The following is a 57,369-nucleotide window of genomic DNA, read 5'->3' as shown; positions in this document are numbered from 1 at the left end:
TGCCGCATATCGGGATGTTTCGGCAGTGCGGCAGCGGTTATCGCCGGAACATGAGGTCCCTGTGGTTGAACGATGCCGAGGTACCGGCCCGGCTGCGGCTCACGCCGGGCCTGCGGTTCGATACCGTCGTGATCGGCGCCGGGCTCACCGGCCTGGTGACGGCCCTGCTGCTGGCTGAGAGCGGCGTTGACGTGGCGGTGCTGGAGAGTAAGCGAGTCGGGGAGGGCACCACCGGTGCCAGTACCGCGAAGGTCAGTCTGCTGCAAGGGATTCGAGCGCAACGGATCCGTGCCCGCCACGGCGATTCGGCGCTGACCGACTATGTCGAGGCCAATCGCGAAGGGCAGCAATGGTTATTGCACTATTGTGCGGAGCATTCGGTGCCGGTCCAGCGCGTCCCGGCGCTCACCTACGCGCAAAGCACGGCCGAAATATCCGCTGTGCGAAGGGAATACGAGGCGACACGCGCTGCCGGTCTGGACACCACGCTCGTCGAGGAGCTGGATGTGCCGTTCCCGACGCACGGTGCGGTGCGGCTCGACAACCAGGCCCAGCTCGATCCGATGGCGCTGCTGGCCAGTCTGGCCGCCGATATCGAATCACGTGGCGCTGCGATCTTCGAATCCACCCGCGCCAAGGGCGTGCACAGTGGCGAGCACGACCGGTTGGTCATCGAGACCGAGCACGGCGATCTGGTCGCGCGCACGGTGATCCTGGCCACCGGCACGCCGATACTCGATCGCGGCGGCTTCTTCGCGCGGCTCACCGCCGAGCGCTCCTATCTGAGCGCCTTCCGGGTCGCCGAGCCGATTCCACGCGAAATGTTCATCAGCGCGGGTGAGCCCACTCGGTCACTGCGGTATACCCCCGGACCCGATGGCGCGGATTTGCTGCTGGTCGGCGGCAACGGCCACGTGGTCGGCCGCACGAATGCGGCCAGCCGCCGGATCGAGCAGTTGATCGCATGGACGCGACGCTACTTCCCCACCGCCGAACCGCTGCAGAGCTGGTCCGCGCAGGATTATCACCCAGTCGACGAACTGCCGTACGTCGGTCCGCTGCTGCCCGGGCAGAATCACCTTCTGCTCGGCACCGGCTACGCTAAATGGGGTTTGACGAACGGCATCGCCGCCGCCTTGGCGCTCGCGGGCCGGGTCAACGGCAAACCACCGCTGTGGGCCGATACCTTCGCCAGCTGGCGTCCGAGCGAACTCAAGTCGCTACCGGCCGCCGTATTCGCCAATAGTACTGTGGCCCAACAGCTTTCCCTCGGCTGGCTGCGCATGCTCGGCACCGGCTTCGGTGAAGTTCCCGCTGAGGGTTGCGGCCGCGTCGAACGGCACGGCCTGCGACCGACCGCCGTATGCACCGTGGACGGCGCCACCACCGAGGTCTCCGCGGTCTGCCCGCATCTGGGCGGCATCGTGCGTTGGAACGATGCGGAGCGATCGTGGGATTGCCCGCTGCACGGCTCCCGCTTCGACGCCGACGGCACCCTGCTCGAGGGCCCGGCCACGAACTCGTTGACACCGATCTCCGGCCCGTTCCCCAGTCCCGTCCCGCCGGACTGACCGCGCGTAAACCGCGCGGCTTTGCGGGCGTCGCGACCACATTCAGGGGATGCTAGGAATTTGCTCCATGGCGGGGCAGAATATTTTGTACGGATGAATGTTCCTGAGTGACCGTTCTTGTTCCACAGGTCACCTCGCCCACTGATCGGGGGCGGAAATCGACAACATGCACCGAAACGGCGAGCGCCCGAAAGGGCTTTCTGTTTCCGCGCTGGCGGCGGTAGCGAACCCGTCGTACTCGCGAATCGACACGTGGAATCTGCTCGACGACGCGTGCCGTCGGCTCGCCGAAGTCAACCGTGCCGGGCTGGACACTACCCACGAAGCCGCCCGGGTGCGCCGCCTGCTGGATCGTCTCGGCGCCTACGAGCGGTACTGGCTGTACCCGGGCGCGGCGAGACTGGCGGCGTTTCGCGGGTATCTCGACAGTCTTGCGACCGTACGGCTCACCGAGCATGTGTCGCTGGCGGTGCGCCTGCTCTCCGAGTACGGCGACGGTACCGCTGTGTTCGACACATCCGCACCGCTGGCCGATCAGGAACTCGTGGCGCGGGCCAAACAGCAGCAGTTCTTCACCGTCCTGCTCGGTGACGACTCCCCGCCCGAAGCACCCGAAAGCCTGGCGGAGAGCCTGCGGGCGCTTCGCGACCAGTCCGACGATGTGCGGTTCGAGCTGCTCGTCGTGTCCAGCATCGAAGACGCCATCACCGCTGTCGCGTTGAACGGCGAGATTCAGGCGGCGATCATCCGCCACGACCTGCCGCTTCGCTCACGCGACCGGGTGCCGTTGATGACCACATTGCTCGGCGTCAACGACGACGTGGTCGTGACCGATCGCACGCAGAACTGGGTCGAATGTGGTGAGTGGATCAGGCAGTTGCGGCCGCATATCGATCTGTATCTACTGACCGACGAATCGATCGCCGCGGAGACCGAAGACGAGTCGAACGTCTATGACCGCACGTTCTATCGGCTCAACGATGTCACCGACCTGTACAGCACGGTGCTCGCCGGGTTCCGGAGCCGGTTCGCCACCCCGTTCTTCGACGCCCTGCGTGCCTACGCGGCCGCGCCGGTCGGCCAGTTCCACGCCCTTCCCGTCGCGCGGGGCGCCAGCATCTTCAACTCCAAGACGCTGCACGATATGGGCGAATTCTATGGCCGCAACATCTTCATGGCCGAGACATCGTCCACCTCCGGCGGACTGGACTCACTGCTGGACCCGCACGGCACAATCAGGGCGGCAATGGACAAAGCCGCGAAGACATGGCGTGCCGATCAGACCTACTTCGTCACCAACGGCACGTCCACCGCCAACAAGATCGTTGTGCAGGCCCTGAGTCGGCCGGGCGACATCGTTCTGATCGACCGCAATTGCCATAAGTCGCACCACTACGGCCTGGTGCTCGCCGGGGCGTACCCGAGGTACCTCGAGGCCTACCCGCTCGAGTCGTTCGCGATCTACGGAGCGGTGTCACTGCACACCATCAAGAAGGCGCTGCTAGACCTCGAGGCGTCCGGACAACTGGACCGAGTGCGCATGCTGCTGCTCACCAACTGCACTTTCGACGGCATCGTCTACAACCCCCGGCGCGTGATGGAGGAGGTCCTGGCAATCAAGCCGGACATCTGCTTCCTGTGGGATGAGGCGTGGTACGCGTTCGCGACCGCGGTGCCCTGGGCCCGGCAGCGGACCGCGATGGTTGCCGCCGAACAACTCGAATCGATGTTGTCCGCGCCTGGGTACGCCGAGGAATACCGCGCGTGGCGTGCGTCGATGCAAGGAGTCGACCGCGCCGAGTGGACCAACCACCGGCTGCTTCCCGACCCCGAACGCGCGCGGGTACGCGTGTATGCGACGCATTCCACTCACAAGTCGCTATCGGCGCTTCGGCAGGCGTCGATGATCCATGTCCACGACCAGGATTTCAAAGCTCTCACCCGTGAGGCGTTCGGTGAGGCTTTTTTGACCCACACCTCGACATCCCCGAACCAGCAGCTCCTGGCGTCGTTGGACTTGGCGCGTCGCCAGGTCGACATCGAAGGCTTCCAGCTGGTCCGGAACGTCTACGACATGGCGCTGGTCTTCCGCCACCGCGTCCGCAAAGACCGGGTGATCGGGAAGTGGTTCCGCATCCTCGACGAGGACGACTTGGTGCCCAATGAGTTCCGGCTCTCCGAAGTGAGCTCTTACCGACAAGTCAGGCAGGGGGGCCTGGCGGAGTGGAACGAGGCGTGGCGGTCCGATCAGTTCGTGCTCGACCCGACTCGGGTCACCCTGTTCATCGGCAAGACCGGCATGAACGGGTTCGAGTTCCGCGAGAAAGTCCTGATGGACCGGTTCGGTATCCAGATCAACAAGACCTCGATCAACAGTGTGCTGTTGATCTTCACGATCGGCGTCACCTGGTCGAGCGTGCACTACCTGCTCGACGTGCTGCGGCGGGTGGCCACCGATTTCGAGCACAGTCAGCGCTCGGCCGGTAAAGCCGACCAGGCGCTGCAACAGCGCCGGATCGACGAGATCACCAAGGAACTGCCTGCGCTACCCGACTTCAGCGAGTTCGACAGCGTATTTCGTCCCGACGGCGCCAGCTCGTTCGGCGACATGCGATCGGCCTTCTATGCCGGGTATGAGGAATCCGACCGCGAACACATCCTGCTCGGCGAGGCCGGGCGACGGCTCGCCAAAGGCAAGACCCTGGTGTCCACCACCTTCGTGGTGCCCTATCCGCCCGGCTTCCCAGTGCTGGTCCCGGGACAGGTGATCTCGAGGGAGATCCTGTACTTCCTGGCCGAGCTCGACGTCAAGGAAATACACGGATACAACCCCGACCTCGGGCTGTCGGTCTTCACCGAGGCCGCGCTCGCACGGCTGGCCGGAGCTCGGCACGCGATTGCCACGGCGTCCGGCGACGGGCCGCGGACAGCTCCGGAGTCAGCTCGCGCGCTGGCTCGGATGCAGTCGCGATAGCGTGCACGGCATCGGCGCGCGCGATCCTCGCCGTGGATGGCGCATCACCAGTTGTCTGGTTCGTCGCCGCGAATTCGTTTCAGGGCCAAGTCGATCCAGGATTCGAAGTAATTGGTGAGATCACCGGTCGTGGCGGGGCGGATGGTGATGTGCTCGCGGGTTTGCTGCTGGATGTATCGGCCGTCGCCTTCGGTATCGAACCATCCGATGGCGTACCAGGGCGCGGGGCGGCTGTGCAGGTATCCGGCGAGCAGGCCCGCGACGCCCGCGCCAGAGCGGTGCTGAGTCAGACGATCGAAACGTTCCAACGGACTGTTGCGGCCGTGGCCATTGTTGCCGGAACGCAGGTCCTCGATATGGAAGGTGTCCGGTTTGGCGCTGCCGGGAGGAACCGAGGGCAGGATGGCGGCCAAGCGTGCCGCCAACTGTTCGGTGCGGAACAGCCGACAGCGAATAGGGCTGTCGACATCGCCCGCGGCGGTCTGGGTGAGCATCACCGCGTGAAAGGGGGTCCGGGCGCCGAGGACGCGGTATTCCCGGGGTTCGCCCTTGCCGAGAATTGTTGATTCACCGGCCATTTCGATGCGCAACTCGGAGGTGGTGAGGGTGTGCAAGGCGAGTTCGATCTGCTCGGATTCCTCGACATCGTAGCGGGCGCGCACGGCGGCCCGATGCGCGGCGACCTCGTCGTTAGTGGCCAAACGGCTGACATAACGCAGTGGGTGCGGGAACCGGTCGTTCGCATCGCTGTACCACAGCGCCGCGAAATCATCTGGTTCCCAACTCCATTCGGCCATCGTGGTCTTCCAATCAGCATCATGCGACGGCCCGGCTGCGTCCCGGGTACGGTGTGGGCACCTCGAGACAGGCAGCGGGCCAACGAAATTCAGGTAAAGGCGGTTCGGCCGTCGATATCTCTACCGGCGGCCGGGGATCAACTCGGTGTCGGTCCGGGTTCGGCGTTGTCGCCACCGATCACGCCACCGGGAACAGTTTTCGGGGCGGGCCCGAGCAACTCTTCGGTGTTCTCCATATTCCGAAGCCACTCGGGGAGCTGATGGGACTCGTCGTCGCCTTTGGATTGGCCACGGCCACCGCCCATTCCGCCCATTCCCGACATGCCCGAGGTACCGGTGCTGGTAGTCGCCGCACGTGCCGCGTTGGCTGTCGTGCTGGATGCGGTCGGTGTGCCGGGCACGCTGCTGCCGGGGTTGCCCGAGGTGGTGCCGGAGGTGCCACCCAGCCCGCTGCCCGTGCTGCCCGTGCCGCCCGGATAGCTGCTCGGCGTCGTCGAAGTACTCGTCGTCGGAGTCACCGAACTCGGCTGGGTAGCGGAGGTGTTCGACGGTGTCTGCGACGACGAACCCGCACTCGTCGGAGTGGTCGACGACGGATCCTGCGAATTGTTCGTCGTCGGATCGGTGGTGGGCTGCGAATTTTCCTTCTGGTCGCCGCCGTTGCCCTGATCGCCGGTCCCAGAAGTCGGGTTACCGTTACCGTTTCCCGTTGTCCCCGGGGAATAGCCGTTGTTCTTGGTTTCGGGTGCCTTGTACAACGGATCAGTTGGGCTGTTCGGCACCGGGAGCACTGGAATCTGCTTATCCGCCGAAACGAACGTTGTTACGTAATGACTGCGCATGGCTTCCCGTGCGGAACTCTCGCAATCGTTGCGCACCGCAGCAGAATTGGGGCCGTGGTAAATGCCCAGGTTCCAACTCTTGGGGTTGTACCATGATCCGCCGTCCGGCGGTTTGTCCACGGCTTTCTGGGTATCGTTGACGCCCTGGGCCGCTGCTGACACCCGGTCGGCGAGGTTCTGCAGCGGGGTCGTCAGGTCCAATGCGGCCTTGGCGTATTTGCTGATCGCTTCCCGCGAACTGTTCGCGGCAGTGCCGTCCCAGGCTGCCGAGCTCGAATGATTGATCCGGTTGGCGAACAGTTCCGCCGCCGAAGCCCACGACGTGGCGATCTGCGCATACTCGCCGGAGCCATTATGAGCCTCGGTCGTATTCAGCGGAGTGAACGCGTTGTAGATCTTCCAATGGTTCCAGCTATCGACATGCTCACCGCCACCAGCAATCTTCGAGGGCTCGTTCGAATCGGTCATTTCGAGGCTCCGATAGCCGGGGCTGAAATCACGCCGGGTTGGTTTAGGGTACCGATCTGGCTGGCTTCCTTATTCGCCATTAACGCGTTGTACTCAGCGGCGAATTCTTGGTCCTGCTCGACGTATTTCTGGGCGATTGTGCGATGCAGGTTTTGGATGTCGTCAACGATCTGGTAGTGCTGCTCCAGGATGTCGTAGACGTTGTTGTTCGAGTCCATGGCTGGATCGACAATCTTGGCCTTGCCACGGAAGCGAGCCACCAGCGTAGCGGCCGAGATCATGTCATCCGTCGACTCACCGAGACCCCAGTTCTTTCGGTTCGAGATCCTTTCCGCGATCCGCTGAAGTCGGCGGATCTCTTCTTTGAAAGCCTCGCAGTCGCGCTCGATGTAGACGAACTCGTCGGCGTTGACACGCACTTTGTCGCTGAAACTGACGGTCAGATTGCCGTCCTGAGCGTCCTTGATCGCGCTGGCCAGCGGGCCCGACGATGATGATGTCGCGGAGTCGCCGCTCATAGTTCGTGGTCCTCCCCAAGGGTTTCCGACAGTGATCTACCGGAGTTCGTTCAAGTCTAGAGAGTGGCAGGTATCGCTGGAACGATCCTTTCCCCGAGACGCTTGGCGATGTCGCAGGAGTGCTGGGAGGCAGTCAGTTTGGCCGAAGGCGGGTTGGTGACACTGACCTCCAGGCTGCCGCCCCTCATATCGACAATCAGTATGCAGTTCTCATGTTGATCCGTCTTGTCATCGCTTGGGCGATAGATAAGTGCCGCCCGCCCAGCCACATTGGATTCTTCGGTAACAGTGAACTGACTGTTCGTACGCACCATCGCCAAGGTGATATTGGTGGTGTCGATCGTGACGGCGTATCCATCGCCACCACGCTGAACCCAGTCGCAGCCGCGCCACTTGTAGCCGCCGGGCCTATCTGTGATGTCCGGCGTCGGCTTGATCAGCTGTTCCTGCTGAATCACCGACTGCGGTATGTCCTTACACGCATCGAACCCCGCTGGCACATCCGCCGCGATGGTCGGCGTTGCCGATGCGCTGCTCGTGTTGCCTTTCGCCTCCCCGCTGGAGTTGCATCCCGAAACCAGCATGATCAGCCCCGCACCGAGAACCGCACACCGGACCAAACCGCTCCAGCTGGACATATCGCCCTCTCGCACCGGTTCCATCCCAGACCTGGGGCCGGACCGGCTTCCCCGCCCCCGCAAGCTCGTCTAGACGGTACCGGTCAGGTCACTGGCACGCAAAGCATTCATCGCGGCCTCAATCCCGGAGGAACGCCTGAATCGGAAGGACCCATATGCCGAGACCGCGCCAACTGATCACCGAACCGGCCCAAGTCCTCCTGAAACGACACGATCGTCGCAACCTCTCGAGTCGAGAGGTTGCGACGATCGCGTGAATCCAAGCCGAAAGCATCTGGGGCTCCTGCAAATTCGGATCACACCTCGTTCAGGACTGCTCGAACTCCTCGCCCTGCACGCCCGCTGTGAACGCATCCCACTGGGCGGGGCTGAACACGAGTGCCGGGCCCGTGGGGTTCTTCGAGTCCCGTACTCCGACCATGCCCCCGTCGAGGTGCGCAACCTCCACGCAGTCTTTCGTCGAGCTGCTGCGGCTGCTCTTGTACCACTTCGCCCCGGACAGATCGACACTCACGCTCGGTGCTCCTTCGCCACAGCCAGGATCTTTCGCCTGGACTTGCTCTCATCCAACGCTACACGTCCGATCTCGGTGAGTGCAGCCCGATAAGGTTCCACCTCCGCCTCACGTTCCAGGTACAGGTCGCCCGTGTATTCCTCCACGTAGACGATCGGTGGTTCCGTGAGCTTGGACTGCGGCAGAGGCGGAAACTCCATGAGCGAGCACGATCCGACGAGCACACCGAGATGGTTGCGGGCGTTGAACGGGACAACTCGTATCGAAACGTTTGGTAGTGCACCGACTTCGGTCAGATGCCGCAGTTGGTCACTCATCACTGCTGGACCGCCCATCTCCTCGCGCAGTACAGCTTCCGACAGCAATACCTCGACAGCGAACCCTGGATCTTCCAAGCGTCTCTGCCTGCGTATCGACCATTCAATTCGCTTCTCTATCAGCTCAGAAGGCAGCTCGGGAGACTCGATCCAAGCTATCGCACGGCGGTAGTCCGGGGTCTGGAGCAAGCCTGGGAGCACGGCCAACTTCCATGCCGTCAACCGACTGGCAGCCTCCTCCAAAGCCAGGTAATGGTCGAAGTCCCCAGTGATCTGATCGGCATACGAACGCCACCAACCACCACCACGTTCCCGCGCGGCCCGCACCTCCTGGACCAGCCCCAACAGGATTCGCCGTTCTTCGTCGGTGGCCCCGTAGGCATCGCACAGGGCATTGATCTGAAAGCTGGTGATCCGGGTCGATCGCCCCTCCTCGATACGGCCGATCGATTGGGGGGAGGTTTCGGCCAGTCTGGCCGCCTCAGCTTGGTACATGCCCTTGACCGTCCGCAATCGGCGCAGTTCACGACCGAGAGCACGACGCGCGAGGGTACTGCCGGTAACGCTCATATCGTTAGCCTCACTATGTAGTGACCGGACTTTTGGAAGCCGTCAGCAGGTGGCGCTCACGTGGCGGTATCCGCGGAGAAAGTTCGGCGATAATACGACGGAAGCGGGCGATTGGGGATGCCGTTTTCCGAAAGCCGGGTGTCTACTTGCATCACCCCGGTAGCCGGGAAGAACCCACTGCCTAAGCGAATCACTTTGTAGCACAGGCAGTTTCGGCCTCGGCTACCGGGCATTCCACATACCTACACCCACATTCGGAGTATCCGCATGCATGGCCTGCCGGTAACGGACCATAGCGAATTGCCAGTAATGACAATCGAATACGCGCATATGTAATCATGCAGAGCCACTTGGACTGCCAGGCGTCGATGTGCCCGGTCAAGGCGCAGGCGAAGAAGCGGCTCGTCGAGGCCGGTCGGCTCGTCCCGGCCGATGTCCCGCACCAGGGGTTCTGATTTGGCCTGGGATGCTGTCCAGCACCAGTATCCGAGCCCTGCGATGTCACCGGTCCAGATGCACTTGGAGATCGCCGACGACCGGCACGTCGACTGCACGGTGCGGACGTGTGCGATGTTGCGTGGCTGTTGGACACACCTCATCGAGGCGGGCCATCCGCACCCCACCGATTCGCCCGACGAATGCCCTGCTTGCGCCAGATCATCTGCCCGACAACAGATCTCGAATACGGAATAACCGAGGGATGCTGCCCAATGCTTCAGATCACAGCTCTGATCGGCCTGCTCACCACCCTCCCTTGCGAGGTGTGGCTGGTCTGTGCCGTGAGGGAACTTCATGCCGATCCGGGCGCGGAGAACGCCGGTCGGGCGGGCCGATGACCGCCAGCAAGCCGAACCACCGCCAATCGCGAGCCACGAACCGCGATCACCCACTGCCGCAACGTGAACCGTTCATCGGTCCCCCGGTCGGCTACAGCGGTGCATCAGCCGATGTAGTCGAGCGATTCGCGGACGCGGTCCGCGAATGGGCGAATGAGCCGGTGCCCGCGGAGTCGTGCCGGTGCGGGTGTCGAGTTTCTCGGCGCCGGGCGTGCCAACGAGAAGGGGCGTGATGGGTCGAGATAGTTTGCGAACCACCCGAACCCAGGGCGGTCACAAGGTCGCCGTATGGCAGTTGGAGGGGAGCTCGGCCCGCATCCTACGCGCGCAATTCACTTCCGAGTCCTTCACCGCCTATTGCTTGCCCTCGCGCACACCGCTTCCGGCAGCCCAACCCGGAACCGTCACATTCGATCCGTATCCCGATCTCGCCGCCGCTCGGGAGTTACTCCCCGAGCACGACGATCTGTGGAACGCGCTTCGAGAGGACTACTGGGCCGCACTGTGGAGGGGTAGGCCGCTATGAGTACCTACCAACAGCTGGATCCAATCGAGTGGGACGAAGCAATCGCGCTGCTCGACTCGAGCGAGAGCCAACTGGTGACCGAACGGAACAGCGAGAATGACTTCAGGAGCACTGTCGAGCAGTATCTCGACACGGTTGGCATCACCAACGTGACATCTGCTCCCGGCGTCTTCGCCATTGCGGAGAAGAAATCGCCACGCCGCCCCGACCGGCCGGTACCGCCGATGCGCGGTACCGCCCCGGTCGGGGCGGTTGTGTATCTGCTGACGGCCGCTATAGAGGAGGGCCGGGACCTGTCCTCGATAGGGGTTCCTGGCCGACGGCTCTATTGTCTGCAGCTGGCCCGACGGCCTGGCCTCACTTCAGGTGCCGGGCGAAGAACCGGTTCGCCTCCTCCCCGGCGTACTGCGGGACGCCGGTGTGCCCGCCCATATTGGCGTGCAACGTCTTCTCCTTGGAGCCGAAGGCGTCGAACAGGTCCAGGGCCAGTTGCCGGTCGTTTCCTTCGTCGTCCCACTGCAGCAGGACATGCAGCGGAATGGTGACCTGCCGGGCCTCCTCGAGTATGGCGCGGGGCACGAAACTACCGGCGAACAGAACCGCGGCCGAGATGCGGGGCTCGACCACCGCGAGCCGGGTGCCGATGGAGATCACCCCTCCCGAGTACCCGACCGGGCCGTCGATCTCGGGCAGCGCGAGGAGGGCGTCCAGGGTGGCCCGCCATTCCGGGACCGCCTTGTCGACCAGTGGGAGGATGAGCCGGTCGATGATCTCGTTGTCGACCGCGCCGGACGCCAGCGCCCGGTGCAGGTCGGTGAGGGCCTGCTCGGCGGCGGCCGAACGGGGCCGGTCACCGCTCCAGGGGAGCTCTATGGTGGCCGCGGCGTAGCCATCCGCCACAGCATGCCGGGCCCTGGCCAGCAGTCGCGGGTACGCCTTGCGCAGCCCGAGAGGAGGGGGGCTGACCAGGATCAGCGGCACCGGTTTGGATGCGGATGCGGGCGTCCACAGGATGCCGGGGATCTCTCGGAGGGTGAATTCGCGTTCGAGGACGCCGTCGTCGAGGCGCTGTTCGGAAGTGAATTGCATGGTCGTGCCTTTCGGGAGTGCTCTCGAGCGGCGCTCCCGGACGACCTATCGCCCGACCGTGACCCCAGAGGGGAGCACCCATGTAGATACTGCGTTCACGGGTACCACCTCCTCGGTCTCTCGCACGGTCTCCGGAAAAGTAGCAACGGTCGCTGTGGTCCGCAAACGGTTTTTGGGGCCGGCCGCGGCCTTTATCCCACCAGTCGCATGGTCGGCCGACTCACATTACTAATCATCAAGCGCAAGTCCGCATTCCGAGAGTTGGTCGATCACGGAAATTGGGGCAGATCCAGGATTCGCTAGTTCCGGTCGCGGGTGTCCCGGTCGGCACGAATCGCGCCTTCACAGCGCGCTGTCCGGTTCCGTCAGCTCGCGGATTCGGTGTCTGGCCTTGCGGACCATGCCATTGGCGGATGAGGCTGAGACAATGGCTCGCAGCTGAGCCACTGCCTCATCTCCACCGATGGCCGTGATCGCATCGAGTGCAGCGCGGGACGACTCCCCGATCCGCCACTGACCCTCGAGGATCTGCTCACACAGTTGGCGTGCCGTGTGCTCGTTCCCTACAAGACCTTGCGCATGCAACACCCACTGGTCCCTGTTGGGACAATCGGCCAACATCCACGCCTCATATAGGCCCCACGCGAACTCCGCCAGTGTCGTGGGATCCGCAATATCAGCGACGATCCGAACTCCGGCGTATTGCCATCCCGGTCGACACATTGCCAGCATCGTGCAGAAGTTTTCTACCGCCGACTCCGGCAGTACGGCTCGACCATCTCGTAACGCGACGGGGGGAAGCAGGCCGGGCACGAGCCACGCCGGTAGTCGAGGAATCCGATGGGGCAGCGACAGTGTTGGATCGGCGTCCAGCATTGCCGAAATGGCTGTGCGGGCCTGCTCGCCGTAGCCTGTCGCGGCGACATCGACGGCGCCGCGGTGGCCGGTTTGGGCAACGGTGCGCAGTGCTTGCTGCGCAAGCATGCGATCCCTACCTTGCCGACCCAACGCAATGGGAATCAGATCCTGTACGGCAGTGTTGGTATGCCGCAGCCACCAGGTGACAGCGGCGCGATTGGTCCGCGGGACACCGAGACAGCGCATCATCAGCACGGCGACGCGGCTGCCATCGACCGGCGCCATAACGCTGGCCATCCGCAAGGGATGTCGCGCCATCGTCGCCACGACCGCATCGAGGGCATCGGCACCGAACCTCCCCAGAATGCGTTGAAAAATACACGGCGAGTGGACGGTTTCCGGCACCTGGAAATCTCGGAGGATCGGGCGTGCGATGTATTCGGATATCAGTGCGAGGACGAAGGGCTCGTGGTCGACGTTCAGCACCGACCGCCGGTAATCCTCGCGATTCTGGGCGCTGCTGACCACCTCGAGCATGCCGCGCTCGTACCACCACCCCCTTGTTACGGGCATCGCCGCCCACAGCGCCTGTTCGCCCGCCCGCCAGTTGAGCCTCAGCGGGCGATCCGGACGTTCCTCGAGGGAAAGGTGCTGTGACGGCGGAGGCGAGCGCTTCCAGGGTGGCGACACCAGAACATCGGGCAGTTCGTGCGGTTCGGCGTTGCGAAGGTGTCCGGATGTACCGCACAGCTGGTCTTGCGCTGCATCGCCAGTGGTCTCGGGTCGTAGACGCTCGAGTGCCCGAACAAGGTGAGCCGGTGCCGCCTGTGTGAGATCGACTGACAACAGCCTCCTCGCGCGGCAGGGGAACCGGCCCGCAGCCCTGGAAAGCGCGCCGAATACCAGCCCGTTGGCGGCGCGAGCCCGCAACAACTCCATCGCGCCGTCGGTCGGGAACCGGGCTAGCAACTCGGCGAGCTCGCCCGTGGAGCGTTTCCTTGCCCCCCAACCGAAGGGTGCGTGGAGCCTGGCATCCAGCATCGCCGCGACGACGTCGGCGGAAGCAGGACCTACCTGAGCCGCGATGTTGTAAACATGACGGAAAAGTCGCGCTGGCTCCACCATCTCGGCGATACGAGTGAGCTGCTCCGCCGTGGTGGCGGAAGCTGATAGAAGAGCAAGCGAATCCAAGGAATCCGCAGGAACCGAGGAAACCCCGAAATCGATGTCGTACGAACGTTGATGCTGCTCGGGAGGCGAACACCATGAGCGGACGATCGGCGTGAATCCGATGTCTGCGTCGAGCCACTCTTGCTCGGTCGGCAATAGATACGACGTGGCGACCCGAACCCACAGCTCGCCAACATGACCGGAAGCGTGTCCACCACCGGGTACGCAGCGCAGCGTACCCAGCCGTTCGACGGTGGCCCGATAACGTTCGTCGGACGTCGTCGCCAAGTGCGCCCGAACCCGCCTCAGCACGTTGTACGCGCGCAGTGGTCCGGGATCGTTCGGCGCGGGCGTTACCAGATGGATAGGATTCCAAGTAACTTCTCGGGATCCCGATACGACCGAGCTCGACAGTCCGATGCCGGACAGCCAGACGGCCGCCTCCGCTGCGAAATCGACACCATATTCGGCCACCCATGTGTCAGCGAGGCTGCACGGCTCCGCGTGGACGACAGCGCAGGCAACAGCCGCGCCTTTCGCGGATACGCTTGAATCGAGAAACTTGCTCCCCGCCTCAGAAAGCCAAAACGCACCACTGCGCGACGGGCGTGCCAGAACCCCCTCGATCACCCGACGATACGGGGCCAGCTCGGTGGGGGTTACCGGGGTCCGCGGCCGAAACGTCACATGTCGCGTTGGGCCAAGCCCACGGAAAGGCGCTGCCTTGCGCCACCATTTCGCCGGAATAATCCACGAGTTCTCATCCAGCCGATCCTGACGTGCGGCCACGCACATCCTCCAATCTCACCCACTGCGAGCGACAATCACCGCACCGGCACTGTGCGATCCCAGCTACCGGTTTGCCGACTGGGTCGGCAGGGCCACTCGATCGCCCGCTCAAAACCTCACACTAGGTGATCCGCCGACGCTGCCCGCCCGGTGTGGCGGGGGCGCCGTCGCCGAGGGACAAGACGGCCGGGATGAGGTCGAGCCGGGTGATCGGCTGCACCTCTGTACGAGAAATGTCCGACAAGTTTTGTTGGACACCAAGGGTTTTCGACACGTTTTCCGAACACTCGGTGAGCGAGGGCGACCGGCGACTCTTGTCGATGTTCGAAGTCGTGTGCACTGATGCCCGAAATCGTGTGCATCCGTTCCGCGGAATCCATCGGCGGCGGTGCCATCGCCGTGCTGGCAAGCAGGCGGTGCAGTATCCAATCCGGCACGACTACCGTTGCGGGTTGTGTCTGTTTCCGAAGCGCGGCATCCGTTTCCCGGGATCGAACCCTATGAGTCGGGGCTACTGGATGTCGGTGACGACAACCGAATCTACTGGGAAACCAGTGGAAACCCGCACGGCCTGCCTGCTCTAGTGGTGCACGGCGGTCCGGGCAGCGGGGGGCGACGCGGAGCGCGCAGGCTGTTCAATCCGGACGCGTTCCGGATTGTGCTGTTCGACCAGCGCGGATGCGGTGAGAGCCTGCCGCACGCCTCCGATCCCCGCGTCGATATGGCGCACAACACCACCGAACACCTACTTGCCGATATGGAGCTGCTGCGCGAGCACCTCGGTATCGAACGATGGCTGCTCTACGGCGGCTCGTGGGGTTCCACCCTGATCCTCGCCTACGCCCAGCGCCACCCGGGCCGGGTGATCGGGATCGTGCTGGTCGGGGTGACCACGACCCGACCGCGGGAGATCGACTGGCTCTACCACGGCCTGCGGTTGCTGCTGCCGGTCGAATGGGAGCGATTCCGACACGCGGTGCCCGCCGCGGGGCGGGAAGGGAATCTGGTCGAGGAATACCGGCGACTGATGGAGTGCCAGGATGCGGCCGTGCGCGAGACGGCCGCGCGAGAATGGTGTGCGTGGGAGGACGCGGTGATCGCGCACGAAACCCTCGGCGCACCAGGACAATACAGCGCCAAACCGGATGCGGCCCGGTTGGCTCTCGTGCGGATCTGCACCCACTACTTCGCGCACGCCGCATGGCTCGACGACGGCCAGTTGCTGCGTGAGGCGCATCGCCTCGCCGGGATCCCCGGCATTCTCATCCACGGTCGTCTCGATCTATCCGCACCACTGCTCACCGCCTGGGAACTCGCCCGAGCCTGGCCTGACGCGGAACTGCGGATCATCGACGACTCCGGGCACACCGGCAGCCCCGCCATGGAAATCGCCATCCTCGATGCCGTCGCCCGATTCACCAACTGAGCTTCCTCTGCATCAGTTACCAAGTCCTGCGCACCCTGTCTACGTCGGAGGTCTGGCCCACTGCGATCTCACCGGGCCGAGGTCAACGGAGAATCTCTGGATTGGTACCGGCCCGCCACCGCGCCAGCGTCGGCTGGCCAATCGCAGTACTTCCCATTCTGTTCCAGTTCAGGCCGGTCGGACACGTGTGTACGGTCGCAACGTTGTTCGAGCATTCGACGTACTTCGTCACGTCTCCGGGATAAGGGAAGAGCCCGTCGGGCTCGGGACAGTTGAAGGCGGCGATGTCGAGTACGGTGTCCTCCGCGAGAGCAGACGACGCGGCAACGAGCGTGAGGGCGGAACCTAGCAGCAGCCCGGCTGCCGGCAAAGCAAGAACACAGGCGAATCGCACGGTCGTCTCCTTCGGATGACGTGGGTCGAGCGGGCCGTACCAGTGGGCGCACCGATCTCGTAACACGCCGGCATCATCGGAAACGAGATTCCCGCACCACCTCCCATGAGTGTCCTTGACGCCGGTAAGTTTTCTGGCCGTTTCGCCCAATCTTCTTGGAGTAGTACGGGTTCCGGTAGTAATCCCGAAACCCAACGAGTTCCAGCTCATTCCCGACCAGCGTCCAACAGTCGATCAGCTCGTCCTCATCCAACTCCTGAGCCGCGGCCGGAAGCTCGTCACGATAGATGTTGAGCGAGACTCGGTGTCGGCGGCGGAGTCGCATCAATCGAGTAGCTCCCAGTCCACCAGCTGCTGTTCGTAACGGGACAGGCCGGTCAAGATAACCGGCTCATCCTGGTAGTCGTGTTTTGCTCGGTCAAGGAATTCCTTGATCTCCTTGCCGTGTTGGCAGCCGTAATCGGTCGGGTACCGCTGTGACGGATCAGGTGCAGGGGCCCAGCGCAGCCCGTGAGCTTCGACGAAGTCGTTGACCGCGGCCAGCTGGTTGAGAGCGGTGACCAGTTCTGACAGCCGACCTTCATAGATTTCCGCGGCTGTCGATGCCGGGCCGAACAGCCGCTCGAACTGGCGATCCAATGGCCGATCCGACTCAGAGGCCGCATCGACAATGGCATCCCAGACAGGCTGCGCGATCAACGCGAAGACGACCATGTCGCCGTCCAGGACGGTCGATGCGGAATAGATGCCGTCGTCATGGATCTCGTCGTCAATCGCGACGTCCGTGCGCTCTATGAGATGCAGCAACTCCTCGATGTGGCTGTCGGAGGTGAGTGCGTCGCCGTCGAATGTGCTGGTCTGTTCCTTGGCGAAGAACCTGCCGTCGCGATACCGGTCGAAGAAGTAGCGCAGAACGAGCTCGGTGTTGAGGTCCTCGTGGACGCCGTCGATGCCGCCGAGCCGGTCGTAGGTGCCTGCGATGCCCAGTGCGATCGGCAGGTAGTTCTGGCCGATGCGTCGTAACACGACCAAGGTGGCGTCGTCGTGCAGACTGACACCGGTGATCATGCAACTGCAGTCGTAGAAACCCATCGTTCCTCTCAACCGCGGGATCCCGGATATCCCAGCCCGAGCCGACCGGTCACCGCAGATCGGCCCATCTCCCGTCCACAGTAGGCAATTCCCGCTCCTGAACTTTGCGTCCGCCCTGCCATTCGGCCGGCCCCTCACATTCGAGACCACGCATAGCAGTCCGGTGGCTCGCCTGAATCAATTATCGCCGGTTGAAGGTGCCCAACCAGGCGGTTGCTCGCCGGTGCGGTAGACCGGGCTCATGCGTCCGGCAGGATCCTGGCCGGGCGCGGACGCAGGTTCGCCGTCCAATGGCTGCGCGCGCTCCAGAATCTCGTCGACGGTCTGCTCCACGGTGAGATCAGATGTGTCCAACCACAATCCGATGTGCGGAGTCTGTGCGCGCAGCACCTCGTCGAGGCTGTCGACGGTGAACCCGTCGTAGGCGACCTTATCCCTGCCCGCCTCGCGCGCGGCGACCGCAGCCGGTTTCGGCGCGAGCACCACCACGTACCGCGGCCGGGTGCGGATGCGCTCGATCGTGTAGGGCAGGAACTCCCCGAGCACGACATCCTGGATGATCGCGGTGAATCCCGCCGCAGCGTACGTATCAGCCGTATGCGCGGCCAGCGTATGCCTTAGCCGCAGCTGGTCCAGTGCTTCCGTTGACGGTTCCGGACTCATGTCTGCCCGGCCACCGACAATGAAGCGCCGGAACGCATCCCCGCGCACATGCGCCGAGCGCGGCAACCGCTCCGCCAAAGCCTGCGCGACTGTGGACTTCCCAGCGGCTTGGATGCCGGTGATCAGATAGACGGCGGATCCCATACCCGCCATGATCGCAGCCGAGCACCACTGATCTGCAATCTCGATTTCATCGCATGGCCTTCGAACGCAACCTGGCCAGGCAACGTATGTCGCTGAAAATGGTGCCGTTCGTGCCTGTTTCAGTGATCCTCGTCGGCGAGCGGCCCGTCTGTGAGCGATGCGTCCGCACCACGCGGGCTCGTCCGCTCGCTGCTTTGGCTGATGGCCGCCAATCTCGTCGCCGTGGTGATAGGCAGTGTGGCGAAAGTCGATACCCTGCCCACCTCGCTGGTACCCGCACTGTTCCCGGGTTCGATTCCGCTGGGCTGATCGTCGTCATGCACTTGGTCGGCAAGAGTGCCAGCGGGTTACGCACCACCCCATCTATGGCGAAAGGCTCCTCTTCGTCCAAGCCCACCCCGCTTCCGTGCGGCGATCGAGCAAGACCCGTGCGCTATCGTCCTCTGCTCGGCAACGAGCCCGAGACACCATGAGGTTCCGCGTCTCGGCCGAATCGGACAATGGGTAGGCCGGTCGGCTCTTCCGACCCTTCGCTCGAGTCGGGGGTACGGAGGATCTCGCGCTGTAGCCGCGGAGTTGTATGGAGAAGCGTTTTCTCAGCCGGTTCCGGGCCCTGGCGGCGTTAGCTCGCGCGGTGGATCGGATGCAGTCGCGATAGTGCACGCACCGCGTCGGCGCGCGAGATGAGCTGGTCGCCATCGAGTTCGGCGATGGCCGCCTCCATCCATTCCCGGATCAGCGTCGACATGCCGATGCCACGGCTGTCGGCGAGCTGCTTGACTCGGGTGTGCAGCTCCAGCGGCATGCGAATGGAGCTGGTCACGACGATGTCGTCCCCGGGGGGCAGTGGCGGCGGTGCTTTTTCCGGCGGGACCGGTTCGTCACTGAAGGTCAGCCGATCCATGAACGCCGCCACTTCGTCCGGGGTGGACGGGAAATCTTTCTCGTTCATCACCGGTTCTCCTGTTCCCACTCCTCGAACATTTTCAGTTCGTCGGCGCGCATTTCGCGGGCGCCGATGATCAGCCAGGTCCACTGGTCCTGTTGGCGCGTCGCCACGATCAGCGGCCGTCCGGTGCCCGTGCGGCCCCAGACCGACAACACCGTCACGCGCCCGTCATCGGCGATGCGCGGCCAGCGCCGTGCGCTTTCGAGGACTTGGCGTACCTCCCGGGGTCCGATGCCGATCAAATGCGCGAACGCCCAGTCCGGCCACTCGAACCCCATGACCACATACTACGCGCATAGTAACCGACCGATCGGTCCTAGTCGCCACCGCTTGACGCGTAGGATTTTTCCTACCTATAGTCGGGATCATGAACATCACCCATGCCAAGGTCGTTACCGTGCCCGTCGCCGATCAGGAACGGGCCAAGGACTTCTATGTCGACACCCTCGGATTCGAGGTGCTGGTGGATCAGCAGATGGGGCCGGTGCGCTGGCTGCAGGTCGCACCAAAGGGCGCCCAGACCGCGTTCACGCTGGCCAGTACGGAGCAGGGATTCACGCCCGGCAGTTCGACCGGCGTCATCCTCGAAACCGCCGACCTCGATGCGGACTGTGCGGTGCTGGCCGAGGCGGGTGCGGCGGTCGAGGGACCGACCGACCTGCCCTGGGGACGTCAGGCCACGCTGACCGATCCCGATGGCAACCGCTTCGTTCTGGCCGCCGCGGGCCAGTGACCGTCGAGGCGCCCGAGGGCCGGGTCTTCGCGGCGTTGGCCAGTCCGGTTCGGCGCGAGGTGCTGCGGCTGCTACGCGAGGGCGGACCGCAACCGGTGACCGATCTGGCCGCGCATTTCGACATGGCGCGGCCGAGCTTCTCCGAACATCTGCGGGTGCTGCGGGAGGCCGAATTGGTCAGCGAGAACAAGGTCGGACGGCAACGGCTGTACCGGCTCGAGGCGGCCCCGCTGTACGAGATCCAAGAGTGGTTGCACCCGTTCGAGCGGTTCTGGCGCGACAAGTTGACCGGGCTGCGTGAACTGCTGGACACCATGGAACAGGAGACAGAATGACCGACGATCCGACCACCATTCACGTGGACGAATTCCTCGCGCACCCACCGGCGAGGGTGTGGCGCGCGCTGACCGAACCGGAGTTGCTCGCACGTTGGTTCATGCCGTCCGACTTCCGGCTCGAGGTCGGGCACCGCTACACCATCGATGCGAAAGCCGTTCCGGCGACGGGCTTTTCCGGGGCCATCGCGGCCGAGGTGCTGGCCTACGAACCGGAGCGAATGCTGCGCGTCGGCTGGCGCGATGCCGACCCCGATGCCCAGCACGGCGCAGATTGGACGATCACCTGGACGCTGGAGCCCGAGGGTAAGGGCACCCGACTGTTCTTGGCACACGCCGGATTCGATCCGGACCACCCGCTCCAGCAGAAGGCCCGCACGATCATGGACGCCGGTTGGCGCTCCCATGTCATGCGGCGCATTGATGAGGTATTGCAGGAGCTGGAATCGAACCTCGGGCGCTGAGTCGCGCCACGTTTCGCTGCCGGTGCAACCGCAACGTCGCAGCTGAATCAACGCGGATTTCGGCCGTGACACAGTCGCCTATCTGGATGAACTGATGCCGCGCAATCATGCTCGCTTTGGTCCCCCCGCTGTGACATCACCATCGCCTGCTCGACGCCTGTCGAGCCTGATCGGCAACAGCCCCTGTGCCGGGCGTGGGCTGGTGATGACAGGTGTACCGATGGGGACGCGCCGTATTCGATCAGGGGTCTTCGGCGGTCACGATGATTGTGGTCCAGCCGCCGAGGTGGATGCGGTCACCGCTTCGGAGCGGGACCGGCACCTCGGCGGGGATCAGGTCTTCGCTGCCATTGAGACTGGTGCCGTTGGTCGAGCCGAGATCGGTGATGGTTATGCCGCTTTCGGTGATACGCAGAATTGCGTGGGCGCGGGAGACACCGGCATCGATGGGGGCGATGCCCAGATCGATCGCGGGTTGCAGCCCCTGTGAGACGCTGTGTTTGCCGATCAGGATATCGATGCCGCGCAAGGTGATTCGGCGTTCGGGATAGAATGCCGGGAACTCGACCTGATCGGCGTCGGGGCCCTTGCGGGCTTGCACGCGGTCGTAGAACTCGCGATCGGCGGTGATTGTGGCGACCCACGTCAGCACACCGGCGGCGGAAACCGCGGTGGCGATTTCGGTGGGCGCGGACGCACGCGGCACCGGCGTGGGCAGCGCCGAATCAGCGCCGCAGACTTCACAGAAGCGGCCGGCGCTCGGCGATCCACACGACGGGCACAGCACGGCCGCGGTCGACGGCGCGGGCGCACCGATCGGCGAACCGCAGACATCGCAGTAATCCGTCGCGACGGACGGATGTCCGTCCGGACAGGTGGCGATCGCCATCACCCCTCCTTACGTACCCGCGCCGTCTTGGTCGAGCGTGCGTCCAGGGCCATTTCGTCCGCGGCCTCGACCCTGGCACGCAATCGCACGGTGCCATTGCGCTCGTCGACCTCGACCACACCGCGCAACAGCTTCGCGGTGCCCTCATTGCCGGATTCGGCGGCGAGTTCGACCGCGCGCCGCAGCTTCGCCGTCGCCGTCTCCACATCACCGTTCTTACGCGCGCTCAACCCCTCCTGCACGACCTGGGCGAGTTCGGCTTGTCCGGTGTAATGCGCGACGCGCCTGCTGATGCGGGCCGACAGTTCGGTTTCGGTGGTCCACACCGCGCGCACCAATCCCTGCCCGACCACCTCCTCGCCGGCGACCACACTGATGCGGGCCGCGAGCTTTTCCCGTCCCGGCGCGGCGGGCTCGACCCGCACCTGCACGTGGTAGTCGCGATCCTCCGCACCCCAGGCTCCGAGGGGGTACTTCCCCAACTGCGGTCCGGCATCGGTGCGGCGCGCAGTCAGATCCTCGATGGTCGGCGCGACCTGCTTGACGAATTGGACGGTGGCTCCTGCCGGTGTCCACACCCGCAGGGTGAGCTCCGGAATGGCCTTGGCCATCGACGTCTGCGTCATGGCGGCGAAGTCCGCGGCCAGATTCGCCGGATCCGCGACGATATCGACCGTGCCGTGCAGCGCCGAGGCGATGGTGCGCAATTCGTCCACCTGCCAGTCGGTTCCAACGCCGCGGCAGTCACAGGTGAAAATCCCCTCGGACTGACTTATTTCCGCGGCCAGCGCCGCGGGTTCCTCGTGTTCGTTCTTGCCGTCGGTGAGCAGAATGGCGTGCACCATCGCATCCGGATGTTTCTTTGCCAACTGCCGGGTGAGTCCGAGCCAGGTGCCCATGGCCGTGCCGCCGTTGGGGCGCAACTTATCGAGTGCGCGGCGGGCCGCTGCCCTGGTGTCACGGTTGGCGGGCACCGACGGTTTATCACTCGGATAGGTCAGCCGCGCCATCGATGTGCCCTCGATGATCGCGAACCGGGTGCCGTCCTTCAGCACATCGAGTGCGGCCAGCGTCGCTCGGCGCGCACCCTCGAACTTCTTACCGGTCGCCATCGATCCGGAGCAGTCGATGATCAGTACCTCGAGCCGCTGCGGCTCCGGTCCGGCCGCCACGAAATCCGCCCCGGTCTCCACGGTTACCACCGCGTCGACCGTGCCCGCGCCCTCGGCCAGATATTCGTTCTGGTCTATCGCTACCGAAATACCCTTATTCACAATGGAACTCACTGTGCTACTCCTGGACCGACCGATGGCCCGATCGGCACCAGCGCGACGGTGATGTTGTCGCTACCCCCGGACCGTAGTGCAAATTCGACAAGCGCCCGCGCGGCCTGCTCGCGCGGCAATCCGCTGACCATTCGCGCGAGCGCCGCCGGATCGGATACGTAGTTCCAGAGTCCGTCACTGCACAGCAACAGCACCCCGGGACCCGTGGTGTGAAAGGTCTTCACACATCGGTCCGACCACGGCTTGTCCTCGCTGTCGGCGCCGAGCCAGCGCAGCAGGGTGTGTGCCCGCGGATCCCGCATCGCGGACTGCTCGTCCATGGCACCGGCATCGACGAGTGCCTGTGCCCACGAGTCGTCGACGGTCAGCCGCGTCGACGGCAGATTCCCGCCCGTGATCGGCTCGACGCCGGTGCCCTGCAACCAATATGCCCGGCTGTCACCGACATTCGCGACGGTGATCTCCACGCCGTCGCCGCCGAATCCGCGCACGATGGCCGAAACGTAGGTGCACGAGGGTGCGTGGCCCTCGTGTGTCGCGATATCGCGCACGGCCTGCGACGCGGCCGTGAGCCCTGCCATGACCACGGCCGTGCCGGAGCGTGCTTCGGCCAGTGCGGTGAGGCAGGCATCGACGCCCGCACGCACCGCCGCGCCCGAGGCCGCCTGCGGATTGTCGGAGGTGGAGACGCCGTCGCTGACCGCGATCACCGTGACGACGGGGCGCTTGGCCCCGTCTTCCAATACCGCGGCCGCGACCGCATCCTCATTGCGCGCGTGCGCGATACCGCGATCGGTCATCAGATACGCCGCGCCGAGATCGGTCTCGAACCGATCCGGTTGCGGACGCAACTGACCGCAGTCGCCGCAGTAACCGTCGGCGTCGTAGCGGGTGCCGCCGCAGCCCTCACACGTCGGTGCGGCATCCGGATCCGACCGCGGCAGCGCGATTCGCCGCGCGCCGAGTTCACGGCCGCATGCCTCGCAGAAACGGTCGGCCACCCCGACACTGGCAGCGCATTCCGGGCACCGGCGCTGCACGTCGGTCTCGGGCGAGGTCATAGGGTCGTCCTCGGCCGGATCGCATTGGCACGATCCACCAGCTCGAATCGGGCCCACATATCTTCGGTTTCGCGGGCGAGGTCGCGATAGCAGCGCTCCAAACCGGTTCGTACTCCGTCCTGATCGAGGTTGGCGCCGAGCAGCGCCCCATGTGTTGTCGGTGCTTTACCCGCGCGCAGCCAACGCAATGCGGCATCCAGCACGCGCATCCGTACCTGTGCGCCACGGCTTTTCGATTCGATCCGCAACGCTTCGACCCGTCCACCCGCATCGCGCAGCAACGGTTCGGACAACTCGTCGGGAGTGCGCTCGGCCAGCATGGTTTCCACGGCGGTCAGCCGTGCCTCGGTGTAGAGCGCCGAGGCCGAGTCCACCTGATCGAGGACAGCGACGGCGCCGTCGCGATCGCCATCCGCATTGCGCAGCCGGGCCAGTCCGAAAGCAGCGCTGACAAAGCCGTGATCGGTGCGCCAGACCGTGTCGTAGTGGCGCGCGGCCAGTTGCCGATCCGGCTGTGCGCCCGCGAGTTCGGCGACGGCCGCCTGGGCCATCTTCGGTGCGGCCTCGCCGGGCAATGCGGCGTACACGGCGTCGAATTCGGCATGGGCCGCATCGATATTGCCCGCGAGCAGTTCGGCTTGGCCGCGATACCAGGCCAGTCGCCAATCACCGGGCAGGGTGTCTGCGAGTTCGTCGAGTCGGCGCAGTGCATCGGTCGGCTCGCCGACCTCCAGCGCGGCCCGCACCAGTCGCAGGGGAATCTCCACGGACGCACCGCGGGTCGTGAGCACCGAGCGCAATCCCGCCTCGAACGCCGGTTCCAGTTCGGCGGGTGCGGTCCCGCCGGTGGTGGCCAGCAGCGCAGCACCGCTGTCGTTGGGATCGACCAGCGGAACTGGCAGCGCCGCGACGATACTGGTCGGCGTCGGTGCTTCCTGAATGCCGAAGACGCCGCGTGGCGGACCGAAATAGGCCGACATACCGGGACGCGGCACACCGTCATCGATGCTCAGCACCTCACGCAGCACGCCGGTCAGCTGATCGGCCATCTCCTCCATCGACGAGAAGCGCGCCTCCGGATCGGCGTCGGTGGCGCGCAGGATGAATCGGTGCAGCGAATCGTATTTCACCAGTAGCGGTTCGGTCTCCGCTCCGGGCAGTGCGCCGAAATGTCCGCCCTCCTGCGCCACATTCATCAGCAAGACCGCGAGAGTGCGCCCGACGGTGTAGACCTCGGTGGCGACGGTCGGCCCGGTTTCGGAGATCTCCGGCGCCTGATAGCCGATGGTGCCGTAGATGGGGCTGTCCTGATCGTCCATGGCGATTACCGCGCCCATATCGATGAGTTTGAGCTGCTCATCGGTCTGCATAACATTGTCCGGCTTGAAATCACAGTAGGCCAGGCCGAGCGAATGCAGATAGCCGAGCGCGGGCAACATCTCCAGAATGTAGGCGATCGCCTGCGGCGGTGGCAGGTGGCTTCCGTCGGCGCCGCGGTGGGCGCGCAGGATCTGTTTGAGCGAGGTACCCCCGACGTACTCCATGACGATGTAGCCGACCGCCACACCGTCGGCACCGCGGTGCTCGACGAAGTTGTAGATCTTGACGATGCTCGGATGCTCGACCTCGGCCAGGAACCGCTTCTCGGCGACCGCGGCGGCCATCGCGTCCAAGTCCCCCGAATTGAGTAAGCCTTTCAGTACCACCCAGCGGTTGGCGACATTGCGGTCGGTGGCCAGATAGATCCAGCCGAGCCCGCCGTGCGCCAGACAACCGACAACGTCGTACTGTCCGCCGACCAGATCGCCCTTGTCCAGCTTCGGCGTAAAGGAGAACCGGGTGCCGCAGTTGGGGCAGAAGCCCTCGGTCCGGCCGGGCGTACCGTCGTGGCCGCGACCGACCGGCCGCTCGCATTTGCCGCAGAACCGCTTTCCCTCGGCAACCTGCGGATCGGCCAGGACCGCGGTGGCCGGGTCGATGCGCGGCATCCGCGGCACCTGCACCATGCCCGCGCCGAGGTGACCGCGAGCGCTGGATTTCGAGGAGGTCCGGCCGGTGCGCACCGAGCGCCCGGAGGCTCGGGTGCTTCCGGAGTGCACCGATAGTGCGGACGTCCTGGCCGGAGCCGTGCCGCAGGCATCGCAGTAGCCGTCGACAATGGTTCCGCGACAGCCCGGTTCGGTGCAGGTAGCCTGCTCTGATTCAGCCGGAGCCGTACCGCAGGCACCGCAGTTACCGTCGACAATGGTTCCGCGACAGCCCGGTTCGGTGCAGGTAGCCTGCTCTGATTCAGCCGGAGCTGTACCGCAGGCTTCGCAATACCCGCCGACAATCGTTCCAGTGCAACCCGGTTCGGCGCAGGGGCGCCCATCGCTCGAAACCGCTTGCGGGATGGGTGTTTCCGCCGAGACCGTGGTCGCCTCGGCGGGTGCGGTGCCGCATACCACGCAATATCCGTCTTCGATGGTGCCGCCGCAGCCCGGCTCATTACAGGTCATCTTCCCCGCCCCGATTTCTCCCCGATGATCTGCTGGAAGTCGGCGACCGCCCGGGTGACGGCCGCCAGATCGCACGGTCGCCGCGCGAGCAGACCCGCCGCGATCTGATTGGCGGCCAGGATATCTCGGTCCTCGCTGACGCCGAGTCGAGCCGCCTTCGCCTGATAGGCGGCCAGCCGCCCACGCAGCTCGCTACGCCGGTCGAGCAGGCCCTGAGCCAACTCCTCGACGGTGGCCGCACCAGCGATCGCGTCGGCGACTCGCATCCGCAACCGCACCAAATCCGCTGCCGCCCCCGTTTTCGCCGAAAACGCATCGACTTCCGCTTCGAGCGCGGCTATGTCGTCCTCGTATACCGGCAGCGGACCCGCCAGAATCTTGGCCTCGACTTGCGCCCTCGCCTGCGCCGCCCGGGTGCGGGTCCCCCGCAACACGGCCAAGCGCCGACGCGTCTCGGCGACCGCGGCGGCCCAATCCGCCGCCACCGCATCGAGTTCGGCGAGGATGGTGGCCATCTGCCGTAACTCCCCCGATAGCTCCGCGAGGCGCGCGTCGATCTCCGGCACTGTCAATGCGAGCGGATCGGTCGCCGAACGGCTCAGCAATTCGGCGACACCGTCACCGATCGCCCGCAGCTGTGCGGTCTCGCCGACGGCCGCGCCCGCCTTGTCCAGGCTGTCCTGCAGCGGCGCGAGGCCCGCCATCACCCGACTGTTCACCGCATCGACCGCGTCGAAGAATTCGGCGATTTCCGGGAAGGTAGCCCGCATGCGATCAACGGTATCGGCGAGTCCAACGAACAGAACCTCTTCGGCGGGTCCGGTGAGCGAACGTTGCGCCATCGGTATCGGCGTGCGCGCGGCCTCGTAGGGACGCCCGCGCAGCAGCCGGGTGAGTTCGCCGCGCTCACCGTCGTTGAGGCGGCCCCGAGTGCCGCGCACCTTGCGCGCCGAATCCAGGATGATCCGCAGGCGGCCGTAATCCTCCCACATCAGTGCCAGCGTTGCACGAACCGGCAGCCAGCGCTGTTCGGTCACCCCGGTCGGCGGATAGCGCTGCACCAGCGTGTGGCCCGGATGTTTGTCCAATTCCAGCAGAGTTGCCGTGATTGCATCGAATTCGATTGTGCGGGTGGTCAATTCGGCATCGATTTCGGCGAGAGTGAGTAGCTGCATGGTCTCACTCTTTGTAGCGCAGGTCCGGTGGACCGGGTGACGGGCCGAGGGCGCTGAGTCTGGCGCTATAGAGTTGCTGCCAGGTGCCATCGCTGCGGATGCGTTCCAGCACACCGTTGACGAAACGGACCAGATCCGGATGTCCCTGCGCGATGCCGACCGCGTACGCGCCGGTGCCGATCACCTCGCCGACGATCTCCAGATTGCGGTCCTGGGCAACCAAACCGACCAGGATCGGATCGTCGCCGCTGATCGCGTCCACATGGCCCTGTTGCAGCGCGGCCAGACAGTCGGTCCAGTTGGACGCGCCAAGGACGACGGGTCGCTTGGACAGGCTGAACAGCGGTCCGGGTGAGGTAGTGCCCCGGGTGACGCACACCCGCTTACCACCCAGATCCGCGCTGGTCCGAATGCCGGAATGACGGACGGCCAGAAGACGTTGCGTCGCACGGTAATAGACGCCCGAGAAGTCGACATCGCGACGCCGCTCACAGGTTGCCGAAAAGGTGCGCACGATGAGGTCGACCTGCTTGTTCTGCAGGGCCGGTATCCGCTCGGCCGCGGTGACCGAGCGCAATTCGATCCGGTCCGGATCACCGAAAAGCGATCGGGCGATCTCGCGCGCGATATCGATATCGAAACCCTCGAGCTGACCGGTGCCGGGATTGCGGAAGCCGAACAGGTAGGTGTTCTGATCCACCCCGACCCGCAGTTTGCCATTGGCGACGATGGCCGCCATGGCCGAACCCGACGGCATCGCACCGGCACTCGGCAACGGACCTGGACGCAGGGTGGCCTCCGGATCGCAATTGCCGCCGGATTCGGACTGCGGTGGCGTGCTGATCTCGACGAGATCGGGCTTTGGGTTGACCGCGGCCACATTCGTGGATGCCGGAGCTTGGATGCCGGAGCCGCACGCGGTCACCAGCGCGCTCGCCGCGACCAGTGCCAGCCATCCGAAGCCACACCGCCGCAGCAAGATTCGCCGTCTCACAGGAACTCCTTCAGCCGTGGCCACAGGCCGGTGACGGTCGATGCCGCGGCGCCGAACAGGAGCACCAGCGTTCCCGCGGGGCTGAGTGTCAATGTCGCACCCGCCGAGTCGACTCCGTCGCGCAACTCGCCGCGTTCATGGATGAGGTTGTCGCGCAACAGTTGATCGAGATGGGCGAACAATGTCGCCGAGGTCTCCGGACCGGTGCCGATAGCCTGCGCCACGGCCGCGGGATAGTTCGCCGCCTCGTAGGCCTCGCGCTGTTCGGCATGCCCGGCGGTCCAGCCGAGCACGCTGCGCGAGGCAGCCGAGTCCGCTCCGGTTACCGTCGTCAACCGATCCGCCAGTTCGGTGGTGTGCTTGCGGTAATCGGTTTCGCTGGTAGTGATATCGCCGCGGGTGATCAACTCGAGGGTTTCGTCTGTGCGCGCTTGCTGGGCCAGGATCCGGGCCCGGGTCAGGGTTTCGAAGCGACTGGTCGCCCCGGATTTGCCGGTATCGAGTGCGGCCGTGGCGATGATTGTCGCGGCGACCACCCAGAACAGCGCGAGCGCCGTCGCGCCCGCGGCGACCGCCAGACCGAGGTTCATTCGGCGATTGGTGCGGCGCAGCAGGACCAAAGTGCCACCGCCACAACTGATGAGCACCAGCATCAGCAACACGATGGTTGTCCACGGCAGCGCGCCGATATCGTGCTGATCCTGACGCAACGCGGCCACGCGGTCCTTGTTGAGCGTTTCGGCGTTGGGCAGCAACGAATTCTGCATCAGCAGTGAGGCCTCGCGCAGATAGGACGAACCGACCGGGAAGCCCTGCCGGTTGTTCGCCCGTGCCGTTTCGACCAGGCCGGTATAGGCGGGCAGGTCGGCGGCGATCTTGGCGACAATATTCCTGGTCTGCTGATCGGCGGCTCCGGCGGTCGCCTCCGCGAGTGCGGCCGCGGCTTCGGCGAGTGCCTGTTGGTATTGCCCACGCACTTGCGGCGATTCGATGCCGCCGGACAGGAAGGCCGTGGCTGCGGACGCGTCAGCGGCCGACAGCGCGACATACAGAGTCTGCGCGGCGTAGGCCAGCGGTTCGGTGTGTGCCAGCACGGCATCGCGCCGAGCGAGTTTGCCGCTCAATTGATCGGCCGAGGTCGTCCCGGCGAGCAGACACACCACCACGGTGACGACGGCGACCGCGCCGATGGCGCCCGGAGTCGTCCCGACGAAGCGCCGTAACCACGCACCCCCGTTGCGCATGGTCGCCGGTAGGCGAATCTCCAACACCGTCCCCCTTCATCTACCCCGCCGGTGTTCCCGATCGCGATAGTACGGGAGGGAATTCGGGTTTGCTGCCCATCGTGCCGGTGGCAGCGAAATCACCGCGAAATGGGCTGCTGTTCCGCTGATTCCGCTATGCGGGGAGCCTTCGTCGGGTGTAAGGCATCGTCGACCAGACTCGCTCGAGGGCCGCTGGTCACCGGCAGCGGTCAAGTCTTGTTCGGTTACACCTTCGTCGGCACGGGCGACTTGTCGATGTAGCGGCTCATCGCCCAATTCAGCCCGCGCATCGCGATGTTGTAGGACGGCGGAAAGTAGCGCTGTGCCAGATAGCCGATCCGGATATCGGGTGAGGTGAAGACCATGTACTTGTTGCGCTCGACCCCGCGCACGATCGATCGAGCAGCCTGCTCCGGCGTGACCGCATGCCGCATGAACACCGAAACCGCCTGCTGTACCGCCGCGCCCTGCCGATCGACGCCCGCGATATCGACGCTGTCCACCATCGGCGTCGCCATCGCGCCGGGGCAGACCAGGCTGACACCGATCCGGTGCTGCCGCAGATCGAAGCGCAGCACCTCCGATACGCCACGCAAGCCGAACTTGCCCGCGCTGTATGGCGCATGCCAGGGCAGCCCGAACAGGCCCGCGGCCGAGGCGACATTCACCAGATGTCCGCCGCGCCCGGCCTCGATCATTCGCGGCACGAACTCCTCGATCACATGGATCGGCCCCATCAGATCAATATCGATGGTGCGTCGCCACTGCTTGTGCGTGAGCCGATCGACGGTCCCCCAGGTGGCGATGCCCGCCACGTTCATCACGATATCGACGCTGTTCACCTCGGCGTGCACCTTCGCGGCCAAGGCCACTACGGCGTCGTAATCGCTGACATCGGCGGGCGCGGCCAGGTGCACCGCACCCCCCTGTGCACGCACCTCATCGGCGGTGCGCTGCAGTCCGCCATCATCGATATCGGTCAGGATGACCGATGCGCCCTTGGCGACAACCGCTAGCGCCGTACTGCGCCCCAATCCACTGGCCGCTCCGGTGATCAAGCAGCTCTTGCCGTGGAACTTCGTCATGACCCCCACGATAGGCAATTACGAACACTGTTGTCTATAGAACCGATACCGTCTCGGACGCAATATTCGGCGGCCGATCCACAAGGACCGAGATGCGATTCATGCACGGCTCGCTGAACGATAGCTGGCGACCATGAATCGCGCTCATGTCGACCGGCCGGAACGTCGCCGCCGTTCACATAGACCGGCACCGCGGCGATATACAAGCGATGAGGCCGATGGGTATCAGGGCCGATGGTCAGGAGTATGGCCACGCAAAGACCCTTGTCCGTTGGCACTGTGGTGGCATACTCGATTGGAGCGGCCAACGGCTCGCTCGCCCCGGTCCGATCGAGGTCGAGACACCAGCATCAGCATGGCGCGGTTGCCGGGCGAACACTCGCGGACTCCAATGATCTTGGTACCCCAGGAATGTTCGAGCACTCATCCCATGTTTCGAATATTGTTGCGTGTACAGGATTATCGGGAGGACCACATGGGAAACCTGTTCGGACCCGCCGGCCTAACGGGGTGCAGACGTGGCTGAGGGACGGGAAACGGCGGCACGGAATTCCACACTCGCGGTGTACCGCGATGCCTCGATCACCACCACACCGGCCGTCCGCCCGGTGATCTCGATCGCCCTGCTGCTGATGAGTGTCGTGCTGGTCTACGAGGCCGGTCGCGCCGCCCCCGGGCAAGATCACGGCTGGTTCGTCGCCGTGTCGATCGCCGGACTCTTCGTGGTGCGCGGACTGCATCTGCGTCGGCCGATAACGCTGCCGCATTTCACCGTGGCGGTCTTCGTGCTGGCGGCGGCCAATGCTGCCTATCGCGCCTCGCATCCGGGCTTCGGCTTCGTCTTCCTGGCCGCGACCGGATTCATCCTGATGCTTCCGCAGTCGAGTCGGCCCCAGCCCGAGCATTTGTATCGCATCGCCGAACTCGTCGGCCGAACCCAACGCGATCCCCTCGCCGCATTCGCCATGCACTCCTCGAAGTCCTACTACTTCAATGCGAACTCCACCGCGGCGATCGGCTATCGAGCCCGCTTCGGGATCGCGGTGGTCGCCGGTGATCCGATCGGCGATCACGCCGAGTTCCCGGCGCTGCTCACCGACTTCTCCGAATTCGCGGCGAATCACGGCTGGCGGGTCGCGGTGCTCGGCGCCAGTCCGGAACTGACCGAGATGTGGCGACATCGGGCGATCGAACATCAGGGTCTGCGCGCCATTCCGGTCGGTCGCGACGTGGTCATCAATGTCGGGACCTTCGCCATGGTTGGGCGCTCCTTCCGCAATCTGCGCCAAGCCGTGAGCCGCACCCGGAACTTCGGGGTGACCACCGAGGTCATCAGCGAGACCGATCTGACCGAACCATTACGGGCCGAGCTGCTGGATATCGTCGACGAGTGGCGTACGGGTCGGCAGAATCGCGGCTTCTCGATGATCCTCGACCACCTGTTGGACGGCCGGAATCCCGGCATGCTGCTGGTACTGGCCCGCGATCAGGATGGGCGGGTGGCGGGTTTCCAGCGCTACGGCGTCTCCGGGCGCGGCCGCGAGCTCAGCCTGGATGTGCCGTGGCGGCGCAAGGATGCCCCGAACGGCCTGGACGAACGGATGATCATCGATCTCGTCGACCACGCCCGCACACAGGGGATCGAACGGATCGCCCTGGCATTCGCCCCCTTCCCGGAACTGTTCGCCGAGAAGGAGCGCTCACGGACCGGCAGTCTGATCTATGTGCTCGCGCACCTGGGTGATCCGCTGATCCGGCTGGAATCGCTGTACCGCTTCCTGCGTAAGTTCCAATCGATGTCGGATCAGCGGTTCGTGCTGATCCGGTGGCGCGAGGTGCTGTTGGCCGCCGCGGCACTGCTCACCTTGGAATTCGTGCCGCATCGCAAGGAGTACTAGTCGCGAACGGTAATGCCGATCGCCTTGGCGAATTCGGGTGCCAGATCGAGCAGTTGCAGCGGGGTGATGGTCGCCCCGCGCAGGGCGTCGAGGCCCTCGGCGATATCGAGGTGCGCCGCGCCGCGAAGATCGACCCGCTGCAGTCGGGCGCGGTTGAGCAGCAGCCCCTCCACGGTGGTGCCGGGGAAGGTGACCTTGGTCAGCTCGGCATCACCGAAATCGGTGTGGCGCAGCACGCAATCGACGAATTGCACCTCGCGCAGTTCGGCCTTGCGGAAGTTCACCGAGTCGAATTTGCAGCCCTCGAAGCGCACTCGACGCAAGGTGGCACCGCCCGCATCGACGCCGGACAGTGCACCGGCGCGTAATTCGACGTCCTGCCAGGAGGTATCGGACAGGTCGGTGCCGACCCAGCGCACATTGCGCTGCCAGACATCGGTGAACCGGGAGAAGCGCAAGCTGCCGCGATTGACCGCCAGCGAGGTGAAGACGGTCTCGGAGAAACGGGAGTTGCTTGCCTCGATGTCATCGATGTCGGCACCGGTGAGGTGCACGCAGTCGTAGTCGCCCTCGGGTTCGAGATCGCTCTCCAGCGGCGTGAGATAGCGCGCGTAGGGTAGATCCTCGAGTTCGTTGGGCACATTGACCTCCGGATTCGGCGACGGTTGTCCTTGTCTACCAGTCGGATCCGACAGATCAGGGGTCGATACGGTCCAGGAGCCAGCGTGGGCCGACCGATTCGGCGCCGAGTGCCTCGACTCGTTCGCGGAGTCCGCGATCGGCCGTTACGACGGTGATCCCGTCCTGCTCACTGGCCGCGGCCACGACGGCGACAATCGCGTCGTCGCCTGAACCATCCGCCAGCACCACACGCACGCCGTCGAAATCATCCGATGCCGCGGCCTTCGCAGCGCCCTCCAGTACGACGACCACGTCGGCGGGTGGTGTGTGGTGCAGTGTGCTCAACCGCATGAGCAATCGCCGGGCCGCGCCCGCACGATCGCGCCACCACCCATCGGGGCGCGAGCCGACGACATTCGCGGCATCTACGACGATCAGCATCGCTACCTTTCTACTCATCGATGGTGCGGCGGGCGCGGGTGTGCAGGTAGCGCTGTTGTGGGATGCTCATCGTCTGTTGCGCGGCAAGCAGATATGCCTCACGGGCGCCGGTCCGGTCCCCCATTGATTCCAACAGATGGGCACGGACGGCGGCTAGGCGGTGGTCGCCCGCCAGCTTGCCGCCATCGGCCAGATCGTCGACGAGTCCCAATCCAGCCATCGGTCCGCGAGCCATAGCGACGGCCACGGCATGGTTGAGCTCGATGATCGGATTGTCGCCCAGCGCGAGCAGCCGTTCGTAGAGCAGCACGATCTGCGGCCAATCGGTGGCCTGATAGGTCGGCGCCTCATCGTGCAGCGCCGCGATGGCCGCTTGCAGCTGATAAGGACCGGGCACTCCGCTGGGCAGCGCCGCGGTGATCAGTGCGATGCCTTCGCTAATGGCGTCGGTGTGCCAGAGTGCGCGGTTCTGCTCTTCCATCGGAACGAGTTCGCCGGTGGGTCCGGTGCGGGCGGGTCGGCGGGCATCGGTGAGCAGCATCAGTGCGAGCAGACCGGTGACTTCGGCATCGTCGGGCAGCAGACGGTGCACCAGGCGGGTCAGACGGATGGCCTCGGCGCAGAGTTCGACGCGGTGCAGGCTCGGTCCCGACGTGCTGGCATAGCCCTCGGTGTAGATCAGATACAGCACATGCAGCACGGCGGCCAGGCGCGCGTCGCGGTGGGCGCCGATAGGTGGGGCGAAACCGACACCGCTGTCCTTGACCATCTTCTTGGCGCGGCCGATGCGTTTGCTCATGGTCGCCTCGGATACCAGGAAGGCGCGGGCGATTTCGGCGGTGGTCAAGCCGCCGACCGCGCGCAAGGTCAACGCCACCTGCGCGGCGGGTGTGAGCGTCGGGTGGCAGCACAGGAACAGCAGGACGAGGGTGTCGTCGGCGTCTGTGGGCTCGCGGTCGGCGGGCGGGGTGAGCCAGTCTTCGGGCAGCGCCCAGCGGGCCACGGTGTCCTCGCGCCTGCGGCGGGCTTGTTCGTTGCGCAGCAGGTCGGTCAGGCGGCGGGAGGCGACGGTGATCAGCCAGGCGCGCGGGTTGTCCGGAGTGCCGGCTTCGGGCCACTGGATCGCGGCCGCGAGCAGTGCGTCCTGCACCGCGTCTTCGGCGGTGTCGAAATGGCCGTAGCGCCGTACCAGCGCGGCGAGGACCTGCGGCGCACAGGTGCGCAGCAGGTCCTCGACCTCGGTGTGCGACATCGGAAGGGGCTCAGCCGAATTCGGGTGCGGACTCGGTGATCGGCCGGACATCGGCATAGGCCGTCTCGGCGATATGCGGCGGGGCCGGGCACTTGCTCAGTTCGGCGGCGATTTCGGTGGCGCGGTCGAAGCTCTCGCATTCGACGATCCAGTATCCGGCGAGTACCTCCTGCGTTTCGGCGTAGGGACCGTCGGTCACGAACGGTGCACCGTTCTTGGTGGTGATGCGGCGGGTGTGCACGGGTTCGGCCAGACCGCGCGTTTCGACGAGTTCGCCGGATTGTTCCAGCTTTTTGTTGAGGTTGCCCATGAACTCGGCCATCGCCGCGAAATCCGCGGCGTTCCATGCGGGTTTGCCGGTGTCCTTGCCGACCATGCCGTCGTAGTCCTGCTGCGAGCCGTAGCTCAGGATCATGTATTTCACGACAACTCCTCCGCTTCGGCGACGCCCGGATGGCGCCACTCGTCAGATACGTCGCAGCCGCTGACCATTCTCGGACACGTTCGGCGAAAAAACTTCCGACCGCAGCAGTTGGGTCGCCAGCACGGCAACCGCAGCAATTCGACAGCGGTGGCGGGCAGCAATCGGACACTGAATCCGTCCAGCGACGACACGCCACCCGCACGAGTACGGCGATCGACGGGGTGCCCAGCGCCAACTGTGCCCGCGAATCATCCGATGGTGCGCTGCGGGACACGCTGTGCGCGGCCGATCCGCTTTGCGGGCCGATGCTAGCCGGCCAGACCCCTGCGGCGTCGGAATGCTGACAGCGTCCTACCCGGCGATACCGGTCGGCGACAGTAGTGCGCGGATCGTCGCGGACCTGGCATTCATGGTCGCTACGTTTCACGATCTTGAATCGGACCCGCAGAACTGCCTGACTGCAGGTTGTACATCGGCGGTGGCTGGCAACCGAACCGCCACCGGGTACGTCCGCGTGCTGCGTGGTCGGCACGACCCGTGACATGCTGGCAGGCATGGTGATTGATGGAGTTGTCGCGTCCGGGTTCGAGGCGGTGCGGGAGGTGTTCGCGGCGAATTTCGGCGAGCAGGGGGATGTCGGGGCGGCGGTCGCGGTGTATCGAGATGGGCAGCCCGTGGTGGATTTGTGGGGTGGACTGGCCGATCCGGAGACTGAGCGGCCGTGGGAGCAGGACACGCTGCAGCTGGTCTATTCGGCGACCAAGGGCGTTACCGCGACGGTCGCGCATCTGCTCGCCCAGCGTGGTGAACTCGATTTGGACGCGCCCGTCGCGCGGTACTGGCCGGAATTCGCGGCCGCTGGTAAAGGCGATATACCGGTGCGATGGTTGCTGACCCATCAGGCGGGGCTGGCGGCGCTGGATAAGCCGGTACCACTGGCGGATGCGCTGGCCTGGGGGCCGATGGTGGAGGCGCTCGCCGCGCAGACGCCGAACTGGCCGCCGGGCACCGCGCACGGATACCACGGGCGGACGTTCGCCTGGCTGGTCGGTGAGGTGATCCGGCGGGCGACGGGGCGCACCGTCGGGCGGATTCTGGCCGAGGATGTCGCCGGACCGTTCGGAGTCGAGTTCTTCATCGGTTTGCCCGAGTCCGAACAGCATCGCGTCAGCCGACTTGTCTTCGCACCCAAGGTCGATCTGGCGACGGTCCCGGACGAGTTCATCCCGGCGGAATTCCGGCCGATGGTCGTGGCGATGCGCGATCCGGAGGCGCTGGTCAACCGCGCATTCGAGGTCACGGATCCGGCCGATATCGATTTCAACGATCCCGCGGTGCATGCCGTCGAGATCCCGTCGAGCAATGGCCTCGGCACCGCGCGCGGCCTCGCCCGGCTCTACGCGGCCACCATCGGTGAGGTCGACGGCGCCCGCCTGCTCACCCCCGAAACCCGTGCCGCCGCGGCCCGCGAACAAACCGCGGGCATCGACCGCGTCATCATGCTGCCCAACCGGTACGCCACCGGGTACATGCTCCCCACCGAGGGTTTCCCGCTCAGCGGCCCCAACGCCTTCGGCCATGCGGGCCGAGGCGGCTCGCTCGCCTTCGCCGATCCGGACACCGGCATCGCCTTCGCCTACGTCACCAACTACATCATCGAAGGCGCGCCGGATCTACGTGCCCGCAACCTCGTCGACGCGGTGATCAGCGCTATCGCCTAGGTACTCGACGGTTCAGCGCAGGCTGCGGATCCAACGGCGGGTGTCGGCCGGGTCGATGACGTCGTCGAGTTCCAAGACGGTGGCGGCGGTCAGGGCCTTGCCATTGGCGTAGGCGAGCTGGACGAGGTTGTCGAAGGCTTCCTGGCGTGTATCCGGATCTGCGATGGCCGCGAGTTCCTTGGCGAAGCCGAGACGGACCGCCCCCTCCAGACCCATACCGCCGATTTCGCCGGTGGGCCAAGCGATGACGAAACGGGGGGCGCGGAAGGACCCAGCGGCCATCGCCTGTGCGCCGAGGCCATAACCCTTGCGGATGATGACCGTGCCGAGCGGAACGGCGAGCGCGGCCGAGTCGATGAACAGCTTGCTGAATTTGGTCACGGTCGCTTCCTTCTCCGCCTCGGGACCCACCATGAAACCCGGTGTGTCACAAAGCGATACGATCGGCAGACCGTGGGCATCGCACAGGTGCAGAAATGCGCTGAGCTTATCGGCGGCGGGGGCATCGATCGCACCGCCGAGATGGTGGCAGTCGTTGGCGATGAGGCCGAAGGGGCGGCCTTCGACGCGAATCAGCGCGGTGACCACGCCGACACCCCAGTCGCGGCGCAGTTCCAGGACCGAGTCGAGGTCGGCGACTGCCGCGATGACCTCGCGGATATCGAAAGCGCGCAGTCGATTCTCCGGCACCACGTGGCGGGCGAGGCGCGGATCCGGTGCCGTCCAATCCTGCAACGGCCCTTGGAAATACGAGAGATAGCGCCGTGCCACGGCGACCGCCTCGGCCTCGTCGGCGGCGACAATGTGCACGACACCGTTGCGACGTTGGACCTCGATGGGGCCGATGTCCTCGGGTGCGTAGACGCCGAGTCCGCCGCCCTCGATCATCGCCGGTCCGCCCATGCCGATATTGGCGTCCGGCGTCGCGATGACCACATCGCACATGCCGAGCAGCGCCGCATTGCCCGCGAAGCAGCGTCCGGAGGCGATGCCTACCAATGGAACCCGACCCGAGAGCGCGCCCATCGCGCGAAAGGTGGTCACATCGAGGCCGGAAATGCCCGAATAGTCGGTGTCCCCCGGTCGCCCGCCGCCGCCCTCGGTGAAGAACACCACGGGTAGGCGCTGTTCGTGCGCGAGTTCCAGCATGCGATCGGTTTTGGCATGGTTGCGCATGCCCTGGGTGCCGGCGAGCACGGTGTAGTCGTAGGACATGACCAGTGCGCGTGCGGCGTCCGTGCCGAACCGGTCGGCGTTGATGGTCGCGACACCGCTGATCAGACCGTCCGCGGGTGTATTGGCTATCAGATCCTCGGGGCTGCGGCGGAGTCGCTGTGCGGCGACGGCTAGAGCGCCGTATTCGAGGAAGCTGTCCTCGTCGACGAGGTCGGCGATGTTCTCCCGGGCTGTGCGGCGGCCCAGCTCATGTCTTTTCCCGACGGCCGCCGGGCGGCCCGCATCGAGTCCGATCCGATGACGTTCCCGCACCTCCGCGAGATCGGCACGCACCGCATCCAGATCGATCGCCGCGATATCGGCGGCCGGACCGTCATGGTCGGCCGGAACCCAGGTGAGCAGCAACGCATGCGGATCGACCGTCGCACCCGGTGCGACCAGATGGCGCGATATCCGCAGCGGCTGTTCTGCCCGCAGCACGTGCTGCATTTTCATCGCCTCGAGCACAACGACTTCAGCACCGCCCGGGACAATGCTGCCGGGCTCCGCCAGACTCACGACGGTCGCGCCCATCGGCGACCGCATGCCCTGCTCATCGCCTTGGAGCCCTACCTGGATATCGGTTGTGGCCGTCGGGATTCGATGCTCGGTGATCGCCTGCGCGCGATCGACGATCGCTGAATCTTCAGGGCGTTGAGACACGTAATCGTCTGCCCGACTGAGAAGTTCGCCGATGCTCTGCTCGAACCACGTAGTGGACACGCTAGCGCCATCGGCGAGATGACCCAACACCGCGCGCAGCAGCCTCGTGTTGGTATCGACGCCAGCGATCACGGTTTCGGCCAACGCATCCGAACACCGCCGTATCGCAGCCGAATACGTCGGCGCTTGCGCAATAATCTTCGCGAGCAACGAGTCGAACCGGGCGCCCTGTCGCATGCCGGTGAACGCCGCGGTATCCACCCGAACCCCCACGCCGGTCGGTGCGGCGAATTCCGCCAACACACCGGTACTCGGCAAAACCTCCCCGCCCCCCGTGACCATCTCGGCATTTACCCGCGCTTGCACCGCGAACCCCCGCGCATCACGACTCGCCGGACCGGGCACAAGTTCGTCGAGGGCAGCGCCGCGAGCGAGGTCGAGTTGGACTGCCACCAGGTCCACACCGGTCACCGCCTCGGTGACGGTGTGTTCGACCTGAAGGCGCGGGTTGACCTCGAGGAACCAGGCCTCGGTGCCGGTGACCAGGAATTCGACGGTGATGACGCCGCGGCAGCAGACCGATTCCGCTATGCGGATGGCAGCGTGATGGAGGCGTTCGCGAAGGGCGGCAGGGAGATTCGGGGCCGGGGCTATCTCGATGAGTTTCTGGTGACGACGTTGGATGCTGCAGTCGCGGTCACCGAGCGTGATGGCTCGGCGACCGTCGGCGATCACCTGGACCTCGATATGACGTGCATCGGCGGCCAGCGCTTCGGCGTACACGGTGTCATTGGTGTCATCGCCGAAACCGGTGCGGGCTTCGGCTCGGCAGCGGTCGAATGAATCGGCGAGTTCGTCGGCTGTGTGGACCGCACGCATACCTCGTCCGCCGCCACCGGCCGCCGCCTTGAGCATTACACCGGCGGGGTGGTCGGCGAAGAACGCCGAAATCTCCGCCAGGTCCGCGCCGACGGACGTTGCGGGCAGCACCGGGACTCCCGCCTGGTGCGCGGCATCGCGCGCCGACAGTTTATTGCCGAAAGTACGCAGTACCTCGGGCGAAGGCCCGACGAATACCAGACCGGCCCCAGCGCATGCTGCCGCGAAATCGGCGCTCTCGCTGAGGAATCCGTAGCCGGGATGCACCAGTGCATCGGCTCCGGCGCTCTTGGCCGCGGCGACTACGGCGGCGATGTCGAGGTAGGCGGCAGCGCCGATGCCCGGCAGTTGGATCGCGTCATCGGCCAAGCGCACCGGCAGGGTCGCCGCCTCTTCGCCGGTATACAGCGCGAGGGTGGAGTAATTCCGCTCGCGAGCCGTCCGGATCACCCGGACCGCCACCTCACCCCTGTTCGCCACCACGACATGCATGCCGACAGTTTGCTTTGACATTGACGTCAATGTCAACGAGCATGAATGCATGACCCAGGCAGGCTGGTCGGTGCGTGCGGCGCGGGAACGATCCCATACCGACCGTCATCGCGCGCTGCTCGATGCCGCCGCCCGCGTTTTCGCCGAGCGCGGCTACGACAAGACGACCGTCGCCGATATCACTGCCGCCGCAGGCGTTTCCCGCGCGACCATGTACGTCTACTTCGCTTCCAAAGACGAAATCTTCCTGGCCCTCGCCGCCCAGGTCCGCGACGACTTCCTCGCCGCCCAGGAACCCGATATCGATACCGACGATCCCCGAATGATGCTCGCCGCCACCATCGATGCCTTCGCCGCGGCAGTCGGAAATGCCGGACCCATGCTGCGGCTCATCGACGAACGCGGTGCCGTCGACGACCGAGTAGCCGTGCTCGCCCAGGAAATCGCCGAACGCCCCATCCGTCGCTTCACGCGCTACCTCGAACGCCTGCGCGCCGCGGGCCGCATCTCCCCCGCCGTCCCGCCGCGAATCATCGCCGAAACCATCGGCTACGCCCTGACCCGCGGCACCCTCACTCGCACCGATGCCACGCCACGTGCCCGGGCCACTTACCTGTCCCACATGCAGACAGTTGCCGAAACCCTCTTGTTCCCAACTTGATTCACCCCGGACTCAGAGGTGACGCTTGCCCTCGATCCAGCCGAATCCGCAGCGTCCGCACTCGTATCAACGCGACCCATGCCAGCGCCACTCACCCGGCTATTCCAGTTGGGTTGCCGCGCTATCAGGTCCGCCTCCCCCGACGAGCGCAGTCGAAACGCGGCACGACACGCCCCTGCGGCACCACCATATGACTGCGCTCGACCGGATCTCAGTTATCTCAGAAGCTATCTGGACGCGGCACTAGCATGCGCACTGTTGTCGAAACCGGCTGGACCAAGTTCGGCGCCGGCCCACTGCCGGGGTCTGCAGGAGCTACAAGAGCTCGAGCCGTCGGGCTGAGGTCTCGAACACCCTGCACAACCTTCACCAGTACCTAGGGCAGAAGTTGTCCTAGCTGGTTCCTAGAGTGGTTCACATGAGCACAGAGATCACTCCCTTCCGGATCGACGTCCCCCAAGAGCAGCTCGACGACCTGCACCGGCGACTGGACGCCACCCGCTGGACCGACGCGGATCCGGGTGCGGGGTGGCGACAGGGCATCCCGCTCAACTACACCAGGGACCTGGTCGCCTACTGGCGCAACACCTACGACTGGCGCGCTCAGGAGGCCCGACTCAACTCCTTCCCGCAGTTCCGCACCGAAATCGACGGCCACGGCGTGCATTTCATCCACGTCCGCTCAGCCGAACCCGACGCATTGCCGTTGGTACTTACGCACGGATGGCCCGGATCGATCGTGGAATTCCTCGACGTGATCGGACCGCTGACGGACCCGGTGGCTCACGGCGGCAGCGCAGAGGACGCCTTCCACGTCGTCGTGCCGACCATCCCCGGCTACGGATTCTCCGGACCCGCCGTCGGCTGGTCGACCGCGCGGGCCGCGCAGGCCTGGGCGGAATTGATGCGCCGACTCGGCTACGACCGCTACGCCGCGCACGGTGAAGACACCGGCGCCGCGATCTCGCGGCAGCTGGCGGTCATCGACGCCGAACACCTGGTCGCCGTACACCTGACGATGATCGCCTCCGCCACGGTCACCCCGGAGACCGCCGACCTCGACAACCCGGCCGAACGGCGTGCCCTCGAACTGGCGCGCCGCGCCCAATACGAACTCGGTGCGTACGCGATGCTGCAGGCAAGCCGCCCCCAAACACTGGCCTACGCCCTCGCCGACTCACCGGTGGGCCAATTGGCGTGGATCGTCGAACGATTCAAGGACTGGACCGACTCCACCGATGCTCCCGAGGATGCCGTCGATCGTGACGCAATGCTGACCAACGTCATGATCTACTGGCTCAACGGCACCGCGGGCTCCTCGGCGCGCTACTACTACGAAGGCGCCGCCACCTGGGGAGCGCCGGAACCCGCGACCGATGTGCCGGTCGCCGTAGCGGTGATGCCGCACGATCTCGGTATCCCGGTCCGCCGCATCGCCGAGCGAAACCACAACATCGTGCGCTGGACCGAATTCGAGCGCGGCGGCCACTTCGCCGCGATGGAAGAACCCGACCTCATCGTCGACGACTTGCGCGCCACGTTCCGCGAATACCGGAAGTAGACACGTAATCTCGGCGATCCACGGCGAACACGACGTCGCCATTGGCGGGTCGAGTTCGCCGTGGATCGCCGACGTGTGTGTGCCGCTCCCTGAGGGCCGAGCGGATGTTCGTGTTGAGCTGTTGGCCCTTACGATTACATGTCCATCCCGATGCCGTGTAGATGCCGCCGCCGCGCCTACTAGCGCGCCCTAGGCGATCCGTTTGCGTGCCTGGGCCCGCGACTTGCGGCCGGGTTGGGCGGGGCTTGCTGCACCGTCGAAGGTGAGTGCCCCGTCCTCGAGGGGCGCCTTGCGTAGGAGTACGCGGTCGCGGAAGTAGTTGTTGATGACCTGCCAGGGCCCGCGGGCGCCCTGGCGAGGCATCACACCGTCGCCGCGTTGGATGTAGCCGGAGGTCAGGGCGCCGCCCATCAGTGACTGATCGGAGCGGTCGGCGTCTTCTGCGATCGCGACGACTTTGGTGTAGCCGTTGGCCTTCATGTGGTTGAGGATGCGGCAGAAGTATTCGGCGGCCAGATCTGCCTTCAGCGTCCACGAGGCGTTCGTGTAGCCGAGGACGAGCATGGCGTTGGGGATGCCGTCGAGCAGGGTGCCTTTGTAGACCACGTGCTCGCGGGTCGATACCGGCTCGCCGTCCACCTCGAGTGTCGCGCCGCCGAGGATCTGCACGGTGAGACCGGTTGCGCTGATGACGATATCGGCGGGCAACTCCTCGCCGGATGCTAGTCGAATGCCGGTTTCGGTGAACGTATCGATGTGATCGGTGACGATCGATGCCTTACCGCTGCGCAGCACCTTGAACAGGTCGCCGTTCGGGACGACGCACAGCCGCTGGTCCCACGGGTTGTACGACGGCGTGAAGTGCCGCATATCTATCTGCTTGCCGAGCTGCATCCGCACGGCGGCGAGCAGCAGCTTCTTCGACAACTCGGGATTGGTGCGCGAGAGCTGGAAGCTGGCCCGCTGCAACGCGATATTGCGCGCCCGGCCCGCCCGGTAGGCGATCTTCTCCGGCACACGCGCGTACTTCATGCCGAGCGCGACCGGGTCATCGGCGGGCAGTGCGGTGATGTAAGTGGGCGATCGCTGCAGCATGGTGATGTGCGCGGTGTCGTCGGCCATCGCCGGAATCAGAGTGATCGCGGTGGCACCGCTGCCGATCACGACGACCCGCTTGCCGCGGTAATCCAGTCCCTCGGGCCAGTGCTGCGGATGCACGATCTGCCCGCGGAAGTCGGCCTCGCCCGGAAACTGCGGGCGGTATCCGTTGTCGTAGTCGTAGTAGCCGGTGCAGCCGACGAGGAAGTTGCTGGTGTAGATCTCGGTGTCGCCGGTCTGCTCGTCGAACGCCTCGACGGTCCACAGTTCGGTTTCGCTCGACCAACTCGCCCTAGTCATCTTGCGCCCGAACCGAATGTGCTCGGTGACGCCGTATTCCGCGGCGGTGTCCTCGATGTATTGGCGAATGTGCGGTCCGTCGGCGAGCACCTTGGTGCCGATCCACGGACGGAAACCGAAGCCGAAGGTCAACATGTCGGAGTCGGAACGGATGCCCGGGTACCGGAACAGATCCCAAGTCCCGCCGATGGCGGTACGGCGTTCCAGGATCGTGTAGCTGCGTCCGGTGTGCTCGCGGGTGAGATGGCACGCCATCCCGATGCCGGACAGGCCCGCGCCGATGATCAGTACGTCGACATGCCGCGTCATTGAGGTAATCCGTTCGTCTAATCCCACCCGGGCACCCTTGCCCGACCGTCCCCCAAGATTACCTGTTATCCACAGTAACGTCTAGTCGAGAGGGCGCTGAGGTGGCCAACTCTCGATCTCTTCCGCCCCAGTTAGTGGTGATCAACCGTCCAGGTGTTGCTTGCCCGGTGATTGCGGCGGATGGCGGATTGCATGCGCTGCAGGAGTGCAGACTGCGCGCAACTGCACGCCACGCCTTCGCGCCGATGGATTGCCTGTTGGTCGCCCCGACGTCAACCCCGCCAACTGCCAAGACCACAATGGATAGCCGACTCCGTCGGTCGGTCGGAGCCGAAGCGCAGAGTAAAGGGAGTTCATGACCAGCCCAACACGGTGGCGCCGCCGCCTGCCCGACTCCGCGACGAGCCCCGAGGCAGGGGCGCCGACGCTGAAGCGCAGCCTCGGTCGCATCGACCTCACTGCCATGGGTGTGGGCACGATTGTCGGAGCGGGCATCTTCGTCGTCACCGGTGTCGCCGCCGCCGAGAAGGCCGGGCCTTCGATCGTGCTGTCGTTCCTGCTGGCCGGAACCGTCTGCGTACTTGTCGCGCTCTGCTACAGCGAACTCGCGGCCATGGTGCCGGTGTCGGGCAGTGCCTATACCTACACCTACGCCACCCTAGGCGAGGGTCCGGCATTCCTGGTCGGTTGGAATCTGCTGCTCGAATTCGTCATCGCGGGCGCGGCCGTGGCGATCGGCTGGTCGGGCAGCCTCGTATCGGCCATGCACTCGATGTTCGGCATCACCGTGCCCACCGCGATCACGGCGGGTCCGTCCGAGGGCGGCGTCGTCGATCTGCCCGCCGTGCTCATCATCGGCGTCATTGTCGCGGTGCTGGTCGGCGAGGTGAGCTTGACGGCTCGGATCACCAAGGCGCTGGTTGCCGTGACGATCGGCGTGCTGGTCTTGGTCGTCGCGATCGGTGCACCGCACGTCGATATCGGCAACTGGACCCCCTTCGCGCCATTCGGATTCGGCGGCGTCCTCGGCGGCGCCGCGATCGCCTTCTTCGCCTTCCTCGGATTCGACGTCGTCGCCGCATCCGCCGAGGAGGCGCGCAACCCCCGCCGCGATATCCCGTTCGCGATCATCGGCACGGTCCTCATCGCCACCGCGCTCTACGCACTGGTCAGCGCCGTACTCACCGGAATCGCACCGTTCGCTACCCTGAACAACGCCTCGCCCATCGCGACCGCCTTCGCAAATCTGCACATCGGCTGGATCGGCAATGTCATCGTGATCGCCTCCATCATCGCGCTCACCAAAGGCCTATTGCTGATCGTCTACGCACAGGTCCGGCTGATGTTCGCGATGTGCCGCGATCGGCTGCTGCCGCGCGGACTGGCCGAAACCGGTAAGCGCGCCACTCCAGTCCGGCTGACGTTACTACTCGGCTTCGTCTGCGCGACCATCGCCGGTCTGCTCCCGATCGATATCGTCGTGGAATTGGTGAATATCGGCGCGCTGTCGGCATTCGCGGTTGTTTGTGTCGGCGTGCTGGTGCTGCGAAAGCTGGAGCCGAATCGGGAACGGCCGTTCCGCACCCCATTGGTGCCGCTGGTGCCGATTCTCGCGCTGATCGGCTGCGTACTGCTGGCAACCACCTTGGACGGGCTGACCTGGGTGCGTTTCGTGGTCTGGGTGCTCGTCGGCATCGCCGTCTACCTGGGCTACGGCCGTAAACGCTCCACTCTCGCTCCCGCGACCATAACTGACTCAACGGTTTCTGCCGATCGGTAACCGGCGCGAAATTCGCCATTGGGATGTTGCACGAATGCATTCCGAAACATTGCGTCCGCGTGATGAATTCGGCACGCTCTGTGGGTAAGAGCCACGGCGCACACCATCGCGGCCGGGCCGGAGAGGACGACGACCCGATATGTCCGATGACGAAAAGCAGATCCGGATCCTGATCGAGCGATGGGCGGCGGCGGTGCATACCGGCGATCTGGCCGGTGTGCTCACCGATCACGCCGACGATATCGTGATGTTCGATGTACCCCCGCCGAATGAAGGTGTCCGCGGCATCGATGCCTATCGGGATACCTGGCCCGGCTTCTTCGAATGGCAGGCATCGGGTGCGACCTTCGATATCGTCTCGCTGGAGGTAGTGGCGGGCGCGGACGTGGCATTCGCGCACGCACTGCTGTTGTGCGGCACCGCGGAGGATTTCGCCCGCGATCCGGCCAAGCGTCTGCGCATCACCTTCGGCCTGCGCAAACAGCACGGACGCTGGTCTGTGGCGCACGAACACCACTCCTTCCCCGACGCCGGTCCGGTACCCGAAGGCTGAGCCCATCCTGGTTCGCTACGGTGGCATCGAGCGCAACGATGCATCGACCGCCGGTGGCGCGGTGGCACCGTTGCCGCGAATACGGCATCGAGTGCACCAGGAGTTCCACGTGAATCAGCCTGATAGCGAACGCTTTTCGAACCATGCGGGCACCCGCCCCGCGGCCTGGTACGAGAACTGGACGGAAGTGCCCGATTCGCCGTGGCGGGATCGCCCCGAACCCCGCGGCGAGCGCGACTACCGCACGCTCACCTACGAACGCGATGGGCGTATCGCGCGCATCACCTTCAACCGCCCGGAGAAGGGCAATACCATAACCCCGGACACACCGGTCGATCTCGCGCACGCGGTCGAGCGGGCCGATCTGGATCCGCGGGTGCACGTCATCCTGGTGTCCGGGCGCGGCAAGGGTTTCTGCGGCGGCTATGACCTGGATATGTTCGCCGAACAGGGCAGCCACGGCGTCGACGGCTCGATCGACACCGCCGGCACCGTGGCCGATCCGGTGGTGCAGGCGGTCAATCACAATCCCTGGGGCACTTGGGATCCGATGATCGACTACGCCATGATGAGCCGGTTCAACCGCGGTTTCGCCAGCCTCATGAACGCCGATAAGCCGACCGTCGCGAAATTGCACGGCTTCGCGGTTGCCGGCGGCACCGATATCGCGCTCTACTCCGACCAGATCATCTGCGCCGATGACACCAAAATCGGCTACCCGCCCACCCGTGTATGGGGTATTCCGGCGGCGGGCATGTGGGCGCATCGGCTCGGCGATCAGCGCGCCAAGCGGCTGCTGTTCACCGGGGACTGCATCAGTGGCAAGCAGGCCGAAGAGTGGGGCCTCGCGGTCGAATCATGTCCGGCCGAGGAACTCGACGAACGCACCGAAGCATTGGTGGCACGCATCGCGCGTATGCCGATCAACCAGCTGATGATGGCCAAACTGGCGCTGAATTCGGCGCTGCATTCGCAAGGCGTGACGAATTCGGCGATGATCAGCACGGTATTCGACGGAATCTCGCGGCACACGCGCGAGGGCTACGCCTTCCAACTGCGTTCCGCGACAGTAGGTTTCCGCGAGGCCGTGCGCGAACGCGACGAACCATACGGCGACTACAAGCGCGCCCAGTTCCGCGCCGAGGAGTAAGCGCGTAGTCGTGCTTCACCTCGACCGGGAAGTAGTCCCGATCGCCGGTGGAGCGCAGCTCGACATACGGTAGGTGATGTTCGGGCGGAACGTAGTGCGCGTACTCGCTAGCCCGACGCGGGCACGGTGGTGGCGAGCCGCGCCACCGAGTCCAGAATGTGCTGACTCGGATCGACTGGCATCCGGCGACCTCGTTCCCCGCTTCCACGGTACCGGTGTCGGATGCACGACATGCGCGATCGTCCGATACTTCTTCAACGGCGTGGTCCCCGAACGCGGCACCCGCTGTCACGATTGATACCGGAACAACGGGGTCGTGGCGCTCGATACGTATTCGAGAACGGGAGGACTGGGGGATGTCGGATATGCGGGTGGGGTACGGGGTGCTCGGACCGGTGCAGTTGACGATCGACGGAGTGGCGCAACCGCTCGGCGGCGTCAAACAGCGAGCGGTACTGGCGTATTTGGTGATCAATCTGAACCGGCCGGTGTCGACGGAGGCGCTGGCGCAGGCGGTGTGGGAGGAGAATCCGCCGCCGGATATCCGGATCAGCCTGCATACCATCGTGTCGAATCTGCGAAAGCCGTTGCGGGAGGCCGGACTCGACGCACGCACGATCCTTTCGCGCGCCGGCACCGGATACCGGATCACTGTGCCCGCGGACAGCTGTGACGTCCAGCGATTCCGTGCGCGCAAGGAATCCGGATTGCGGGCCATGGCCGCGGGCCGGTTCTCGGTGGCCAGCGAGGTGCTCTCCAGCGCGCTCGCGCAGTGGCGCGGTACCGCGCTGGCGGATCTGCAGGGGCTCGGCTTCGCCGATGCCTTCGCCACCGCCCTGGACGACGAACGGATCGGTGTTGTGGAGGCCCGCGCCCAGGCCGAGATCGCCCAGGGCCGAGCCGACGGTGTCATCGCCGAGCTGGCCGAACTGGCCGGTAGGTATCCGCTGCGCGAACCACTGTGGGAGCAGCTGATCACCGCGCTGTATGTGAGCGGTCGACAGAGTGACGCACTCGAGGCGCTGCGCCGATTGCGGGTAACGCTCGCCGATGAACTCGGGATCGATCCGGTGGCCTCGATTCGCGAACTCGAGGCCAAGATGCTGCGGCAGGAACCGCTCACCCCGCCCGCCGATGCCGTCGCATCCGCACTGCGCGCCACCACCGTCGTCGACCTGATAGCGCCCGGATCGCAAGCGTACCTGCGGGATTCGACCGGGCAGACCTTCCCGATCACCGGGCCGTTCACCCGTATCGGCCGCCTGCCCGATAACGACATCGTGCTCGACGACGGCAAGGTCAGCCGCCATCACGCCGTCATCGTCAGCAATGGGGTGACGTGCGTGCTGAAGGATCTGTTGTCCTCCAACGGTGTGTTCGTCGGCGGGGTTCGGGTCATCGATGGCGCCGCGCTCACCGATGGTGTGATGATCCGCATCGGCGATACCGAATTCACCTTCGGGGTCATGCCCTCTAACTGACGTGCTTATCGAACCAGTCCACCAGCTGGGCTTCGGTTTTCGGTCCGGGTAGCGGGCTTTCCGGTAACAGCGTGCAGAACTGGGCGATCAGGTGGGTGTCGGAATGCACGGCCACCAGGCAGGTCCGGGTATCGATATCCGGGCCGTTATCCAGGAAGCAGAAGAATCGCCCGACGTCACGGCCCCCGCTGCGCCACACATCGTCGGTGCCCCCGCCACGGCAGCTGCGCCCGCCGAGCACCCCGACATCGGCGCGGTACAGGGCTTCGGCCGACTGGGCGTCCGGGAACCCCAAGAACTGGGCGGACGGATAGTCGGCCGGTGTGCTGCATGCGAGGGCGGCGATCACCGTGCCGCCGGGTGGCGATACATGTCCACAGTTCCCCGGACCGAAGGCATTGCCGAGTCGCCCGAGCAAGACACGGTCCTCGGGTGTGAAGAAGTCCGGGTCACGAGCGGCTTCGGTGGTCAGGAACTGGGTGCCGCTGAACTTGGACAGGTAGTCGCGCCGCGGTGCGTCGTTCGGTGACGGCCAGATGAAGAAGGCCAGCGTCAACTGGGTCTCATCGGTCACTAGCAGGGACGGCTTCGGCGCGTCGGATGACTCGGCACGATTGGCAATGCAGGCCTTGCGTCCGATCTCCCTGCCTTCGTACACGACCGGTCCATCCGGCCCGGTGGGGTCGCCCGGGCAATTTGTGGCCTGGAAAGTGCGGATGAGCAGGTTGTAGTAGTCGCGCAATGCGGCGAGATTGCGGAACCGCATGTATCGGACCGCGGATTCACTGGCCGCAGGGTGGTCCGTGCAGAAGATGACCGCGACGGTGGTGGAGGTATCGGGCTGCTCATGCTGGCACGTGGATCGTTTGCGGCCGGTCTGGGCGACGATCTTCAGCAGATCGATATCCGCATCGCGCAGTGCGGTGCCGTCGGCGATCGCGGTGCCCTTGCGATCACCGAGCAGAGTCCATGCGGCGATACCGGCCCCGGCGGCGAGCGACGCGGCGACCACCAGGACGACGGCGGTCAGCACACGGTGCCGGCGGCGGGGTTCGGCGACCGTGGCCTGCGGTCCCCCAGTATCGGCCGTATCGGCCGTAGCGGCCTCGGGCTGGTCGGCGTCGGGTTCGCGAGCAACGGCCGACTCGTCACGAGTCGCGGTATCGAATGAACTACCTTGTCCCGCTTCACCATTCGAGGCGCGTTCAGGTTGCACTACGGTCGCGGCGCGGTCCACGGTAACCGCATCCGCACTCGTCAGCGCCGCTTCCGCCGCATGTGCGAGTTCCCCCGCAGCCCGGTAGCGTTCGCGCACGTTCTTCGCCATACCGCGCTCGATGACGGTATCGAGCGCGGGCGTCACATTCGGCCGGTTCGTACTCGGTCGCGGCACCGGCTCGAACAAATGCGCGCTGATGATCTCCGCATCGGTGCTGCCCCGATACGGCCGTGCGCCGGTGAGGCATTCATAGAGCACGCATGCCAGCGAGTAGACATCGACCGCGGGCGTGGTGTGCTCGGCGCGGAACCGCTCCGGTGCCATGTAGCTGAACGAACCGATCACCGCACCGTGGGTTGTCAGCCCCTGATCGGCATCCGAATGCGCGATACCGAAGTCGACCAGGTAGGCGAAACCGTCCGGCGTGAGCAGAATATTGTCCGGTTTGACGTCACGGTGGACCAGCCCTTCGGCATGTGCGGCGTCCAATGCCGAGGCGATCTGCCGGATCACCGCGACCGCCTGCGGTGCGGGCATCGGCCCCTCGCTGCCCAATACCGACGGCAGGCTGGCACCGTCCACCAGGCGCATATCGATGTAGAGGTGGCCGTCGATCTCGCCGTAATCGTGAATCGGGATGACATGCGGTTCGCGCAGTCGCGCGGCGGCGTCGGCCTCGCGCTGGAACCGCTCGCGGTATCCCGCGTCCTGCGCGAGCCGTTCCAGGAGCACCTTGATCGCCACACTCCGGCGCTTGCGCAGGTCGTAGGCCTCATAGACCTCGCCCATGCCCCCGCGTCCGATCAGCCGATCCAACCGGTAGTGCCCGAATATCGAGCCCACGGTCAGTGGCTGGCGCTGGCTCGTCATCTCGTCCTCCGCGATGCAGACCGGAGCCTTTCGCTGTCGGTCAACTGTAAGGTCGGCGACCGGCTTTTCGCGCCGCCTGCGGAAATGTTCCCGCTGATTGATCTTCGTCGTGCCCAGTTTGGTTAACCGCCGACGCTGCCCAGCCGCCGATCGCGCCCCGACGATAGAGTCATGGGATGACCTGGACCGTCGGATTCGACCTCGATATGACGCTGATCGACTCCCGCCCGGGTGTGCGCAAAGCGATCGAGCACTTGGCCACGGAGTTCGACGTGCCGTTGCGCGCGGATGAACTGGTCGATCGGCTCGGGCCGCCGCTGGCAATGCTGCTGGCCGAGGTCGGTGCGCCCGAGGAACTCATTCCGGCACTCGTAACCCGCTACCGCGAGATCTATCCATCGATCGTGCCCTACGTTCCGGCTATGCCCGGCGCCGATGGCGCACTGGATGCCGTCCGCGCCCGCGGCGGACGGGTGCTCATCGTGACCGGTAAGCATGAACCGCTGGCCCGACTACACGTCGCCGAGCTCGGGTGGCGAATCGATGAGGTTGTCGGTGATCTCTGGTCCCACGGCAAGGCGGCGGCATTACGCGCGCACGGCGCGGACCTGTTCGTCGGCGATCACGAGGGCGATATGCGCGGGGCTCGGGCGGCGGATGTGTACGCGCTCGGGGTCACGACCGGGCCCTGCGATGCCAACGAATTGCGCACGGCGGGAGCGGATTTCGTTCTGGGTGAGCTGACCGAATTTCCGGACTGGCTGGCCGCGCGCTAGCCCGCCGCATCCTCGAGCGTGCGGAACCGCAATGACAACCCGTCCAGCAACGCACGCAATCCGGTCTCGAAGGCGGCGTCATCGATATCGCGCTGCCGTCCCGACAGCAGATGTGCCTCGTCCAGATGCGGATAATTCCCGCGATAGACCGCCGCGTCCTCCGGGAATCCTCCCGCGAACGAGCCAAGCGTCGATCCCGTGACGAAGAACCGCATCAGCGCACCCACCTGGGTGGCTTCCCGCCGTGGCCAACCTGCCGCCACCAGACCTCCGAAGACCGCATCGGCCTGCCGCAAGGCATTCGGCCGTCGCCCCATGCCCTGATTCAGGGCGGGCACCACCTTCGGATGCGCCGCTAGGGCCGCCCGATACGACCTTGCCCAATCGCGCAGTGCTACACGCCAATCCGAGATGTCGGTGAACATGGACAGGTCGACATTGCCGAGTACAGCATCGACCATCGCGTCCAGCAGATCGTCCTTGGTGGCCACATGGTTGTAGAGCGATGGGCCTTGCACCCCGAGTTCGGTGGCGAGCCGACGGATCGAAACCGCTTCCAGGCCCTCGGCATCCACGAGATCCAGCGCGGCCGCCACGATGCGGTCGCGACTGAGCAAGGGGCGGCGGGGTCTTCCCACGAAAACCTCCTGGTCGATCGATCCAGTGTCGCACGGCGAATACCCACAACATCAAACTTGCATCGTTAGTTTATCCATGGTTAGCATACGAGAAACTTCCGATGTTAGTTTTCCTGCCCCGGAGTCGCGATGAACCTGGAACTGTCCGACGAACAGGCCGCTGCCAAGCACCTGGCCGCCGAATTCGTCGACCGCGAGATCGCGCCGCATGCGACGGAATGGGACCGTACCGAATCCGTCGACACCGCGATCGTGTCGAAACTCGGCGAAGTCGGCTTCCTCGGGCTGACCATTCCCGAGGGGTACGGCGGCAGCGGCGGCGACCATCTCACCTACTGCCTGGTACTGGAGGAACTCGGGCGCGGTGACTCTGCGGTGCGCGGAATCGTCTCGGTCTCTTTGGGTTTGGTTACCAAGTCGATCAACCACTACGGCACCGAGGAACAGAAGCGCACCTGGCTGCCGCGCCTGACCTCGGGCGCCGCACTCGGTTGTTTCGGCCTCACCGAACCCGGAACCGGTTCCGATGCGGCGCAATTGCGCACCCGTGCGGTTCGCGACGGTGACGACTGGGTGCTGTCCGGGACCAAGATGTTCATCACCAACGGCACCTGGGCCGATGTCGCCCTCGTTTTCGCGCGCACCGGCGGTGCGGGACATCGCGGCATTACCGCATTCCTGGTCCCGACCGACTCCCCCGGTTTCACCGCCCGCACCATCCACGGCAAGCTCGGATTGCGCGGACAGGCCACCGCCGAAATCGTGCTCGACGGCGTCCGGGTTCCCGACAGCGCCCGACTGCACGACGAAGGCAAGGGTTTCACCGTCGCAATGGCGGCATTGGCCAAGGGCCGGATGTCAGTGGCCGCCGGTTGTGTCGGTATCGCGCAAGCCTGCCTGGACGCCGCGGTCGGATATGCCACCGACCGCGAACAATTCGGCAAGCCGATCGCCGGCCATCAGTTGGTGCAGGAGTTGCTCGCCGATATCGCCCTCGATGTGGATGCGGCCCGGCTGCTGGTGTGGCGTGTCGCCGATCTGATCGATCGCGGTGCCGAATTCGCCATCGAATCGTCGAAGGCCAAATTGTTCGCGAGCGAGGCCGCGGTACGCGCTGCCGATCGGGCGCTGCAGGTCTTCGGCGGCTATGGCTACATCGACGAATTCCCGGTCGGCAAATATCTACGCGATGCCAAGGTGATGACCCTGTACGAGGGCACGAGCCAGATCCAGAAGCTACTGATCGGTCGTGCGCTGACCGGAGTCAGCGCATTCTGATGGGCGCCGTATCGAACTCTCGAGGAGGACTTTCGATGACCAGATTCACCGACCGGGTCGCCGTCGTCACCGGCGCGGCACAGGGTATCGGCGCGGCCACCGCGCAGTTGCTCGCCGCCCAAGGCGCGCAGGTCGCGGTGCTCGACCGCAATGCACCCGAGGACACCGCCGCGCAAATCGTCGCGGCGGGCGGTACGGCCCGCGGTTATGTCTGCGATGTCACCGATCGCGCCTCGGTGGAATCCGTATTCGCTGATATCGCGATAGTTTTCGGCGGGCCGCACATTCTGGTCAACAATGCGGGCATCACCCGCGACGATCTGTTCTTCCGGCTCTCCGAGGACGACTGGAATGCGGTACTCGCGGTCAATCTGACCGGTGTATTCCACTGCACCCAGGCGGCCCAGGAGTACATGGTCGCCCAGCGCTACGGCAAGATCGTCTCGCTGTCCAGCCGCTCGGCGCTCGGCAATCGCGGTCAGGCCAATTATGCGGCCGCCAAGGCCGGGATCCAGGGCCTGACCGCGACGCTCGCCCTCGAGCTCGGGCCATACAACATCAATGTCAATGCCGTCGCGCCGGGCTACATCGCCACCGCGATGACGGCCGCGACCGCCGATCGGGTCGGGCTCACGGCCGAGGACCATCAGAAGGCCGCCGCTGAACGGACTCCGCTCGGCCGAGTGGGCCAGCCCGAGGAAGTCGCCGCGGTGATCGCGTTCTTGGCCAGTGATGAGGCGTCCTATGTGAGTGGCCAGACGTTGTATGTCAACGGCGGAGCGCGCTGAATCCGCCCAGAGCGACCGGTTGCTATGCGACAGGGTGTCGTTCGCCGTCACAGCTGGCGACTGAGCGAGCCACCCGTGCGTACCAGGGTGTATCACTTCCTTCGCAGCCACGCTCATCGCGGCATTCGGGAGCCTGCTCGTGCTGGTCGCTCCCGTCGCCGCCCAAGCTTTGCCGTCGGGTCGACGCAGGATTGCCAGGTCGGGTGCTCATCCAGGGCACCGGGCCGACACGGTTGGAGCCGCCGGTAGGGCCGTCGGAACCGCCGAAGGATTGCCAGGTCGGGTGCTCACCAGGGCACCCGGCCGACGCGGTTGAAGAAGCCGCCGGTGGGGCCGTCGGGACCGATGGTCGCGAGATGGACGATGGCGTCGGTGCCCTCCGTGACTGTTTGATGCCCTGAGTTTCCGTTCAAATCCGTTGCGGTGTAACCGGGATCGGCGGCATTGATTCGCATCTGCGGCAGTTCGCGCGAGTACTGCGTGGTGATCATGTTCAGCGCGGTCTTCGAGGAGGGATAGACCAGGCCGAGGATCTGCGATTCGATCCGGCTCGGATCGGATGTGATTGCGATCGAACCGATGCCGCTGGAGACCATCACGATGCGTGGGTTGGTGGCGGCACGCAATAGCGGAAGAAAAGCATGGGTCACCTGGACAGGCCCGAAAACATTTGTTTCGAAGACATTCCGGAAATCGGCGGCAACGGTGTCGGCCGGAGCGGCCCGCGTGCCTCCGATACCGGCATTGTTGATCAGCACATCCAGGTGCGGCGTCCGCCGCGCGATGGTTTCGGCGGCGGCCGCGATCGATTCGACCGAAGTCACGTCCAACTGGACGAATTCGACATTCAATCCCTGTTCGGCGAGTTCGAACGCGGCCGCCTTACCGCGCTCCGCATCGCGAGCACCGAGGAATACCTGCCAGCCGAGTTCGGCCAGCCGCCGGACCGCCTCGCGGCCGATTCCCTTGTTCGCCCCGGTCACCAGGGCTGTTGTCGTGTTGGTCATGACTCGAGCCTGGCCTGCCACCCGAATGTGGCTCCAGGGCCGCCAACTCCTGGGACCGGCAGTACCACCCCGGCACCCGCACGCTGCGGCATCATCGAGGCATGGATCGCGCCGAACTCGCCACGCTGCTGCGGCAGGCACGGGCCCGGGTGCGGCCGCGCGATGTCGGGCTGCCCAGTGGTTCACGCCGACAGGTGCCCGGGCTGCGACGCGAGGAGGTCGCGCAACTGGCCGGTGTCAGCGTCGACTATGTAGTCCGGCTCGAACAGGGGCGGGGACCGCGACCGTCGGTGGCGGTACTCGGTGCGCTCGCCCGCGCCCTACGACTGGCAGATCCCGAACGCGATCTGCTTTTCCGGCTTGGCGGTTCGGCGCCACCGCAGGAAGGTCGCATCAATATGGTGGTACGACCGAGCGTGCTGCGGCTGCTGGACCGCATGGCGGATCTTCCCGCGCTGGTGATCTCCGCGAAAGCCGATGTGCTGGCCTGGAATTCGATGGCCGCGGCATTGCTAGGAGACTTCTCCGCATGGTCGCCCGCTCGACGCAACATCATCTGGCAGTCTTTCCTCGGGACCGAACCCTCCCGCGTGGTCTTCACACCCGCCGAAGCCGAGGCGGCCGCCGAATCCTGGGTCAGCTCGCTGCGCAGCGCGAAGGCGGCCTATCCCGACGATCCGGACCTGGCTCGTCTCATCACCGAACTGCGTTCGCGCAGTGAGCGATTCGATCGGCTGTGGCGCGAAGGGAGCACCGGGAACTGGCGCAGCGCCACCAAGACCATCGATCACCCAGAGGTCGGGCGCTTGGTCCTGGATTGCGATGCGCTGTTCGTCCCCGACAGCGACCAGGCCGTGGTCGTGTACTCCGCGGCACCCGACACTCCTGCCGCCTCGGCACTCGAACTGCTCCGCATCACGGGAACACAACAGCTGAGCGAACAGCGATAGTGCCGCACCCGGTCGAGCGATAGCGGGCTGCGCGGTTGAGAAGCCCGCGCGCATAGCTTTTGCGCACCTCACAGAAGGTATGGGTTCTGCGAAGTGGCTGCTGGAGGTGCGACAGACACGAAATTGTGCGCGACGGTCCGGAGTGCCACCGCATGGAATGCGGCTAGTGCCGCGCTCGAGCGCGCGACGGGCAGCTGCACGTGTTGAGAAGCGCTCGCGCATAGCTTTTGCGCACCGCACAGAAGGTATGGGTTCTGCGAAGTGGCTGCTGGATGTGCGACAGAAACGAAGCTGTGCGCGACGGTCCGGAGCGCCACACGGAATAGGGCGCGGCGCTATCCGGAGAACTCGTCGGCGAGGGTGTTCCAGAACATGAGTTCGTAGTTCTGGAAGAGTCTGGCGTACAAATGTGCC

51 protein-coding genes (1 of these 51 cut by a window edge) are annotated in these 57,369 nt (G+C 65.2%); 20 read left to right on the top strand and 31 right to left on the bottom strand.

Features of this window, described 5'->3' with window-relative positions; translation table 11 throughout:
* The first annotated feature begins 50 nt into the window (after positions 1-50).
* Positions 51-1,571, top strand: a complete 1,521-nt coding sequence (locus tag ACIBG0_RS07125; RefSeq protein ID WP_397030027.1) for an FAD-dependent oxidoreductase — start codon at positions 51-53, stop codon at positions 1,569-1,571.
* A gap of 166 nt (positions 1,572-1,737) precedes the next feature.
* Positions 1,738-4,545 (top strand): aminotransferase class I/II-fold pyridoxal phosphate-dependent enzyme, encoded by a 2,808-nt coding sequence (locus ACIBG0_RS07120; protein ID WP_397030025.1) that lies wholly within the window; start codon positions 1,738-1,740, stop codon positions 4,543-4,545.
* A gap of 44 nt (positions 4,546-4,589) precedes the next feature.
* Here the strand turns inward: ACIBG0_RS07120 and ACIBG0_RS07115 are convergent, their stop codons facing one another.
* The 6 genes from ACIBG0_RS07115 to ACIBG0_RS07090 form a co-directional block, all read right to left on the bottom strand.
* The gene (locus tag ACIBG0_RS07115) at positions 4,590-5,342 is read right to left on the bottom strand and encodes an ESX secretion-associated protein EspG (protein ID WP_397030023.1); all 753 of its coding nucleotides are present in this window, start codon (positions 5,340-5,342) and stop codon (positions 4,590-4,592) included.
* A 137-nt stretch (positions 5,343-5,479) separates the two neighbouring features.
* Positions 5,480-6,652 (bottom strand): hypothetical protein, encoded by a 1,173-nt coding sequence (locus ACIBG0_RS07110; protein WP_397030022.1) that lies wholly within the window; start codon positions 6,650-6,652, stop codon positions 5,480-5,482.
* Positions 6,649-7,170, bottom strand: coding sequence for a hypothetical protein (locus ACIBG0_RS07105; protein ID WP_397030020.1), 522 nt, complete (start codon positions 7,168-7,170; stop codon positions 6,649-6,651). Before ACIBG0_RS07105 ends, ACIBG0_RS07110 begins: the two co-directional genes overlap by 4 nt.
* Positions 7,171-7,226: 56 nt before the next feature.
* Positions 7,227-7,754 (bottom strand): DUF3558 domain-containing protein, encoded by a 528-nt coding sequence (locus ACIBG0_RS07100; RefSeq protein WP_397030018.1) that lies wholly within the window; start codon positions 7,752-7,754, stop codon positions 7,227-7,229.
* A 361-nt stretch (positions 7,755-8,115) separates the two neighbouring features.
* Complete coding sequence (locus tag ACIBG0_RS07095; protein WP_397030016.1) at positions 8,116-8,322, bottom strand: DUF397 domain-containing protein; 207 nt, start codon at positions 8,320-8,322, stop codon at positions 8,116-8,118.
* Positions 8,319-9,209 carry a helix-turn-helix domain-containing protein gene (locus tag ACIBG0_RS07090; protein ID WP_397030014.1) on the bottom strand — a complete coding sequence of 297 codons (891 nt, stop codon included), beginning with the start codon at positions 9,207-9,209 and terminating at the stop codon, positions 8,319-8,321. The genes ACIBG0_RS07095 and ACIBG0_RS07090 overlap by 4 nt, the downstream gene beginning before the upstream one ends.
* Positions 9,210-10,277: 1,068 nt before the next feature.
* Here ACIBG0_RS07090 and ACIBG0_RS07085 point away from each other — a divergent pair.
* Entirely contained in the window at positions 10,278-10,571 is a 294-nt protein-coding gene (locus ACIBG0_RS07085; RefSeq protein WP_397030013.1) for a hypothetical protein, read from the top strand.
* 357 nt (positions 10,572-10,928) lie between these two features.
* Here the strand turns inward: ACIBG0_RS07085 and ACIBG0_RS07080 are convergent, their stop codons facing one another.
* Together ACIBG0_RS07080 and ACIBG0_RS07075 are read right to left on the bottom strand one after the other, a co-directional pair.
* Positions 10,929-11,660: a dienelactone hydrolase family protein gene (locus tag ACIBG0_RS07080; protein ID WP_397030011.1), complete on the bottom strand. Its 732-nt coding sequence runs from the start codon at positions 11,658-11,660 to the stop codon at positions 10,929-10,931.
* Between the two features lie 342 nt (positions 11,661-12,002).
* On the bottom strand, positions 12,003-14,162 hold the full coding sequence (locus ACIBG0_RS07075; protein ID WP_397030009.1) for a hypothetical protein: 2,160 nt from the start codon (positions 14,160-14,162) through the stop codon (positions 12,003-12,005).
* Positions 14,163-14,931: 769 nt separating this feature from the next.
* Here ACIBG0_RS07075 and pip point away from each other — a divergent pair.
* Positions 14,932-15,903 (top strand): prolyl aminopeptidase, encoded by a 972-nt coding sequence (gene pip / locus ACIBG0_RS07070; RefSeq protein ID WP_397030007.1) that lies wholly within the window; start codon positions 14,932-14,934, stop codon positions 15,901-15,903.
* Positions 15,904-15,985: 82 nt separating this feature from the next.
* Here the strand turns inward: pip and ACIBG0_RS07065 are convergent, their stop codons facing one another.
* The 3 genes from ACIBG0_RS07065 to ACIBG0_RS07055 form a co-directional block, all read right to left on the bottom strand.
* Positions 15,986-16,297 carry a carbohydrate-binding module family 14 protein gene (locus ACIBG0_RS07065; protein WP_397030005.1) on the bottom strand — a complete coding sequence of 104 codons (312 nt, stop codon included), beginning with the start codon at positions 16,295-16,297 and terminating at the stop codon, positions 15,986-15,988.
* 324 nt (positions 16,298-16,621) lie between these two features.
* On the bottom strand, positions 16,622-17,389 hold the full coding sequence (locus ACIBG0_RS07060; protein WP_397030003.1) for a hypothetical protein: 768 nt from the start codon (positions 17,387-17,389) through the stop codon (positions 16,622-16,624).
* Between the two features lie 177 nt (positions 17,390-17,566).
* Positions 17,567-18,196, bottom strand: coding sequence for an AAA family ATPase (locus ACIBG0_RS07055; RefSeq protein ID WP_397030001.1), 630 nt, complete (start codon positions 18,194-18,196; stop codon positions 17,567-17,569).
* 150 nt (positions 18,197-18,346) lie between these two features.
* Here ACIBG0_RS07055 and ACIBG0_RS07050 point away from each other — a divergent pair, with 150 nt between their 5' ends.
* The gene (locus ACIBG0_RS07050; protein ID WP_397029999.1) at positions 18,347-18,505 is read left to right on the top strand and encodes a hypothetical protein; all 159 of its coding nucleotides are present in this window, start codon (positions 18,347-18,349) and stop codon (positions 18,503-18,505) included.
* Positions 18,506-18,818: 313 nt separating this feature from the next.
* Here the strand turns inward: ACIBG0_RS07050 and ACIBG0_RS07045 are convergent, their stop codons facing one another.
* Positions 18,819-19,148, bottom strand: coding sequence for a hypothetical protein (locus ACIBG0_RS07045; RefSeq protein WP_397029997.1), 330 nt, complete (start codon positions 19,146-19,148; stop codon positions 18,819-18,821).
* The gene (locus ACIBG0_RS07040) at positions 19,148-19,423 is read right to left on the bottom strand and encodes a hypothetical protein (protein ID WP_397029995.1); all 276 of its coding nucleotides are present in this window, start codon (positions 19,421-19,423) and stop codon (positions 19,148-19,150) included. The genes ACIBG0_RS07045 and ACIBG0_RS07040 overlap by 1 nt, the downstream gene beginning before the upstream one ends.
* Positions 19,424-19,512: 89 nt before the next feature.
* Here ACIBG0_RS07040 and ACIBG0_RS07035 point away from each other — a divergent pair, with 89 nt between their 5' ends.
* From ACIBG0_RS07035 to ACIBG0_RS07025, 3 genes are read left to right on the top strand one after another with little or no spacing between them, the layout of a single operon-like run.
* Positions 19,513-19,878, top strand: coding sequence for a glyoxalase superfamily protein (locus ACIBG0_RS07035; protein ID WP_397029993.1), 366 nt, complete (start codon positions 19,513-19,515; stop codon positions 19,876-19,878).
* Complete coding sequence (locus tag ACIBG0_RS07030; protein WP_397029991.1) at positions 19,875-20,213, top strand: ArsR/SmtB family transcription factor; 339 nt, start codon at positions 19,875-19,877, stop codon at positions 20,211-20,213. The genes ACIBG0_RS07035 and ACIBG0_RS07030 overlap by 4 nt, the downstream gene beginning before the upstream one ends.
* Positions 20,210-20,677, top strand: coding sequence for an SRPBCC domain-containing protein (locus ACIBG0_RS07025; RefSeq protein ID WP_397029989.1), 468 nt, complete (start codon positions 20,210-20,212; stop codon positions 20,675-20,677). The genes ACIBG0_RS07030 and ACIBG0_RS07025 overlap by 4 nt, the downstream gene beginning before the upstream one ends.
* 241 nt (positions 20,678-20,918) lie before the next feature.
* Here ACIBG0_RS07025 and ACIBG0_RS07020 read toward each other — a convergent pair whose 3' ends face one another.
* The 8 genes from ACIBG0_RS07020 to ACIBG0_RS06985 form a co-directional block, all read right to left on the bottom strand.
* Positions 20,919-21,566 carry an FHA domain-containing protein gene (locus tag ACIBG0_RS07020; RefSeq protein ID WP_397029987.1) on the bottom strand — a complete coding sequence of 216 codons (648 nt, stop codon included), beginning with the start codon at positions 21,564-21,566 and terminating at the stop codon, positions 20,919-20,921.
* A complete protein-coding gene (locus ACIBG0_RS07015; protein WP_397029986.1) occupies positions 21,566-22,852 on the bottom strand; it encodes a VWA domain-containing protein in 1,287 nt (428 codons plus the stop codon). Before ACIBG0_RS07015 ends, ACIBG0_RS07020 begins: the two co-directional genes overlap by 1 nt.
* Positions 22,849-23,913, bottom strand: coding sequence for a phosphatase (locus tag ACIBG0_RS07010; RefSeq protein ID WP_397029984.1), 1,065 nt, complete (start codon positions 23,911-23,913; stop codon positions 22,849-22,851). The genes ACIBG0_RS07015 and ACIBG0_RS07010 overlap by 4 nt, the downstream gene beginning before the upstream one ends.
* Entirely contained in the window at positions 23,910-26,411 is a 2,502-nt protein-coding gene (locus ACIBG0_RS07005) for a tetratricopeptide repeat protein (RefSeq protein ID WP_397029982.1), read from the bottom strand. Before ACIBG0_RS07005 ends, ACIBG0_RS07010 begins: the two co-directional genes overlap by 4 nt.
* Positions 26,408-27,586: a hypothetical protein gene (locus ACIBG0_RS07000; protein WP_397029981.1), complete on the bottom strand. Its 1,179-nt coding sequence runs from the start codon at positions 27,584-27,586 to the stop codon at positions 26,408-26,410. Before ACIBG0_RS07000 ends, ACIBG0_RS07005 begins: the two co-directional genes overlap by 4 nt.
* Positions 27,587-27,590: 4 nt before the next feature.
* A complete protein-coding gene (locus tag ACIBG0_RS06995) occupies positions 27,591-28,580 on the bottom strand; it encodes a glutamate ABC transporter substrate-binding protein (protein ID WP_397029979.1) in 990 nt (329 codons plus the stop codon).
* Entirely contained in the window at positions 28,577-29,851 is a 1,275-nt protein-coding gene (locus ACIBG0_RS06990; RefSeq protein ID WP_397029978.1) for a hypothetical protein, read from the bottom strand. Before ACIBG0_RS06990 ends, ACIBG0_RS06995 begins: the two co-directional genes overlap by 4 nt.
* Positions 29,852-30,069: 218 nt before the next feature.
* The gene (locus ACIBG0_RS06985; protein WP_397029977.1) at positions 30,070-30,930 is read right to left on the bottom strand and encodes an SDR family oxidoreductase; all 861 of its coding nucleotides are present in this window, start codon (positions 30,928-30,930) and stop codon (positions 30,070-30,072) included.
* 518 nt (positions 30,931-31,448) lie between these two features.
* Here ACIBG0_RS06985 and ACIBG0_RS06980 point away from each other — a divergent pair.
* Complete coding sequence (locus ACIBG0_RS06980; protein ID WP_397029975.1) at positions 31,449-32,828, top strand: bifunctional lysylphosphatidylglycerol flippase/synthetase MprF; 1,380 nt, start codon at positions 31,449-31,451, stop codon at positions 32,826-32,828.
* Here ACIBG0_RS06980 and ACIBG0_RS06975 read toward each other — a convergent pair.
* Genes ACIBG0_RS06975 through ACIBG0_RS06960 form a run of 4 tightly spaced genes read right to left on the bottom strand, consistent with a single transcriptional unit; the run spans position 32,825 to position 35,557 of the window.
* Positions 32,825-33,469 (bottom strand): pentapeptide repeat-containing protein, encoded by a 645-nt coding sequence (locus ACIBG0_RS06975; protein WP_397029974.1) that lies wholly within the window; start codon positions 33,467-33,469, stop codon positions 32,825-32,827. The two genes, ACIBG0_RS06980 and ACIBG0_RS06975, sit on opposite strands and share 4 nt — an antisense overlap.
* Before the next feature lie 55 nt (positions 33,470-33,524).
* Entirely contained in the window at positions 33,525-33,890 is a 366-nt protein-coding gene (locus ACIBG0_RS06970) for a hypothetical protein (RefSeq protein WP_397029973.1), read from the bottom strand.
* Between the two features lie 10 nt (positions 33,891-33,900).
* Positions 33,901-35,142: an RNA polymerase sigma factor gene (locus ACIBG0_RS06965; RefSeq protein ID WP_397029972.1), complete on the bottom strand. Its 1,242-nt coding sequence runs from the start codon at positions 35,140-35,142 to the stop codon at positions 33,901-33,903.
* Positions 35,143-35,152: 10 nt separating this feature from the next.
* On the bottom strand, positions 35,153-35,557 hold the full coding sequence (locus ACIBG0_RS06960) for a YciI family protein (protein ID WP_397030245.1): 405 nt from the start codon (positions 35,555-35,557) through the stop codon (positions 35,153-35,155).
* Positions 35,558-36,120: 563 nt separating this feature from the next.
* Here ACIBG0_RS06960 and ACIBG0_RS06955 point away from each other — a divergent pair.
* Positions 36,121-37,287: a serine hydrolase domain-containing protein gene (locus tag ACIBG0_RS06955; protein ID WP_397029970.1), complete on the top strand. Its 1,167-nt coding sequence runs from the start codon at positions 36,121-36,123 to the stop codon at positions 37,285-37,287.
* Between the two features lie 12 nt (positions 37,288-37,299).
* Here the strand turns inward: ACIBG0_RS06955 and ACIBG0_RS06950 are convergent, their stop codons facing one another.
* Positions 37,300-40,536, bottom strand: a complete 3,237-nt coding sequence (locus tag ACIBG0_RS06950; RefSeq protein ID WP_397030243.1) for a carboxyl transferase domain-containing protein — start codon at positions 40,534-40,536, stop codon at positions 37,300-37,302.
* 49 nt (positions 40,537-40,585) lie between these two features.
* Here ACIBG0_RS06950 and ACIBG0_RS06945 point away from each other — a divergent pair, with 49 nt between their 5' ends.
* Together ACIBG0_RS06945 and ACIBG0_RS06940 are read left to right on the top strand one after the other, a co-directional pair.
* A complete protein-coding gene (locus ACIBG0_RS06945) occupies positions 40,586-41,197 on the top strand; it encodes a TetR/AcrR family transcriptional regulator (protein ID WP_397029968.1) in 612 nt (203 codons plus the stop codon).
* Positions 41,198-41,615: 418 nt separating this feature from the next.
* Positions 41,616-42,758: an epoxide hydrolase family protein gene (locus ACIBG0_RS06940; protein WP_397029966.1), complete on the top strand. Its 1,143-nt coding sequence runs from the start codon at positions 41,616-41,618 to the stop codon at positions 42,756-42,758.
* 189 nt (positions 42,759-42,947) lie between these two features.
* Here ACIBG0_RS06940 and ACIBG0_RS06935 read toward each other — a convergent pair whose 3' ends face one another.
* The gene (locus tag ACIBG0_RS06935; RefSeq protein ID WP_397029964.1) at positions 42,948-44,465 is read right to left on the bottom strand and encodes a flavin-containing monooxygenase; all 1,518 of its coding nucleotides are present in this window, start codon (positions 44,463-44,465) and stop codon (positions 42,948-42,950) included.
* A gap of 355 nt (positions 44,466-44,820) precedes the next feature.
* On the opposite strand from ACIBG0_RS06935, the gene ACIBG0_RS06930 reads away from it, so the two are divergent.
* The 4 genes from ACIBG0_RS06930 to ACIBG0_RS06915 all read left to right on the top strand — a co-directional run bounded on the left by ACIBG0_RS06930 (position 44,821) and on the right by ACIBG0_RS06915 (position 49,429).
* A complete protein-coding gene (locus ACIBG0_RS06930; protein ID WP_397029963.1) occupies positions 44,821-46,245 on the top strand; it encodes an APC family permease in 1,425 nt (474 codons plus the stop codon).
* Between the two features lie 139 nt (positions 46,246-46,384).
* The gene (locus ACIBG0_RS06925) at positions 46,385-46,798 is read left to right on the top strand and encodes a YybH family protein (RefSeq protein ID WP_397029961.1); all 414 of its coding nucleotides are present in this window, start codon (positions 46,385-46,387) and stop codon (positions 46,796-46,798) included.
* Between the two features lie 109 nt (positions 46,799-46,907).
* Complete coding sequence (locus ACIBG0_RS06920) at positions 46,908-47,948, top strand: crotonase/enoyl-CoA hydratase family protein (RefSeq protein WP_397029959.1); 1,041 nt, start codon at positions 46,908-46,910, stop codon at positions 47,946-47,948.
* 356 nt (positions 47,949-48,304) lie between these two features.
* The gene (locus ACIBG0_RS06915) at positions 48,305-49,429 is read left to right on the top strand and encodes a BTAD domain-containing putative transcriptional regulator (RefSeq protein WP_397029957.1); all 1,125 of its coding nucleotides are present in this window, start codon (positions 48,305-48,307) and stop codon (positions 49,427-49,429) included.
* On the opposite strand, the gene ACIBG0_RS06910 is transcribed toward ACIBG0_RS06915, so the two are convergent.
* The gene (locus tag ACIBG0_RS06910; RefSeq protein WP_397029955.1) at positions 49,422-51,518 is read right to left on the bottom strand and encodes a serine/threonine-protein kinase; all 2,097 of its coding nucleotides are present in this window, start codon (positions 51,516-51,518) and stop codon (positions 49,422-49,424) included. The two genes, ACIBG0_RS06915 and ACIBG0_RS06910, sit on opposite strands and share 8 nt — an antisense overlap.
* Before the next feature lie 176 nt (positions 51,519-51,694).
* Here ACIBG0_RS06910 and ACIBG0_RS06905 point away from each other — a divergent pair, with 176 nt between their 5' ends.
* Positions 51,695-52,294, top strand: coding sequence for an HAD family hydrolase (locus tag ACIBG0_RS06905; protein ID WP_397029953.1), 600 nt, complete (start codon positions 51,695-51,697; stop codon positions 52,292-52,294).
* Here the strand turns inward: ACIBG0_RS06905 and ACIBG0_RS06900 are convergent.
* Positions 52,291-52,932: a TetR/AcrR family transcriptional regulator gene (locus ACIBG0_RS06900; protein WP_397029951.1), complete on the bottom strand. Its 642-nt coding sequence runs from the start codon at positions 52,930-52,932 to the stop codon at positions 52,291-52,293. The genes ACIBG0_RS06905 and ACIBG0_RS06900 overlap by 4 nt on opposite strands.
* A 129-nt stretch (positions 52,933-53,061) precedes the next feature.
* Between ACIBG0_RS06900 and ACIBG0_RS06895 the strand changes: the two genes are divergently transcribed.
* Entirely contained in the window at positions 53,062-54,210 is a 1,149-nt protein-coding gene (locus ACIBG0_RS06895; RefSeq protein ID WP_397029949.1) for an acyl-CoA dehydrogenase family protein, read from the top strand.
* A 35-nt stretch (positions 54,211-54,245) separates the two neighbouring features.
* Positions 54,246-54,998, top strand: a complete 753-nt coding sequence (gene fabG, locus ACIBG0_RS06890) for a 3-oxoacyl-ACP reductase FabG (protein WP_397029947.1) — start codon at positions 54,246-54,248, stop codon at positions 54,996-54,998.
* Between the two features lie 287 nt (positions 54,999-55,285).
* Here fabG and ACIBG0_RS06885 read toward each other — a convergent pair whose 3' ends face one another.
* Positions 55,286-56,005: an SDR family oxidoreductase gene (locus ACIBG0_RS06885; RefSeq protein ID WP_397029945.1), complete on the bottom strand. Its 720-nt coding sequence runs from the start codon at positions 56,003-56,005 to the stop codon at positions 55,286-55,288.
* A 101-nt stretch (positions 56,006-56,106) separates the two neighbouring features.
* On the opposite strand from ACIBG0_RS06885, the gene ACIBG0_RS06880 reads away from it, so the two are divergent.
* Complete coding sequence (locus ACIBG0_RS06880) at positions 56,107-56,955, top strand: helix-turn-helix transcriptional regulator (RefSeq protein ID WP_397029943.1); 849 nt, start codon at positions 56,107-56,109, stop codon at positions 56,953-56,955.
* Between the two features lie 335 nt (positions 56,956-57,290).
* On the opposite strand, the gene ACIBG0_RS06875 is transcribed toward ACIBG0_RS06880, so the two are convergent.
* Positions 57,291-57,369, bottom strand: the end of a protein-coding gene (locus ACIBG0_RS06875; protein WP_397029941.1) for a hypothetical protein. Its footprint extends 578 nt past the window's final position; the window shows 79 of its 657 coding nt (coding positions 579-657); its start codon lies beyond the right edge, outside the window; the stop codon is at positions 57,291-57,293.

It is taken from the genome of Nocardia sp. NPDC050630 (genome assembly GCF_044457245.1).
Lineage (GTDB): Bacteria > Actinomycetota > Actinomycetes > Mycobacteriales > Mycobacteriaceae > Nocardia.
The sequence above is the reverse complement of the archived record's forward strand: the minus strand, read 5'-3'. Positions and strand labels throughout refer to the sequence as shown.

Bases quoted from the DNA above. Each gene is read 5' to 3' on its own strand.
- ACIBG0_RS07125 (WP_397030027.1), top strand. From the start codon at position 51: ATGAGGTCCCTGTGGTTGAACGATGCCGAGGTACCGGCCCGGCTGCGG.
- ACIBG0_RS07120 (WP_397030025.1), top strand. From the start codon at position 1,738: ATGCACCGAAACGGCGAGCGCCCGAAAGGGCTTTCTGTTTCCGCGCTG.
- ACIBG0_RS07115 (WP_397030023.1), bottom strand. From the start codon at position 5,342: ATGGCCGAATGGAGTTGGGAACCAGATGATTTCGCGGCGCTGTGGTAC.
- ACIBG0_RS07110 (WP_397030022.1), bottom strand. From the start codon at position 6,652: ATGACCGATTCGAACGAGCCCTCGAAGATTGCTGGTGGCGGTGAGCAT.
- ACIBG0_RS07105 (WP_397030020.1), bottom strand. From the start codon at position 7,170: ATGAGCGGCGACTCCGCGACATCATCATCGTCGGGCCCGCTGGCCAGC.
- ACIBG0_RS07100 (WP_397030018.1), bottom strand. From the start codon at position 7,754: ATGCTGGTTTCGGGATGCAACTCCAGCGGGGAGGCGAAAGGCAACACG.
- ACIBG0_RS07090 (WP_397030014.1), bottom strand. From the start codon at position 9,209: ATGAGCGTTACCGGCAGTACCCTCGCGCGTCGTGCTCTCGGTCGTGAA.
- ACIBG0_RS07085 (WP_397030013.1), top strand. From the start codon at position 10,278: ATGGGTCGAGATAGTTTGCGAACCACCCGAACCCAGGGCGGTCACAAG.
- ACIBG0_RS07080 (WP_397030011.1), bottom strand. From the start codon at position 11,660: ATGCAATTCACTTCCGAACAGCGCCTCGACGACGGCGTCCTCGAACGC.
- ACIBG0_RS07060 (WP_397030003.1), bottom strand. From the start codon at position 17,389: ATGGGTTTCTACGACTGCAGTTGCATGATCACCGGTGTCAGTCTGCAC.
- ACIBG0_RS07055 (WP_397030001.1), bottom strand. From the start codon at position 18,196: ATGGGATCCGCCGTCTATCTGATCACCGGCATCCAAGCCGCTGGGAAG.
- ACIBG0_RS07045 (WP_397029997.1), bottom strand. From the start codon at position 19,148: ATGAACGAGAAAGATTTCCCGTCCACCCCGGACGAAGTGGCGGCGTTC.
- ACIBG0_RS07040 (WP_397029995.1), bottom strand. From the start codon at position 19,423: ATGGGGTTCGAGTGGCCGGACTGGGCGTTCGCGCATTTGATCGGCATC.
- ACIBG0_RS07035 (WP_397029993.1), top strand. From the start codon at position 19,513: ATGAACATCACCCATGCCAAGGTCGTTACCGTGCCCGTCGCCGATCAG.
- ACIBG0_RS07025 (WP_397029989.1), top strand. From the start codon at position 20,210: ATGACCGACGATCCGACCACCATTCACGTGGACGAATTCCTCGCGCAC.
- ACIBG0_RS07020 (WP_397029987.1), bottom strand. From the start codon at position 21,566: ATGGCGATCGCCACCTGTCCGGACGGACATCCGTCCGTCGCGACGGAT.
- ACIBG0_RS07010 (WP_397029984.1), bottom strand. From the start codon at position 23,913: ATGACCTCGCCCGAGACCGACGTGCAGCGCCGGTGCCCGGAATGCGCT.
- ACIBG0_RS07005 (WP_397029982.1), bottom strand. From the start codon at position 26,411: ATGACCTGTAATGAGCCGGGCTGCGGCGGCACCATCGAAGACGGATAT.
- ACIBG0_RS07000 (WP_397029981.1), bottom strand. From the start codon at position 27,586: ATGCAGCTACTCACTCTCGCCGAAATCGATGCCGAATTGACCACCCGC.
- ACIBG0_RS06985 (WP_397029977.1), bottom strand. From the start codon at position 30,930: ATGACGAAGTTCCACGGCAAGAGCTGCTTGATCACCGGAGCGGCCAGT.
- ACIBG0_RS06970 (WP_397029973.1), bottom strand. From the start codon at position 33,890: ATGCTGATCGTCGTAGATGCCGCGAATGTCGTCGGCTCGCGCCCCGAT.
- ACIBG0_RS06965 (WP_397029972.1), bottom strand. From the start codon at position 35,142: ATGTCGCACACCGAGGTCGAGGACCTGCTGCGCACCTGTGCGCCGCAG.
- ACIBG0_RS06960 (WP_397030245.1), bottom strand. From the start codon at position 35,557: ATGATCCTGAGCTACGGCTCGCAGCAGGACTACGACGGCATGGTCGGC.
- ACIBG0_RS06955 (WP_397029970.1), top strand. From the start codon at position 36,121: ATGGTGATTGATGGAGTTGTCGCGTCCGGGTTCGAGGCGGTGCGGGAG.
- ACIBG0_RS06950 (WP_397030243.1), bottom strand. From the start codon at position 40,536: ATGCATGTCGTGGTGGCGAACAGGGGTGAGGTGGCGGTCCGGGTGATC.
- ACIBG0_RS06945 (WP_397029968.1), top strand. From the start codon at position 40,586: ATGACCCAGGCAGGCTGGTCGGTGCGTGCGGCGCGGGAACGATCCCAT.
- ACIBG0_RS06940 (WP_397029966.1), top strand. From the start codon at position 41,616: ATGAGCACAGAGATCACTCCCTTCCGGATCGACGTCCCCCAAGAGCAG.
- ACIBG0_RS06935 (WP_397029964.1), bottom strand. From the start codon at position 44,465: ATGACGCGGCATGTCGACGTACTGATCATCGGCGCGGGCCTGTCCGGC.
- ACIBG0_RS06930 (WP_397029963.1), top strand. From the start codon at position 44,821: ATGACCAGCCCAACACGGTGGCGCCGCCGCCTGCCCGACTCCGCGACG.
- ACIBG0_RS06925 (WP_397029961.1), top strand. From the start codon at position 46,385: ATGTCCGATGACGAAAAGCAGATCCGGATCCTGATCGAGCGATGGGCG.
- ACIBG0_RS06915 (WP_397029957.1), top strand. From the start codon at position 48,305: ATGTCGGATATGCGGGTGGGGTACGGGGTGCTCGGACCGGTGCAGTTG.
- ACIBG0_RS06910 (WP_397029955.1), bottom strand. From the start codon at position 51,518: ATGACGAGCCAGCGCCAGCCACTGACCGTGGGCTCGATATTCGGGCAC.
- ACIBG0_RS06905 (WP_397029953.1), top strand. From the start codon at position 51,695: ATGACCTGGACCGTCGGATTCGACCTCGATATGACGCTGATCGACTCC.
- ACIBG0_RS06895 (WP_397029949.1), top strand. From the start codon at position 53,062: ATGAACCTGGAACTGTCCGACGAACAGGCCGCTGCCAAGCACCTGGCC.
- fabG (WP_397029947.1), top strand. From the start codon at position 54,246: ATGACCAGATTCACCGACCGGGTCGCCGTCGTCACCGGCGCGGCACAG.
- ACIBG0_RS06885 (WP_397029945.1), bottom strand. From the start codon at position 56,005: ATGACCAACACGACAACAGCCCTGGTGACCGGGGCGAACAAGGGAATC.
- ACIBG0_RS06880 (WP_397029943.1), top strand. From the start codon at position 56,107: ATGGATCGCGCCGAACTCGCCACGCTGCTGCGGCAGGCACGGGCCCGG.